This window comes from Lysinibacillus sp. FSL K6-0232, from assembly GCF_038008325.1.
Taxonomy (GTDB): Bacteria; Bacillota; Bacilli; order Bacillales_A; family Planococcaceae; genus Lysinibacillus.
Genome location: NZ_JBBOYW010000001.1, coordinates 3,987,916 through 4,045,586 on the forward strand (window position 1 = coordinate 3,987,916; position 57,671 = coordinate 4,045,586).

Genomic DNA, 57,671 nt, shown 5'->3' on the forward strand with positions numbered 1-57,671 from the left:
TGCTTTATATTCAGCCATCAGTTCAATCAACCTTCTACGCGCATCCTCAAAATTAGCATCACGCAATGGTCGTAATTCTTTCCAAGACCCAATCATATTATAGCCATCAACAAGCAAAATGTTTTTCATTGTTACTCATTCGCTTCTTGACGCTTACGATACACTTCATACATTAAAAGTGCGGCAGCTACTGATGCGTTTAACGATGTAACATGCCCTATCATTGGTAAATGATATAAAAAATCACACTTCTCTTTTAATAAGCGCCCCATTCCTTTACCTTCACTACCGATAATAATCGCTAATGGTAATGTTGCATCCATTTTTCGATAGTCGACAGAGCCTTTTGCATCAGTACCAGCAATCCATATACCTCGTTCTTTTAATTCATCAACTGTTTGAGCAAGATTATTTACACGCACAACAGGAACATGTTCAATAGCACCTGTTGAAGCCTTTGCTACCACAGCCGTTAAGCTAACAGAACGGCGCTTCGGAATAATAATACCATGTACACCAATAGCATCAGCCGTTCTCATAATAGACCCTAGATTATGTGGGTCTTCAAGCTCATCTAAGATTAGGAAAAATGGGTCTTCCTGTTTTTTTGCCGCTGCTGCAAATAAATCCTCAAGCTCAGCATATTTATATGCAGCAACAGCAGCAACGATTCCTTGGTGATTAGCACTCGATAATTGATCAACTTTCTTTTTCGGCACAAATTGAACAACAATACCTCGTTCGCGTGCTAAATCTAGCAATTCATTGATACCAGATTTTTTCACGCCTTCTGCAATCCATACTTTATTCATATCGCGACCTGAACGAAGTGCTTCTAGCACTGGATTTTTACCAGCAATTATTTCGCCATTTTGTTCTACCATTATTTCAACACTCCTTTCGATTCCTCGACTATTTGAATAGCGTATGCAATAATTTCATAAACGCGTTCTAGTTCATTTAATAAATATAAATTCCCAAGTATCGCCTCAAAGCCTGAGCTATTACGATAAGTTTGAACATCTGTATTTTTTGGGACAGAGCCGGACTTAGCATTGCGTCCACGGCGGAACACAGCCAACTCCTCCTCTGTTAAATAATTTTCATCCATCATACGATGAACAACCATAGACTGTGCTTTTGCTGATACATAGTGAGTCGCTTCTCGATGAAGCGTATTTGGTTTAACTCGACCTGAGCGTAGCAAATGTTCGCGTACCTTCTGCTCCAATACGGCATCACCCATATAGGCTAATGCCAGTGCATTTAATTGCTTAATATCTTCATTACGAAGTTTATCCAACTTACTTACCCTCGTTTCCATCTAGTTCCTTGTCGTGTATCTTCTAAAATGATACCTTGTGCTTGCAAATGGTCACGAATCTCATCAGAACGGGCAAAATCACGGTTTTTACGTGCCTCTACGCGCTCTTGCAGTAATGCTTCAATTTCTTCGTCTAATAGCTCTTCCTCTTTTGCAAATTCAATACCTAAGACGTCACCCAGTACCTCAAAAGTTTCAATAAAGCTTTCCAATACTTTTTTGCAAGTATTTGTTTCATTCAAATAAATGTTAGCAATACGTGCTAGCTCAAATAATACTGAAATAGCATTAGCTGTATTAAAATCATCATCCATTGCCTCTTCAAAGAGCGCTTTTTGCTCAGCGATCTTGCTTAGCCATTCTTCTGAATGATCACCTAAGCTGACAGTAGTCGTTAGACGATGTTTAACATTGTTGTAGGCTGTACGAATTCGCTCTAAACCAGCCGCTGCTGCCTCCACCAAATCTTTTGCAAAATTAATCGGGTGGCGATAATGAACAGAAAGCATAAAGAAACGTAATACTTGTGGGTCAATCTGCTTACGAATATCATTCACTAAAATAAAATTCCCAAGAGATTTGGACATTTTTTCATTATCAATATTAATATAACCATTGTGCATCCAGTAGCGTGCAAATGTTTTATCATTATGTGCTTCCGATTGTGCAATTTCATTTTCATGGTGTGGAAAGGTTAAGTCTTGCCCGCCAGCATGAATATCAATCGTATCACCTAAATGCTCACGAGCCATGACAGAGCATTCAATATGCCAGCCAGGGCGACCAGCTCCCCAAGGGCTTTCCCAGCGAATTTCGTTTGGCTTAGCCGCTTTCCATAATGCAAAATCCAATGCATCATCTTTTTTCTCACCTGCTTCAATACGGGCACCAATTTTTAAATCATCCACTGATTGATGTGATAATTTACCATAACCATCAAATTTACGTGTACGGTAATAAACATCACCAGCAGATTCATAGGCATAACCTTTATCAATTAACACTTGAATGAATTCAATAATATCATCCATATGGTCTGTTACGCGTGGATGAACATCTGCCTTTTTGCAGCCTAATGCTGTGACATCTTCAAAATAGGCAGCAATAAAGCGCTCTGTTAATTCATGTACTTCCTCACCTAACTCATTTGCTGCTTTAATAATTTTATCATCTACATCCGTAAAATTTGATACAAACTTCACATCATAGCCTTTATATAAAAAATATCGACGTACTGTATCATAGACAATAACAGGGCGAGAATTTCCAATATGAATATAGTTATAGACAGTTGGACCGCAAACATACATTTTCACTTTGCCTTCTTCTAATGGTACAAAAGTTTCCTTTTGTCGTGTTAATGAGTTGAAAATTTGAATACTCATTGTGTTCCACTCTCCTTCTGTAAGCGTTCAATTGCTTCAGCAATGCGCTTCTCAAAAATATTTTAATGCTCTAGTCTTTCCCATTCTATCAGGAAAGCTGACAACTATAACATGGTGGCATTTCCCTACAAACAGCTTATCCGTTAACGTCTTAAGCCTTCTTGTATTTATAAAATAAAAAACGCCCCCATCATTCCCTAAAAGGAATGACAGAGACGCCTAATTTGCGTGGTTCCACTCTGATTGAAGGCAAAAGCCTTCCACTCTGGGCGTCCTTTAACGGGAACGACTCGATAAAGCCTACTACTTGTTCAGCCTTATGCTCAAAGGTGCATTTCAGTTTTGCCTAGGTTCAGACCACTTTCAGCCGGTGATGGTCCTCTCTTTAGAACATGCGCCACTTACTTCTCCTTCTCAACGCTTTTTCAATGTAAATACATTTTACAACGAACGAATAAATTGTCAATAAATTTCCCTTTATTGTGCAAATTTTTCAACGCGGTCAATTGTTTTCTCTTTACCAATTAAGCAAATTGCATTTGGTAGTTCTGGCCCATGCGTTTCTCCTGTTGTTACAACACGGATTGGCATAAATAAGTTTTTACCTTTATGACCCGTTGCTTTTTGAACAGCTTTAATAGCAGCTTTTACTGTATCTGGTGTAAATTCTTCTAATGCTTCAAGCTGTGTCTTAAAGGCTGTCATAACCTCAGGTACTTGTTCACCTGCTAAAACAGCTTTTGCTTCTTCATCATATTCAATCTGTTCTTTGAAGAATAGGCTAGATAATTCAATAATTTCAGCACCAAAGCTCATTTGATCGTGATAAAGAGCAATTAAATCTGTTGCCCATGCACGTTGCTCTGCAGTAAGCTCTTCAGGCAATAAACCTGCTTTTTGCAAATGTGGTAATGATAGTGCTACTACTTCTTCTAAAGGTAATTTTTTAATATATTGATTATTCATCCATGTCAGCTTTTGCTTATCGAACATAGATGGTGATTTTGATAAACGTTTTTCATCAAAGATTTTAATTAATTCCTCTCTTGAGAAAATTTCCTCTTCGCCTTCTGGTGACCAGCCAAGCAGTGCAAAGAAGTTAAACATTGCCTCAGGAAGATAACCTAAATCTTTATATTGTGTAACAAATTGAATAATCGATTCATCACGTTTTGATAGCTTTTTACGGTTTTCATTAACTATTAGTGTCATATGCCCGAAAGTTGGATATTCCCAACCAAATGCATCAAAAATCATCATTTGCTTTGGTGTATTCGATAAATGCTCCTCACCACGGAAAACATGGGAAATTTCCATAAAGTGATCATCCAATACAACAGCAAAGTTATAAGTTGGAATACCATTTGCTTTTACAAGTACCCAATCACCAACATCCTTCGATTCAAATACTACTTGTCCACGCACTAAATCTTCAAATTCATATGTTACGTTTTCTGGTACACGCATACGAATTGTATATGGCTCACCTGCTGCCTCTTTCGCTGCAACTTCCTCCGCTGATAAATGACGACATGTACCATCATAAGTAGGTGCTGCTACACCTCTAGCCTTTTGCTCTTCACGAGATGCCTCAAGCTTTTCTGAAGAACAGAAACATTTATAAGCTAAGCCTTGCTCCAATAATTTTTCAGCATGCTCTCTATAAATATCAAGACGTTCCATTTGACGGTAAGGTGCATAAGGTCCACCAATATCAATCGACTCATCATATTCAATACCTAGCCACTTTAGGTTTTCTAGCTGAGATGCTTCTCCACCCTCTACATTACGTTCAATATCTGTATCCTCAATACGTACAATAAATTTACCGTTATGATGTTTTGCATATAAATAATTGAATAATGCTGTACGCGCCCCACCAATATGTAAATAACCAGTTGGAGATGGTGCGTAACGAACACGAACTTCTTTCGTCATAATTAAAAGCCTCCTAAATTTTCGATCAACAAATTGACTTTGTTTATTTTACCATTCTGTTATAGGAAATAAAAGCAAGGTTCGTGCACATTTATTTCTTAATCAAAAGGATTGTTGCCATTGCTGCTATACCTTCCTCACGTCCAGTAAAGCCTAATTTTTCCGTTGTTGTCGCCTTGACATTTACTTGTGAGGGCTCTGCATGTAATAATTCCGCAATACGATTTTGCATTTGCCCGATATATGGAGCCATTTTAGGACGCTGCGCCATAATTGTACAATCTACATTACCTAGAACATAGCCTTTATCCTCAACAATTTGCCAAATATGTTCTAATAGTTTGGCTGAATCTGCATCCTTAAATGCAGGGTCTGTATCTGGAAAATGACGTCCAATATCTCCTTCTCCAATTGCTCCTAGCGCTGCATCCGTAACAGTATGTAATAAAACATCTGCATCAGAGTGCCCTACAAGCCCTTTTTCATGAGGAATTGTAATACCTCCAATAATTAACGGACGCCCCTCCTCAAATGCATGTACATCAAAACCTTGTCCAATTCGAAACATATGCTAGAGAAACTACTTTAGCAAAACAAATGGCGTAAATAAGCTACTCGTTTGCTTCAATCGTAGTTTCATTCACCTTCTTTCACTTTTATATTTATTCACTATTATACCCTCATATTTTAACATATTCCCTAGGAAATTGAGCTGATAGCAAATAGCCAACGTTTTTATATGCTGATAGACAAAATCTCATTAGCCAATGTTGCTAATGAGATTTTCTTCACCTATTATTTGTTTACTTCCAAAGCACGCTTACGCAAAATAGCCTCTCCAAAAAGTAAATCCTCTTGCGTTGTCATTTTGACATTTTCATAGCTACTTTCCACAATATGCACTGCATATCCTAGTCGTTCAACAAGCATTGCTTCGTCTGTACCAAGGAAGCCAACCTTTTCAGCAACATCCTCTGCCTCAACAATTAAATCGTATTGGAAAGCTTGTGGTGTTTGAATCATCCATAAACTATCACGATCCACAGTTTCCTCAATCACACCATCTCGAACCTTTTTCATTGTATCCTTTGCTCGCACACCTGCGATAGCTGCACCATATATGTGTGCGCTTTGAACAAGATTGGCAATAATATTATGTGTAATAAAAGGGCGTGCTGCATCATGGACAAGCACAATATCAACCTGCTCCATCTCCTTCATACAGGAATGCACGGAATGCTGTCGCTCCGCACCTCCATCAGGTAAGCCTTTAACCTTTGTAATACTATATTGCTGTAGCATTGCTTGAATATATGCACGCTCCTCTGGTTTCACAGCTAACCAAATACCTGTGCAACAAGGGTCCTGCTGAAACACCTCTAGCGTGTGTATAAGAATTGGCTTCTCTAAAAGCTTTAAAAATAATTTATTTTGTCCTGCTCCCATACGCTTGCCGCTGCCAGCTGCAGGTAAGACTACTTCATATTGCATACCTTCACATCCTAATCGTCCTTTGGCTTCGCAAATATCATTCGACCTGCTGATGTTTGCAGCACACTTGTTACTGTTACTGTAATTGCCTGTCCAATATAGCTACGTCCACCCTCCACAACAATCATCGTTCCATCATCTAAATAAGCAACGCCTTGATTGTGCTCTTTTCCATCTTTAATAACGACAACCTGCATATCCTCACCAGGAATAACTACAGGCTTTACAGCATTTGCTAAATCATTAATATTTAATACCTTCACATGATGTAATTCGCACACTTTATTAAGGTTAAAATCATTTGTAACGATTTGTGTATCATTGCCCATTTTTTTCGCCAGTCGTACTAGCTTTAAATCTACCTCTTGTACATCCTCAAAATCTTCATCTGTAATTTCAACCTTTGTCTTACGTTCATCCTGTAATTTTTTTAAAATATCTAAGCCACGACGACCTCTTGTGCGCTTTAATGTATCAGACGAATCCGCAATATGCTGTAGCTCTGTTAATACAAACTGAGGCACAACTAAAATACCCTCAATAAAGCCTGTTTCCGAAATATCTGCAATGCGACCATCGATAATAACGCTTGTATCTAGCAGTTTATAGCTGCCTTTCACTTCTGGCACTTCAGCCTCTTCAATAGCCTTTTTCTTTGTATTAGCGCCACGTAATGTAAAAAGCTGTATCAATTCATCTCTTTTTCTAAAACCTATGCGGAAGCCTAAATACCCTAATACAAATGATAAAATAAGCGGTATTATTTCTGTAATAAAAGGAATTTGTATACTGTCTATAGCAAAGCCTAAAAAATAAGCTACAATTAATCCAATGATTAAACCTAGTGTCCCAAATAATAAATCTCCAATTGGCACTTTAAATAGTACCTCTTCCATCCAGCCAATGAGCTTCACGAAATAATCAGAAAAGGCAAATGATAATGTAAATAACAAAAGTGCCCCTAATGCTACTGATACATAAGGATTATCTAGCCAAGGATTAGATGATAAATGAAGCAATTCGTATAATGGCGGTAAGAAAACAAGGCCTAATGCTCCTCCAATCAGTAAAAAGGCAATTTGCACAAATTTTTTCATAAGCTGTCACCTCCTATTGTTATTTAAGATTATACATAGTTTGTTGTAGAAAATCCTTTATAAGCTAAGCAAATTATCATTATTTTTAAACAATTAAAATACCTTTATGCAATTTGCCAAGCCCTATTTCAGGTAGATTCACAATACTATTTTCTAGGACGCTTAGTTCTTTACTGGAGTTTCCGATTTTATGGTCAAAAATGAAAGAAAATACATGTTAGAATAATATCCAACATGCATAATTTCTTTATAGCTCCCTAAAGCACATATTTAAAGCATCCTTTATCGTTTCGACGCCTACAATTTCAATGCCCTGTGGAAAATCCCACCCACCGATATTAGATGCTGGAATAAAGGCTCGTTTAAAGCCAAGCTTCGCCGCTTCAATAACACGCTGTTCAATACGCGAAACACGGCGCACCTCCCCTGTCAAACCTACCTCACCAATAAAACAATCTGTTGCTCTTACTGCTTGATCCTTAAAGCTAGATACAATGCTTGTTAATACAGCTAAATCAATAGCAGGCTCATCTAATTTCACACCGCCAGCAACTTTAATATATGCATCTTGGGCTTGTAGCATGAGCCCCATACGCTTTTCAAGCACTGCCATCAATAGCTGCACTCGATTCTGGTCTACCCCTGTTGCCATACGCTTAGGATAGTTAAAGCTTGTAGGTGTTACTAGAGATTGAATTTCAACAAGGATTGGTCGCGTTCCTTCCATTGAGGCAACAATCGTAGAGCCCGCTGCGCCTTGTGAACGCTCCTGCAAAAATAGCTCAGAAGGGTTGAGCACTTCCTTTAAACCACCTTGCAGCATTTCAAATATAGCAATTTCATTGGTCGAGCCAAAGCGGTTTTTTTGACTTCGTAAAATACGATGATTATGATGCCTTTCCCCTTCAAAATACAGCACTGTATCCACCATATGCTCCAAGATTCGCGGCCCTGCAATTTGCCCCTCCTTTGTCACATGTCCCACTAAAAAGATAGCAATGCCCTTTGTTTTGGCTATGCGCATAAGCTCTGCTGTACATTCACGCACCTGCGACACACTCCCTGGTGCACTTGTCACCTCTGGATGAAAGACCGTCTGTATGGAATCGACAATAACAAATTTCGGCTGCACCTCATCAATCGTTTGATGTAAAAATTCAAGATTCGTTTCAGAATAGATATAAAGCTCTTGAGAAACTACTCCTAAACGTTCTGCTCGTAATTTTGTTTGACGAATCGATTCCTCTCCAGAAATATAAAGCACACGATGCTCCCTATTGGAGAGCAATGCAGAAACTTGCAGTAATAATGTAGACTTCCCAATCCCAGGGTCACCGCCAATTAATACTAGTGAGCCAGCTACAATTCCTCCACCTAAGACACGATTTAGTTCCCCCATCTCCGTTGCTACACGCGACTCTTCAGTAGCTTCAACCTGAATAATAGGCACTGCCTTTTGAGTAACTGTAGCGGAATGCTGAAATGCCCCACGTGGCCCTTTTGCAACAACCTCAACTTCTTCCACCATCTTATTCCATTCTCCACAGCCTGGACATCTGCCCATCCATTTAGCAGATTCATAGCCACAGCCTGAACAAACAAATTTTGTTTTTTTCTTTGCCAAGTTACGTTCACCTCGAATATTTGTTCTTATATAGTTATTGTACAGAAAAAAAGACAGCTTGGCACTTAAAGCCTCACTGTCTTAGAAAATTTATTTAGAAGTAGAAACCCCTTCTTTTTTCTTAACAATAAACTCGTTATTCACATAGTCAATAACAACATGATCTCCTTTTTCTACATTACCTTTCAGTAATTCTTCCGATAATCGGTCTTCTACTTGTTTTTGTAATGCACGACGTAGTGGACGAGCACCGTATTGAGGGTCATAGCCTTCCTCAGCAATTTTTTCAAGCGCTGCATCTGTTAGCTCTAACGAAATATCCTGCTCTTTCAAGCGTTTTGTTAATGCCTTGCCCATCATTGCAATAATTTCTTTTAAATGCTCTTTTTCTAATGAGTGGAAAACAATCATCTCATCGATACGGTTTAAGAATTCTGGACGGAATGCCTTTTTCAGCTCTTCCAGCATTGTCCCCTTCATATCTTTATGCTTCGTATCTGTGCCGCCTACATTGAAGCCAAGGCTCTTTTGATATTTCAATGCATCTGCACCAACGTTTGAAGTCATAATTACCACTGTATTACGGAAATCAACTGTACGCCCCTTTGAATCTGTTAAGCGTCCATCCTCAAGCACTTGCAATAGAATATTGAAAACATCAGGATGTGCCTTTTCAATTTCATCTAGCAATACAACAGAATATGGTTTACGACGAACTTTTTCTGTTAGCTGACCGCCATCATCAAAGCCTACATAGCCTGGAGGTGAACCAACTAAGCGTGAAGTCGAATGCTTCTCCATATATTCAGACATATCGACACGAATCATTGCATCCTCATCACCAAACATCACTTCAGCAAGCGCTCTTGCTAGCTCTGTTTTACCAACCCCTGTTGGTCCTAAGAAGATGAATGAGCCAATTGGACGTTTAGGGTCTTTTAAGCCCGCTCTTGCACGGCGAATCGCACGAGAAATAGCTTCTACTGCTTCTCCTTGCCCCACAACACGTTTGTGTAACTCTTCTTCAAGATTTAATAATTTCGAAGATTCCTCAGAGGCAATTTTCGACACTGGGATTCCTGTCCACATCGATACAACTGCCGCTACATCATCTACAGTTACTTGTGATTCAGCTTTGCCCTGCTCTTCTTTCCAATTTTTTCGCGTTGCTTCAATTTCATCTTTTAGCTTTTGCTCTGTATCTCTTAACGCTGCCGCCTTTTCAAATTCTTGACCCGATACGGCTGCATTCTTTTCAGAACGAACATTTTCAAGCTTATCTTCAAGCGCTTTTAAATTTGGTGGCACTGCAAAAGAACGTAGGCGTACTTTAGAACCAGCCTCATCAATTAAGTCAATCGCTTTATCTGGTAAGAAGCGGTCTGAAATATAACGATCACTCATTTTAGCTGCCGCTTCAATTGCTTCATCCGTAATTTTCACACGGTGATGTGCCTCATAGCGATCACGTAAGCCTTGAATAATTTGAATCGCCTCTTCTACAGACGGTTCATCCACTTGGATTGGTTGGAAACGACGCTCTAATGCGGCATCCTTTTCGATATATTTACGGTATTCATCTAATGTTGTTGCACCGATACATTGCAGTTCACCACGAGCTAATGACGGCTTTAAAATATTCGATGCATCTATTGCACCTTCTGCACCACCTGCACCAATTAATGTATGCAATTCATCGATAAATAAAATAATATTGCCAGCCTGGCGAATTTCATCCATCACTTTTTTCAAGCGGTCTTCAAATTCACCACGATATTTTGTACCTGCAACAACTGTCCCCATATCCAATGTCATCACACGTTTATCTCGTAAAGTTTCTGGCACTTCATTATTAATAATTTGCTGTGCCAGCCCTTCAGCAATAGCTGTTTTACCAACACCTGGCTCACCAATTAATACAGGGTTATTTTTTGTACGGCGTGATAGCACTTCAATTACGCGTGTAATTTCCTTGCTTCGGCCAATAACAGGGTCTAAAGAGCCTTCGCGTGCAATTTGCGTTAAATCACGTGCCAAGCTATCTAATGTTGGTGTATTTGCTGCTTGCGTCGCTTGCTGTCCAGATTGTGCATTATCATTATTGCCTAATAACAATAATACTTGCTGACGTGCTTTATTTAAGCCTACACCTGCATTATTTAAGACACGAGCTGCTACACCCTCGCCTTCACGAATGAGCGCTAATAATAAATGCTCTGTCCCAATATAGGAATGACCTAATTTACGTGATTCATCAACTGAAAGTTCAATAACCTTTTTAGCGCGTGGTGTATAGTGAACAATCGGTCCAACATCCTCTTTACCTTTGCCAACTAATTCTTCAATTCCCGCTTCAATTCTTTGAGGACTAATATCAATAGCTTCCAACGCTTTTGCAGCAATACCGCCGCCTTCACGTATAAGCCCCAATAAAATATGCTCTGTCCCAATGGATTCGTGCTTCCAACGAATAGCCTCTTCCTGAGCAAGCTGTAATACTTTTTGCGCGCGTTGTGTAAAACGATTAAACATCATATAAATCCTCTCCTTTTCCACCATTCATAGGCTTATTCGTATATTGTTGAGCTAACAGTGCTTCTCGCAGCATTTTCGCTCGTACACGGTCGCGTTCAGCAGGTGGTAGTGCCTCACCTGCATAATGTTGTAAAAATGCTGGTTGCATACTTACAACACATTCATTTAAAGCTGTTGCTGAAATCCCTTTAATCAACTGTAAATCTACACCTAAACGGACATTGGATAGACAAGTTGCTGCCTCCTCACTTGTTAAAATCCTTGCATGTGTAAGTGTTCCTAAAGCTCGATAAACTCGATCCTCTAAGGCAAGGTTTGCCTTTTCCATCAACTTACCTCTTGCATGCCGTTCTTTTTGTATAATTTTTTCAGCAACACTTTGTATATCTGCTAAAATATCCTCTTCTGTCTTGCCAAGTGTAATTTGGTTAGACACTTGATAAACATTTCCTAAATTTTCGCTTCCTTCACCATATATGCCTCTTACCGTCATACCTAGACGTGTCATGGCATTAATAATTTGATTCATCTGCCCAGTTAGTGTAAGCGCAGGTAGATGCATCATCACGGATGCTCGAAGCCCCGTACCAATATTGGTTGGACAGCTTGTTAAATAACCAAAGGTATCTCGAAATGCATATGGTAAAGATTTTTCTAAAATACGATCAATTTTATTTGCCTGTTCATAGGCACGTTGAAGCTGAAAACTTGCTGTCATACACTGGATGCGTAAATGGTCCTCTTCATTCACCATAATGCTAACGGATTCATCTTCAGAGAGAAGAATGGAGCCCACCTTCTCCTTTTTAGCAAGCTGTGGACTAATTAAATGCTTCTCGACAAGAATTTGACGTTGCAATGGTGTTAAATCTTTTATTGCAAAATATGCATAATCATGTTGAAGATTTGAGCTATCGCTTATAGCATGTGTAACTGCTTGCTCCACCTGTAATGCCTCGTTCTCAGAGAAAACAAGTGGGAAGCGATAACCATCTAAATTTCGAGCAAGGCGAATTCGTGTGCTAATGACAATATCTGAATAATCGTCCTCAACACGCATCCACGTTGGGGTCGCACGCTCTAAAAACGATTCAATCATCATGACACATCACCACCTTCAAATTGTAGTTGCTTCTCAAGCTCCTTCACTTCATCTCGAAGCTTTGCTGCCTCTTCAAATTGCTCTTCATCTACGGCTAATTTCATCCGTTTTCGAATATCTTCAATTTGCTTTTTAATAACATATACATTGCTATGTGCGCCGGGCATTTTCCCAATATGTTGTGGGCCTGCCTGTATACGATTAAAAAGCTTCGGTAAATGCTCGTTAAAGGCGTCATAACAGCTTGGGCAGCCAAATTTACCTTCTTTTAAAAATTGCTTATAGGTAAAGCCACATTGTGGGCAAGTTTGCTGTGGTGGTGGCGTCTGCTGCTTTTCCCCCACCTTCTGCCATGTCGGTGAGCCAAACCAGTTAGACAATAGCTGTTGAATGGAGATAGGCTCTTGTTTAAATTCTGCATGAAATGGATGGAATTGTGAGGCGCAGACGTCACAATAATGGTGCTCCACCTTTTGCCCATTTTGAACTTGTGTTACAGTAACTGTTGCATTACGTTGTTGACAATGTTCGCATATCATTTCCATCACCTCACTATTTTTGTTGTTCGTATTTTATTGTTGTCAGCATCGCTCGTAAGATTTTAGCCCGAATGCTATCTCTTAACGGAAGATGTAAATCAATTGTTGAGCGATCAATTGCTGCTAACATTAATTTCGCTTCTCGTTTTGAAATTACCTGCTCATCAATAAGCCGATAAATTAAATCTTCTGCCATCGTTTGCGATGCTCCATCCTCAATTTGCTTAAGAACATCGTCAATCAAATCAATATGTGAATTCGCACGGACACGTAAAATTCGAATGTATCCACCACCACCACGTTTGCTCTCAACAAGGTAACCCCGCTCAGCAGTAAATCTTGTGTTAATAACATAATTTATTTGTGATGGTACACATTGAAATTTATCAGCAATTTCACTACGCTTTATTTCAATATGCCCTTCCCCACCTAATTCAAGTACCTGCTTTAAGTAACCTTCTATGATGTCTGATATATTACGCATTTTAGGAATACACCTCGCTTACTTCACTGACTTTGACTATCTTTGACTTTCTTTGAGTATATTATACAAAACGCTTGAAAATAATTGCAATTAATTCGCCTATAGAAAATAAAAAAAGCTGCTCAAGCGCTTTACAATGCAGAATTTTAGCTACTATTACATATGCTTGATCAATTATTCGTACATATAATGTACCCTTTTTGGCTATCAAAAAAACGCAAGCATATGCAACTAGCATATACTTGCGCTTATAAAAATTATACCCAACGACCTACAATTGGATAACGCCAAGGCTCATCAGACAAGGCTTTTACAATACCGATAATTGGTACAATAAATACCATAATACCGAAAATAATTAAAAACGGTAAGCCTATTAAGACAAAGCTTAATACACCAGCAATGGTTAGTAACACAGCCATCACAATTTGGAACAACAATGCCTGAATGGAAATAGCCTTTACTTCCTCATCTGAGCTAATTAGGAAAAAGATAATCGGTACTAACCATGGCGCAAAAAATGCACTTGCGTGTATGATGACTTTAGACCATTTACTCTCCATACTATATATCAATCCTTTCTTGATGCTTTATTTATGTTTTTATGTACTACTATCTACGGAACTATACCCTTAATAGTTTCATATTAAATAAGAATTTTAAAATTTTTTTGAGAGGTAGTGATAGAAAATGGAATTTAACAGCACATTAGCAAATGAATATGAAAAAGGGATTCGACGTACACTCCCAAGCTATGATGCAATGCTTCGTTTAATACAAACCTTTTACTACTCTGCATTACCTGAAAAAGCTGAGCTATTAATTGTAGGAGCAGGAAGCGGCAACGAAATTTTACAGCTTGCTGAACAAAGACCTCATTGGTCCTTTGTTGGCATTGATCCATCTGAATCTATGCTTCATGTGGCAAAGGAACGTTTGAAATCTTTATCAAATGCAATATCATTCCATCAAGGTACAATACTCAATACCACATTACCTTCCATGCAGTATGATGCAGCTAGCTGTGTACTCGTCCTTCATTTTATTCAGGACTATAAAGAAAAGCTAACTACATTAACAGCAGTAGCACGTTATTTAAAGCCTGGCGCACCATTTGTTCTTGTTTCAAAGTATGGACAACAAGGTACAGTAGAAACAGAGCTACAATTTGATTTATGGCGTGCCTATTGGTTACAGCATACAAAGCTATCTGCCAAAGATGTAGCAGAGATGGAAAAATCCATCCGTGCTCTATCATTTATGAGGGAGGAAGAGATTGTAACATTGCTTCAGCAAGCAGGCTTTACAAAACCTTCTAGATTTTTTGCCACTACTTTATTTGGTGGTTGGGTATGCTTTAAAGAGGAACATTAAAATTTCATAGTTAAAAACTTGAGGTGAATGCTGTGATACGCACCATTGGAATTACAAAACAACAACAATTACTTAAAGACTTCCCGCTGGAGGTCATCCGACAACAAGAGTTTGAATGGTATTGGGTTGATTTTAATTGCCCTACCATTGAGGAAGAATCATTATTAGAAACATTCTTTCATTTCCATCCACTCGCTATTGAAGATTGCTTACTGCGGTTACAGCGTCCAAAGCTTGACTTTTATGACGACTTTCATTTTTTTGTTATTCATCGACTCAATGAAGAAACATTAGCTGCTGAGGAGGTCAATATTTTCACTTCCAATAAATTCATTGTGACATTCCATAAAAATCCTGCTCCTGAAATCGATAAGGTGCAAAAGATGATGGAACAACAGTCAAAAAACTGGGAACGTGGAACAATTTACTTAACATATCAAACAATCGATAAAATCGTTGATAGTTATTTCCCACTTGTTTATAAAATTGAGGATCACTTAAATGCACTTGAAGACGAGCTTACATATCAAAGCAATGTAAATGCCATGAAGATTGTCTTTGAATTCCGCAGTGACTTGCTCGATTTAAGACGTACTATTTTACCAATGCGTGACCTTTTATATCGGGTATTGAATTCTTATCGATTTTCACTAGATAAATCTGAGAGAGCTTATTTTGGAGATATCTACGATCATCTACTTAAACTAACAGAGATGGTGGAATCTAATCGAGAGCTGACTGCGGATATGCGTGATAGTTATATGGCTATGAGCTCAAGTCGCATGAACGGCATTATGATGACACTAACCATTGTTTCAACAATCTTTATCCCTTTAACATTTATTGCTGGCGTTTATGGCATGAATTTTGATAATATGCCTGAGCTACATGGGCGATATAGCTACTTTATTGTACTTGGTATTATGATTATTACCGCAATCTTAATGCTCATTGTCTTTAAGCTAAAAGGCTGGTTTAAATTATTTAAACCTTAAAAATTAAAAAGTCTGCTCGTTTTTGTTTTAACGAGCAGACTCATAATACACTAGTATGGACCACGGTCATCAATTTTATTTTCACCCTGCTGTGGGAATAAAAAGTATGCTAGCACTCCTGACCCTAATGTTGCGCAAATCGTAATTAATAATTGCTCAACGTCTGGTACTTCAGCATAATAGTTACGCAGCATATAAACAGAGCCGATTGCTACAATAACCATCACTGGAATAACAAATTTAAAACGCTTTTTCTCCATAAAATACCTCCTCCAATCTTTTTTATATACCGTTCTACTACCATAAACAGTTCGTATTTTACAGGTTTCCCATACTAAATTCAAATTTCCTTTGCTGGCAATATAAACAAATAGGCAAGTAAAAAAATAAAGAAATAAACCAAATTTATAACCAAATATCCAACAAAAAATAGTAAAATAGATTTAATACCATATGTTGATAAATGACAAAAGTATATTTGATGTTTAATTATTATAGATATTAAGAATGGAGCAATCAATAATGAGTTGGTTTACAAAAAATAGTAGTCCAAGCTACTCAGTTGTTTTAACGCCTGAAAATTTTAAGGGGACTGTACAATTGGAGGTTTCCAACCATCCAATTCTTCAAAAACAATTACAGCTTTTAAATTTAACAATTGAGGATTTAGCGATTATTAAGCAATTACAGCCATTAGCAAAAGACTTGATTCCAACAATGGTGGAGCAATTTTACGCAGCGATTAGTTTAAGTCAAGATTTACTTGATATTATTAATCGAACATCCCATATTGATCGTTTAAAAATTACACTTCATAAGCATTTAAGTGATATTTTTGAAAGCCATATTAACAGCGCTTACATTCATGAACGAAAAGCTATTGCCGAGGCTCACGTTCGAATTGGCTTGCAATCAAAATGGTATATTGCATCCTTCCAATCACTCACTACCACATTTGCAAATTTTGTGAATGACCTTGATATTTCAAAGCATGATGCAATCCGTGCTATTAATGCTTTTAGTAAAATTATTAATTTAGAGCAGCAGCTTGTTATCGAGGCATATGAAAAAGAAGAAGAGCGTATTCGCAAAGCGACAGATGAAATGAAACATGCCCTTGTCACAACTATTCAAAGTACGGCTGAGGAGTTGAACTCGATTAGTGAGGAAACAGCAGCCTCATTATTAGTGATTTCCTCTCAAACAGATGATATTGCAGTGGCAACAAAGCAGGGCTTAAACTTCGTTGCAGATACACAGGAAAAGTCAAGACGTGGGCAACAACAGTTGCAAGAACAAAATAATTTAATACAAGTTATTTTACAAAGCGTTAATAGCCTTGACGTGACAATGACCCAGCTGCGTACATCCTCTCAAAAGATTTCTGAAATTGTTGGGCTTGTCACAGGCATTGCCGATCAAACAAATCTATTAGCCTTAAACGCATCTATTGAAGCGGCTCGTGCAGGAGAACATGGCAAAGGCTTCGCAGTTGTAGCAGAGGAAGTTCGCAAGCTTGCAGAAGAAACAAAAAATGCCGTACAAAATGTTTCGCATCTTATTAAAGAAACTGAAAGCAATATTACAACAATGTCGAATTCTGTGCTAAATGTTGATGAAAAAATTCAACATAGTGTTGCTACCCAAGGAAATTTATCGAAATCGTTTAATGATATTGCTGACGCTGTCGCAGGTATTCAACAGCAATATATGAATACATCGAGGGATATTTCAGCGATTTCTAATTTAATTACTGAGCTATCACAAGGGGCTACACTTGTTTCTTCATCATCTGATTCACTGATTAATGTAGTCAATGAACTAAATATCTAGCAAAAAAAGGGGAACATCACTATTGTCAGTGAAGTTCCCTTTCTATTTAATGAGGCAAAGCACGCTTTTGTTTACGGTGCTCGCGTCTTGCTGGCCCTGTTTCAAATAAGCGCTTCTCCTCATCTGTTTCAGGATAAATAGCAGGCACTGGTGTTGGTTTTCCTTTTTCGTCTACTGCCACCATCGTTACAAATGATTCTGTTGTTAGCTTTTCTTCTCCCGTTTCTATATTGCGAGAAATAACGCGCACATAAACCTCCATGGAAGAACGTCCAGTAGAGGATACAATACTTTCTATTTCAAGAATATCTCCTACATGTGCTGCGGATAAAAAGTCAACTGAATCAATTGAAGCTGTTACTACCTGTCCTTTTGCATGCTTCATTGCTGTAATAGCAGCAATTTCATCAATATAGGCTAACACTCTTCCACCAAAAATGGAGTTGTGGTAATTTGTATCTGGAGGTAATACGAGACGTGATTGAACCGTACGTGATTGGCTCATGGGTACAGCGTTGTTTGTCATAGTTCTAGTAACTCCCCTTCATGTATATTCTGTCGTCATCGTATCGCAGAAAAAGTGCTGATGCAAATTTAGAACGACTTTTTCATCGTAACAAATTTCATATCTGTCATTTCCTCAATCGCCCATTTAATACCTTCGCGTCCATAACCACTCATCTTTACACCACCGTACGGCATATTGTCTACCCTAAAGGTTGGAATATCATTAATAATGACAGCACCTGCCTGTAGCTCCTCTGCTGCGTATAGAGCGTCTGATAGTATATTCGTGTAAATTCCTGCATTTAAGCCAAGGTCTGAGTTATTAACAAGTCGAATAGCGTCGTCTAATGTTTCATATGAAACAATTGACACGATTGGTGCGAATGTTTCCTGACAAATAATTTTCATATCCGCCTTTACATTTGTCATAACAGTTGGCGTTAAAGTACGCTCCGTAAAGACACCACCTGTTGCCATAACAGCACCTTGTGCTTGAGCCTCCTCAATCCATCCCTTTATTCGTTCAATCTCGTTTGGATGGATCATGGCACTAACATCCGTATTTTTATCGAATGGATCACCTACGACAAGCTTTTTAGTTTCTTCTACAAACGCTTTTGTAAATTCATCAATAATCGAGGCGTGTACATAAATGCGCTGTAATGAAATACATACTTGTCCGGCAAAGTTAAATGCCCCACCTACACAGCGTTTAATAACTTTATCGATTGGTGTCGATGGTTCAACAATTACTGCTGCGTTGGAGCCAAGCTCTAATGTTACCTTCCGCAAGCCTACTTTTTCTTTTATACCTAAGCCAACCTTACCGCTACCTGTAAATGTTACCTTTTTAACATATGGATGTGTAATAAGCGTATCACTTAATTCACCACCACTGCCTGTCACTATTTGTAACGCACCATCTGGTAAGCCTGCCTCTTTAAAAATCTCTGCCATTGTCAGGGCACTTAATGGCGTTTGTGTCGCTGGCTTTAACACAACTGTATTCCCTACTGCAAATGCTGGACCTAATTTATGCGCTACTAAATTAAATGGAAAATTAAATGGCGTAATAGCTGAAATAACACCTAATGGCTCTCGCTTTGTCCAGCCAATATAATCTCCTGCTCCCGGTGCTGCATCCATTGGTACAGTTTCACCTTTCGCTTGCTTAGCACCTTCTGCCGCAAATTGATATGTTGCAATGGTACGTTCAACTTCAGCTAATCCTGCCGTTAAAGGTTTCCCTGCCTCTAATGCTAAAATCTCTGCAAACTCCTCTTTGCGTTGTCGCATAATGTCGACTACTCTATATAATATTTCGGCACGCTCATAGGCTGTTGTCTTTTTAAATGTTTGAAATGTCCGTTGTGCACCTTCGATAGCTCTCTCCACATCTTGAATGGATGCCTTTGCTACGTGGGCAACAACATCTCCACTATATGGAGATATTAGCTTATAGCTATCCTCCGTAGCCTGCCATTGACCATCTATCCATAGTTTTGTTTCCTTCATCTTTCCATGCACCTCCAAATAATCAAGTTCTTCTTTATTTTATCATGAAGAACTAGAATTAGATGCTATGGCGGCTGCACTAACTGCTGCCATCATCGCTGCTTGCTGTGCCTGAATTAATAATTCTATGGAGGCCATCATTGTCATCGACAACGATTGTTGTACATTTGCTATATCGTAAATAGCAATTTGCACAGCCATAAAGAGCACGAACTCACGATGCCATTTTAATAATTTTAAACTCTTTAATTCATGGTACAAGTCAATAATATCCTGAAGCTGTGTTTGATTAAGATCAAGTATTGCTAAAAATCCAAGTAGAGGGTAATGCATAGTCTTTACTTTTGTCTGTTGTTTTTTGAATGTATCACGGATCGCTACAACGCTTGCTACTAGCTGATGATCATATTGCGGAGATAGCAGCGTTAAAACTTGTGAAAGCCATTGCAGGTCATTACCAGTTGTAAATCTATATGTTCGTAATTCTTTATAGTAACGATTCATTGTATCTGCGCGTAGCTCAATATCGTCAGATGGACTGCTCAATAAAATCGCATAAGGAATGTCCTCATAAGATGTTAAAAATGGATGATGCTTACGAATTGCATCAAATAAAGCTCTAGCCTTTTGAGCATGCGTCTTTTTCTCATATTCGTTCTCCGTTAAAAACTGTGCACCAATAAAGCTAAAATTGCCACTTCTGAATTTTGCCTCTTTTAAAATATTTACATTTGTTAATAAATCCTTAACTGCCTTTTCTGCATCCTCCTGCTCCATTAAATTTGCAGCGATGCTATAGCCAACCGTTGTTCGTAAAGGGGACATCCATGAGCTCTGCTTCTTCATTTCCTGCAATACTGCTTTATACTTATCTGCATCAAATGTTTTTCCTGAAGCTAGAAATGTACTAGCAATGGCTAAAATAATCTTGCGATCAACTGTCCAACCAGCAGCTTTTGATATATTCTCAACTGTATTTGTCAATTGATTTTCAATCATCACGTAATCCATTATTGGTCACTCCTTTTCTCAATTTACGTTACATAACGCTAGAAAGATTCACTTTCTTGTAACAATTAACATAAAAAGTAAACTTAATTTAATATATGTTACCTGATTTATTTGGTTTAATAAGGAATATCAACAGCATAAAGTGAACCTTCAATCAGTGAAGGTCTTACAACCTGTTCATACAGGATAAAAGGGAGATGTTTACGTTGATCGCAAAAACCACTAAAAAGTTATTATTTACAGTGACTTTAAATGAGCGCTTTCAGTTATTTTTATCTTTACGCAACTCGCCGAAGACCATCGCATTACATAGCCTCTTCTCTAAAAGCTAAAGATGTACATACAATAAAAAACAGCGGCATATCTTGCTGCCGCTGTCCCATATTTTATTCAATTAACCCTAGCTCTTGTAGCTCCTCTGATGAAAATGCCCTCGATCTTGTTAAAAAGCGTTTCCCTTCTACACCCTCTAATGAAAACATTCCACCCCTGCCATCAACAACATCTAAAATAATTTGGGTATGCTTCCAGTAATCATATTGATTTTTATGCATATAGAAGGGCGTACCGCCTATTTCCCCAAGGCATACATCCTGATCGCCTAATAGTAATTCACCCTCTGGATAACACATTGGTGATGAGCCATCACAGCAGCCTCCAGATTGATGAAATATAATAGGACCATGCTTTTCTTTTAATGAATCGATTAGTGCCAGTGCTTCTGCTGTAGCTAATACTCGTTCAACCACACCTATGCACCTCCCTATCAATTAGAAGAAGCCAAGTTTGTTTTCGCTATAGCTAACAAGTAGGTTTTTCGTTTGTTGGTAATGAGCTAGCATCATTTTATGGTTTTCACGGCCGACACCAGACATTTTATAACCGCCAAATGCAGCATGTGCAGGATAAGCGTGGTAACAGTTTGTCCAAACACGCCCTGCTTCAATACCACGACCAAAGCGGTAGGCTGTATTCATATCTCTTGTCCAAATACCTGAGCCTAAACCATATAATGTATCATTAGCGATTTCTAATGCTTCCTCTTTCGTTTTAAACGTTGTTACTGCAACAACTGGTCCGAAAATTTCCTCTTGGAAAATACGCATTTTATTATGCCCCTTGAAGACAGTTGGTTTAATGTAGTAGCCATTTTCAAAGCCTTCGCCTACATTATTTTTCTCCCCTCCAATTAGACATTCAGCACCTTCCTGCTTACCGATATCTAAATATGAAAGAATTTTTTCCATTTGCTCGCTTGAAGCCTGTGCACCCATCATTGTATTTGGATCAAGTGGGTTACCAACTTTAATAGCCTCTACACGCTGTAAAACACGCTCCATAAATTTATCGTAAATGGACTCCTGAATTAGGGCACGAGAAGGACATGTACATACTTCCCCTTGGTTTAGCGCAAATAATACAAAGCCTTCTACTGCTTTATCTAAGAAGGAATCATCTTCATCCATAATATCCTCAAAGAAGATATTTGGGGATTTACCACCTAATTCTAATGTTACAGGAATAAGGTTTTGAGAAGCATATTGCATAATTAAGCGACCTGTTGTCGTTTCACCTGTAAAGGCAATCTTGCCAATACGTGGATTAGATGCAAGCGGCTTCCCAGCCTCTAAGCCAAATCCATTGACAACGTTTAAGACACCCGGTGGTAATAAATCTTCTATTAACTCTAACAGCACCAAAATCGATGCTGGTGTTTGTTCTGCTGGTTTTAATACAACACAATTTCCAGCCGCAAGCGCTGGTGCAAGCTTCCACGTAGCCATTAAAATTGGGAAGTTCCATGGAATAATTTGACCTACTACTCCAATTGGCTCATGGAAATGATAGGCAACTGTATCGTTATCAATTTGGCTTATTGAACCATCTTGGGCACGTAAAGCACCAGCAAAATAACGGAAATGATCAATCGCAAGAGGAATATCTGCATTTAATGTTTCACGTACTGCTTTACCATTATCCCATGTTTCGGCAACGGCTAGCTTTTCTAAATTTTGCTCAATACGGTCTGCAATTTTAAGTAAAATGTTTGCACGCTCTGTCGGTGACGTTGTTCCCCATGCCTCTTTAGCTGCATGAGCTGCATCAACTGCGAGTTCAATATCCTCAGCTGTGGAACGTGCTATTTGTGTAAAAACTTGTCCGGTAACAGGAGTAACATTATCAAAGTATTGACCTTTCACTGGGGGTGTCCATTCGCCACCAATATAATTGTCATACTTCTCTTTGAATTGAACTACCGATCCTTCAGTGTTTGGAAATGCATAAACCATTTTACTTCTCCCCTTTACACAATTTAATGAGAATCATCTACAAAAAACATTATTTTATATCGAAATAACAATATTTTTATAGAAACCCTCTCACCTATTATATTGTCAGAAACAAAAAATAATTTCAACTTTTCCGAAAAAAATTCCATCTAATTTATTTTCATTAGAAAAGCTTCTAGCATTCACGTTCTCCATAACGTTAAGGTATACTTAAATTAATATAAAATATAGGAGAACAATATGCGTATTAATAAATATTTAAGTGAAACAGGCATTATATCTCGCCGTGGTGCGGATAAATGGATTGCTGAGGGGAAAGTAACGATTAATGGAGAGCTTGCTACAGTCGGCAGTCAAGTTGAGGCTGGTGATATTGTTTGTGTTGATGGAAAAGAGGTAAAGAAAGAACAACAGCTTGTTTATATTGCCCTTAATAAGCCTGTCGGCATTACCAGTACAACAGAGCGTCATATTAAAGGAAATGTCGTTGACTTTGTCAATCATCCATTACGTATTTTCCATATTGGAAGGCTTGATAAAGAATCTGAGGGATTATTATTATTAACCAATGATGGGGATATCGTTAATAAAATTTTACGTGCTGAAAACCATCATGAAAAAGAATACATTGTGCAAGTTGATAAATCGATAACAGAGCACTTTATTAAAAAAATGAGTGCAGGTGTCAATATTTTAGATACAACAACATTACCTTGTCATGTTGAAAAAATATCAGACAAAGTCTTTAAAATTATTCTGGAGCAAGGCTTAAATCGTCAAATACGCCGAATGTGTTCAGCACTAGGCTACTCTGTGAAGCGCCTACAGCGAATTCGTATTATGAATATTAAGCTTGGTAATTTAAAGGTTGGGCAATGGCGTGATTTAACAGATAAAGAACGAGCAGAATTATTTAAACTACTCAACTACACACCGAAATAAGCTATTAAAGGGGAGGTGCGAGGACTATGATTGCTATTCGCAGCACTGCACAACTAACAGGAGTACGAATTAGTGGCGATTTTTGGGACTTAGATGAACTAGTAAATGCTATTTATAAGGTAACTGGGGATGAAAATAAATACTATGATTATCAAGGTCCTCGGCTACGTATTTTAAGTGTTTGCTATAAGCTAAGACATGCTGTACTTGGTGAGCATCATTTAGAGTTTGTGAATAATGGACTGAATAAAAATGTTCTGACACAGCATGAGTTAATCTTCCCAAATAAAAATGCCTATTTTGCAGCAGAAATACTATGGCCTGAAATTATCTTTAGTGCAATTGCCTTAAATGATTTTATTCATCTGCATCAGCAGTTAAATAATTCATCTATGTGGGATTATGACATCGCTACTATTCGTAAATTTCAAGCAGCTATTGCGGATTGTCTAGAGCAAGAAATTAATGATGAAGACTATGAAGTATTTTTAAAAATGCTTCACACTAAACATCCATTAACTTTTCGTTATGCCACACAATATGTCGATGTGCTAAATCTAGAATATCTCCAATTAAGCAAGGAGGAGCGTAAAGCTCATTTAGCTGCATTTGCAGTGCGTTTAATGATCGAGGACCATGAATATGCAGCATTAAAGGCACAGCTAATGGACGCAGCTATTACCACAAAACAACCATTACACAATATACAAATTCAACTTAGATACCCAGAAGAAATATTATGGTAACAAGCTATCATAATAGAAATCCATCAAAATGCTGATGGATTTTTATTGTGGTTCACCTATTTAATTGTTTTATAAGCCATTTTATAAATGACTTCCTGATGCTGCGGATAAGCTGCCAATAGCTCCTCCTGTGTAAACAATTCAAAATCCTCAAAATCAAAGCCTGGGGCAACCATGCATCCAACTAAGCTAAATGTCTGTGCTTCGTCGACAGATGAGCCAAAAATTGTATTTTTAGGCACAGCTATTTGTGGTACTTCCCCTGCCTCTATATTCAAGCCCAGCTTTTTTGCCTCATATGTGCCATCAGGGAAAATCATATGGACTGTAAGTGGACTACCTGCATGATAATACCATAGCTCATCTGATTGTAGCCGATGTAAATGCGATATATCCTGTGAGCGTAGCAAGAAATAAATACTTGTATAGATAGGTCTTTGCACAGCTCTTATAGCTATCTCATCTGAGGCACGAAAAGAGGATTTATAATAGCCACCTTCAGGATGTTCAGTTAGGTTTAATTGTTCAATAAAATATTGTGCTGAATACTTCAAAAAGCATCCCTCCTGTTCGTTACTTTACGCCACTAGGCTATCTATAGGCAAGACAAAAAGGACATCTCAAAAGTATTGAAATGCCCTTTTCTCATATTACAAGCCACCTAAATAAGCTGCTTTTACTTGTTCACTCTCTTGTAGCTCTTGCGCTGTACCTGATAAAACAATTTTCCCTGTTTCCAGTACATACGCTCGGTTAGCAACAGATAACGCCATATTAGCATTTTGCTCAACAAGCAAGACAGTTGTACCCTCTTTATTGACCTGTTCAATAATATTGAAAATATTTTTAACCATTAGCGGTGCAAGACCCATTGAAGGCTCATCCATTAATAATAGCTTCGGCTTTGCCATTAATGCACGCCCCATTGCAAGCATTTGTTGCTCACCGCCTGATAATGTACCTGATTGCTGCTTGCGACGTTCTAATAGGCGAGGAAATAGCTCAAAAACATGATCCATATCCTTTTTTATTCCTGCTTTATCATTACGCAAATAAGCGCCAAGCTCTAAGTTTTCCTCTACCGTCATATTGGCAAAAACACGACGACCTTCTGGAACATGAGAAATACCTGACTTCACAATTGTTTGAGCTGCCTTTCCTGCAATTGAGAAGCCTTCGTATTCAATAATGCCACCCTTTGGCTTCAACAAGCCTGACAATGTCTTGAGCAATGTACTTTTACCAGCACCATTCGCACCGATTAACGTAACAATTTCACCCTCGTTTACTTCTAAAGAGAGGCCCTTTAATGCTTGAATATTGCCATAATAAACATCTATATTTTGTACTTTTAGCATTAGCCGATAACCTCCTCACCAAGGTATGCCTCAATTACCTTTGGATTGTTGCGAATTTCTTCTGGTGTCCCGTCAGCGATTAATTGCCCGTGATCGAGTACATAGATGCGTTCACAAATCCCCATAACTAAGCTCATATCATGCTCAATTAGTAAAATCGTTAAGCCAAATTCTTTACGAATAAAAGCAATTAACTCCATTAAATCATGTGTTTCCTGCGGATTCATCCCCGCTGCTGGCTCATCCAATAGCAGCAGCTTTGGCTTCGCTGCAAGTGCACGAGCAATTTCTAAGCGACGCTGCATCCCATATGGTAAGTTTTTTGCTAGCTCATCCTTATAGACATCCAAGCCAAAGATTTTTAAAAATTCAATCGATTGGTTTTCCATTTCTGCCTCACCTTTAAAATGTGCTGGCAAACGGAAAATCGAAGACCACATCGTATGCTTCGCAAGCGAGTGATTGGCTACCTTTACATTATCTAATACAGATAGCTCTTTAAATAGACGAATATTTTGGAATGTACGGCTAATCCCTTTTTGCGTTACTTGATAAGGTGCAAGCCCATTTAATTTCAAGCCATCAAATGTAATTGTACCTTCTGTTGGTGTATAAACACCCGTTAACATATTAAAGCTTGTTGTTTTTCCAGCACCGTTCGGACCGATAAGCCCAACGAGTTCTCCTTTATTGAGGTACATATTAACGCCCTGTACCGCCTTTAAGCCGCCAAATTGAATACCCATATTTTCAACTTTTATAAGAAGGTTGTCAGTCATTATTTTGTACCTCCTTTTTTACCAAACTTAAATAAATCCGTAATTTCCTTTGTGCCCATTAATCCTGTTGGACGATAAAGCATCACAATAATTAATACTAAACTATAAATAATCATACGTGTTTCAGGGAAGTTTGCTAGATATGCTGATACAACCGTTAAGAAAATAGCTGCAATCACTGATCCTGAAAGACTTCCTAAACCACCAAGTACAACATAAATTAAAATATCAAATGACTTTAAGAAGCCGAATGTCGTTGGTTGGATAATATAAAAGTTATGTGCAAATATTGCACCAGCTAGCCCCGCAAAGAATGAGCCAATAACAAATGCCACAACCTTATAGTAAGTTGTATTAATACCCATCGCATCCGCTGCAACTTCATCCTCACGAATAGAAATACATGCACGACCGTGACGGGAATTTGTAAAGTTTGAGATCACTAGAATTGTTAATACAACACCAACGAATGCATATGTCCAGTTCGATAAATACTTAACCTGCATCCCTGCTGCACCACCGACATAATCCGTATTTAAAAAGATAATACGAATAATCTCTGCAAACCCTAGTGTCGCAATCGCTAAATAATCCCCTTTTAAACGTAATGTCGGAATCCCTACAATTAACCCTGCAATTGCAGCTGCAACTGCTCCTAATAGGATTGCTAGTGGGAATGGCAGCATTAGCTTCGTTGTAATAATAGCGGATATATATGCCCCAACCGCTAAGAACCCAGCATGCCCAATCGAAAATTGCCCTGTTACGCCAATAACAATATGCAAGCTGACAGCCAGCATAATATTAATACACATTGTAATCAGCATATTTTTATAATAGATATCAATTACTCCTGTTGTAATTAATAGCTGTACAACTGCATAGATGACTAACGCTATTACGGCATAGCCCCAGAAAACTTTAGACTTTTTCATAAAACCGCTCACCTACACTTTCTCACGGGCGTTTTTACCAAAGATACCCGATGGTCTGAAGATTAGGATTAAAATTAAAATAACAAATGCCGCTGCATCCCGCCATAATGAGAAGCCAAGCGCACTTACTAATGATTCCACAACACCAAGTAGCATACCGCCAACCATCGCACCAGGAATAATACCAATACCACCAAGAACGGCTGCAATAAATGCCTTCACCCCTGGAATAACCCCCATTAATGGATCAATCTTTGTATAATAAATACCAAAGATAACACCTGCTGCACCAGCTAATGCTGAACCAATGGCAAATGTTGCAGAGATTGTATTATCTACATTAATCCCCATTAAACGCGCTGCATCCGCATCGTGAGAAACGGCACGCATCGCTTTTCCAATTTTTGTTTTATGTACGATGAATTGTAAAAGAATCATCAATACAACTGCGACTGATAAAATTAAAATGGATGTACTACTAACTTGTACACCAAAAATATCCAATGATTTATTTTTAAATACTTCAGGATAGGCTGCTGGTTGCGCGCCTCTGAAGAAAATTGTTGTATATTCAATTAACAACGATACACCAATTGCTGTAATTAATGCAGCAATACGCGTGGCATTCCGTAAACGTTTATAGGCAATACGTTCAATTAAAACACCCATAATCGCACAGATTGTCATCGCCAATAACAATGCAGGAAAGAAGCCAAGCTCCCATCTAGCAATTGCATAGAAGCCGATAAATGAACCAATCATGAAAACATCACCATGAGCAAAGTTAATCAGCTTAATAATTCCGTATACCATTGTATACCCTAACGCGATTAACGCGTAGATACTACCTAGTGAAATACCATTCACAAGCTGCTGTATCCATTCCATATGCGTTCACTCCTTTTAATTTTCTGAAAATTGAAAAATAAGTGCATACATCTATAAAAATTTATGCTTCTCACTATAATTCTAGTAATCTACAGCATAAAAAAGGAAGGCGTGTTTACCCGCCTCCCCCTTACTTACAAAACATTAAGGATTAACTTTAGAGTTGAACACTTGTTTACCGTCTTTAAATTCAAGAACTGTTGCTGTTTTAATTGGGTTATGATCTTTGTCAACTGAGAAAGTACCTGTTACTAAAGAAAGATCTTTTGTGTCAGCTAATGCATCTTTAATTGCTTCTCCATCTGTAGAGCCTGCACGCTTAATTGCATCTGCAATGTAGTAAATAGAGTCATAACCAAGTGCATTAAATGCATCTGGTGCTTTGTCGCTATTTGCTTCTTTAAATGCCTTTACGAAATCTTGAATTTTTGGCTCTGGGTCTTCAGCAGAGTAGTGGTTTGTAATATATGTGTTATTCAATGCCTCTGCACCAGCTAATTCTACCAAAGTTGGTGAATCCCAACCATCAGCACCCATTAAAGGTACATCAATGCCCATTTCGCGTGCTTGCTTAACAATTAAACCAACCTCTTCATAATAACCAGGGATAAAAATAAAGTCTGGATTTGCTCCTTTAATACTTGTTAACTGTGTACGGAAGTCTGCATCCTTCGCTACATATGCTTCTTCAGCGACAACTTCCCCACCATTTGCCGTAATTGTTTCTTTAAATGATTTTGCTAAGCCTTTTGCATAATCAGATGCATTATCAGCAAAAATAGCTACATTTTTCGCCCCTAGCTCATTTGAAGCAAAGTTAGCAGCTACAATCCCTTGGAAAGGATCGATAAAGCATGTACGGAATGCATATTCGTTAACACTGCCATCCTCATTTACTGTAATATTTGGCGCTGTACCAGAGCCAGTAACAATTGGAATCTTATTGTCATTGGCAATTTGAACAGTTGCTACTGTATTACCTGAAGTGGCAGGTGCTAGCATAGCTACTACCTTATCTTGTGTAATTAACTTAATAGCCGCTGCAGTTGCCTCCGAGTTTTCAGATTTATTATCTACTTTAATTAGTTCAATTTTCTTACCATCAATACCGCCATTATCATTAATTTCTTTTACAGCTAATTCTGCACCTAGTCCGATAGAGGAACCGTAGGAAGCTACATTTCCTGAAAGCTCTAAGTTTGCACCGATTTTAATTGTGTCGCCGTCAGATGAACCGCCACCTCCTGATGAAGATGAGCCTCCGCCAGAACCTGAATCGTCGCCGCTACCGCAACCTGCCAGAACTCCAGCAAGCAATGATGATGCTACTAAAAGTGAACCGAACTTCTTAAGCTTTTTGCTCTCTTTCATAATTAAATTCCCCCTGAAATTTTTTCAAATATTAGATATTTCTGATAATTATAAACAATCAAACGCATTTCCTCAATAGCAAAAATAATTATTTATAACTATCTTAAATAAAATAAAAATAGTATTCATTTAAGCCTTTTACATTGTAAAACATTCTTTATATTTAGTCTAGTGTGATTTTTCAGTATAATTATTTTTTTACGAATTATCTATTAATTTTATTCATAAACTAGTACAAAATTATCATGCATACCAACTTATCATAAAAAATTAACAAGTAATACAAGAGTTACGATTTAATATAAACAGAGGGTGATGATTATTTCCCTGAAAATAATGATTAAAATACATCTAAAAAGCTTAGAGCAATGGAAGTCCAGCTCTAAGCTTTTTTTAAAACAAACACACAAAGGCGCTCATTAATATTTGTTTCATTTTCTAAATGAACCTCATGAAGTAATTCAAAAGGTGTGCCATGATGTAAAAATTGTAAATAATCATAGGGTGGGTAATATAAAATAATATGAATATCTCGCATTCGTCGCTCATAGGATTTCCAAATATTGTTAATAACTGTACGGAAAATATGAACTGAAAAAGGATTAAAAAAGAAAAAGACATTATCACGAGCTTTTACTTCATAAGCTTCAGCCATTGTATGAATAAACGAGATAGGTGCATGAGCATGTTTCTTTTGAAGATAGCTTTGCTTATTTTCCTCAGCCTCTGCATAAAAGCCAGCATCCATTTCTATGCCAATTGTTGGGATATGAAATTTATGATGTACGTAAATAGGCACGCGTCCTTTTCCACATCCCATATCAATAAAAACGGAGTGGGCTGGCATCTCATATACGGCAAATAATTGTTCTAACCCAATATATGGTGTTGGCTCATAGCGATGATAATGTGACAGCTTAGGGAATCCATATTGTTCTCCTACAGTATTAATCCGTAAATATTTATCAAACTGATGTTCATTCATAGAAAAGACTCCTCGGTAAAGAATGCTTTATTTTAGCATGAGAAAAGGCAATAACCATATCCAAACGCATTGGATATGGTTATTTTTTAGCGGCCTCTACGTTTAAATTTAACAACAAATAAGATTGCTAGGAGGAGTAATACTAAGGATACCGTTACTGTAAGTACTGTATTTTTATCAATAACAGTTGCTTGATTCGATGCTTCACCATTTGCACCTGGCATCCCCATTGGAAATCCATTTCCATCAGGACGTTGCATAGGTTCGCCATTCTGTCCTTCCCTGTTAAATGGTGGAACTTGTGCTGGATCAAAATCCTCTGGGAGCTGACTTGGATCAAAGTTTTCTGGCATAGCACCATTTTCATTAGGTGCTGGCATATTTGTCGTTGTAGCTGCCTCCACCACAAGCTCTCCTGATAGCTGCTTTAAAATAGAATCCGAGCGTTGTTTGGCAAACTCAGGTAGGCTATTTTCCCCTTCCACAGCCTCTAAAAACTGCTCTGTTGTTGAGAACTTAGTAGGGTCTGCCTCAACATAGGTTGTTAATAGCACCGCTAAATTTTTAGTGATGGATTGTATATACTCCTCTGTTAAATAAGTGGTTGCTATCTCCTCTAAATAGCTTTCATATTTCGCATGATACTCCTCATTCGCAAGTAAAGCATTAAGCAATGGCCGTTCCTCTAAAGTTGTGCCAGAAACAGGAGTTGTTATACTAAAATTAATAGCACTCTCATCTAATAGGTTGCCCGACATGCCCATTCCCATGTCAAAGCCGCCACCTCTTTGTTTATCTCTACCATCTGCCTGATCAGGTTGTTCATTATTTTGAGCAAATGGTCTTTGCCTATTAGTAGCAGCATTGGCTGGATTTTGATCATTTTCTCCACCCATTCTACCACCCCCAAAACCACCAACACCAAAGCCACCAAATGCTAGATTATAATCCCATGGAATAATAGAAAACACGCCATTTTGTTCATACAGGTAGTAATTATGCTTCGTCATTCCTTGGTAACTATCTAAATTTACAAGTGCCGTATTGACAGCAAAGTAACGTAGCATTTCATCCACATCAATGTATTTCTCAATATCTCCGCCATTATTAATAGTATCCAGCATTTCAATAAGCTTCGATTCATCAATATTGCCTTCATTTGTTTTTAAGCCAATACCTGTATAATCCGTAATATCATCACTAATATATTTTAAATCGCTGCCTGTTCCATCTGGCTTGAATAAAAAACCATCGTTCGTGCCATAGTTATTAGCTAAAAATGTTTCATCCACTGCCTCTACGCCTAAAAATAAGCCGCGTTCCTCACCATTGACCGTAACATACATATAAGAATGAGCTGGCGTTGGTAAGCCCATTTGCTCCATTAACTCATAGGAAATATATTCTCGCATCAATGTCGTATCACTATAATTATTATTTAAGTTTAATTTTTTCAAGCCATATAAGCTCTGTGCCCCATCATAATAATCAAAATCAATCTTTAAACTATAGCGATCAGAGTCACTATTCACAACTGAATTCAAAGATGAATTGCCCTTTGTGCGAATAGCAACATTTTCTACCTTCTTGCCATTCACTGTAATCGTTGCCTGCTTTAGCTCCTCATCTGCTGCATTTTCAAGCATATCAGCCCATTCTTCCTCTGCTATTTCAATATCAACCGCTGTTACTTTGTTTTTATTAAATACTATATTCTCATAAGAGAACTCGGTATTTTTCGTTGCAATGCCTATATGTGGAAGGACACCATATATCACAGCAAAGAGAAGAAGCAGTATTGTCATCCACAGATAGACAATTCGTGTTTTTATCATAGTCTGCACCTCTTTTATTATGCTGTGAAATTCCCATCATAGCTAAGCATAATGGCAGATTTAACCCCAGGCACTTTTGTTAGATGCTCCATTAGTTTGGCATCATTTTGCTTGATTCGAATTTCATAAGTCGTTTCAATTTCATCCGCCTGCATAATGGATTTTGATTTCAGGGCGAATTTTTTTGTTTGTGTAGCAATAATACGTTCTACCTCTGCATTCGCAAGCTCTTCCTCAAGCTTTACAATTAATAAATAAGGATTTTCTACAGTAATTTTATTAACAAATACAAGCAATACAAGCCCAATTAAGACAGCGCCAATAATCACTAAAGGAATAAAGCCTGCACCACATAAAATTCCAGAAACAATTGCCCAGAAAATATACACTAAATCCATTGGGTCCTTAATCGGTGTACGGAAGCGCACAATCGATAAGGCTCCAACCATCCCAAGCGATAACAGCACATTGGAGCTAATACCCATAATAACAAGCGCTGTTGCCATTGTCATAATAAGCAATGAAATATTAAAGGAATGTGAGTAAATCACACCATTAAAGGTTTTCTTATAAACCACATAAATAAAAAGCCCAATAAAAAATGCTACTACTAAGCCAATTATTGCATCAATCAATGAAAATGATGTTGTCTTTTCTAAAAAATTAGATTTAAAAATATCACTAAAATTTATTGTATCCATTGTTTATTTCTCCTTTAATATTAGTCGTACATACGACTAAGCTGATATTTTGAATAAGCCTCTGCACGCGTATCTACAGATTGCAGTAAATACTTGATAATATCTGGTAAATATTCATCATATTTTACCTCTAAAATAACAAGATTCGACTCTAACACATCCACCATCGGCAAGCCTGGATTAAACATATCTGTATTGCGTAAACTTGATTGCACCTTACTATCAAAAGTTACGCGCACATTACCAAATGGATAGATGTAGGCTTCTCGTTCATAATCCACTACTGTTGTTGGTCGAAGCTGGTTATAATACATCTCTTGATATAAATCTTGAATAAGCTCACGTTTATCCTTCTCCATCCATACTATATCTCCAATACGCATCTTTTCATACTCTGCTTGTGAGATGGCACATTTTGTTTTAAAGGTTAAATTATTGCGCTTACTCTTTCGCTCCAGATTAATAATGGCACTAGATTTACCATAGATGCGTACTCGATATTTATCGCGATTGATATAGCCCTCTTTTTTCTCATTGAGCACCTTATTGGCAAAATTATCGAAGTATGTACTACGAATTAAATATTTGCCAGCCTTGCCTGCATGCTTATCGAGCTGCATTACATATTGAAGCTTAGCCTTTAATAACGCATAATCTGGATAGGAGATTGCTTGCTTAATTTCCTTACGACCATTTGGGTTAAACGAAGTAACAATAGGCATATAGCTCACCCTTTCCTTTGTTCTGATATTGGTTATATAAACTACTATAAAGGGGCTGTGTGTCAGGCAGATGTCAGCCTGCTATTTTCTTTTCTTAAAGGAATTTGAAACATTTTCTTAATTTTTCCGTATAGAGAATAAAGATTGTATAGAGGGAGGATTTTAATGAGTCATAATAATGAAACAATAAATAAAAAAGGGCATAACCCCAATATTATAATTCCAATTTTCTTTGGGACAGGAATAGGTGCATTTATAGGATTAATCGCTTATGTAAAAGATTGGCTATAATTAATATAGTAAATAGTTTGTATCGTTTTCTTTTATTTTGCCGACAGCCATAAAAAGGCTACTACGCCCTTCTTATTGCGTAGTAGCCTTTTGTAATACTAATTCAAAGCATGTTCCAGATGGAGTGCTTTCGATTAAGCATAAATCACCGCCAATGGATTGTGCCATCATTTTACTAAGTGGTAGGCCTAAGCCTAGCCCCCTAACAGTATATTTTTTATTTTCACCACGATAAAAACGCTCAAAAATAAATGGCTGATCCTCTAGCGGGATACCCTTACCCGTATCCCTCACCATAATGGATAGCGTAGTTTCTTGATCCACAACAATCATTGTAATCGTGCCGCTGTCCATCGCCTGCTTAGCATTAGTGAATAGATTTGTAATGATTTGTTGGACACGCACAATATCTGCCTGTATCATTACAGTTTGCTCCAGTAAATGCAATTGTACATCTACACGCTCCTCTTCCTGCATCACATTCCACTGCATCACTGCATCACGTAAAAGCTTATTAGCATTCACAAGCTCCAGATTGACTGGAATAGCATCAACAGCAAATTGATTAAATGCCAGTAAATCACCAACCATTGTTTTCATCTTCATTGTTTCAACCATTGCCATATCAATAAATTCCATGGCATCCTGTCCTGTCACAACACCAGCTTGAACAGCTTGCAATAAGCCACTTATAGATGTTACAGGTGTTTTCAGCTCATGAGTCACACCTGCTAATAATTCCGTTCGTGTTTTCTCCAATTGCTCTAGCTTCTGTGCCATATTTTCAAAGGATGTTACAAGCTCATATACCTCTTTTTCCTTACTATCCTGAGGCAAAGCAATGGCATAATTGCCCTCCTGCACCTGCTTTGCGGCTTCCGCTACTTGTTTAATAGGATGTGCTAAACGCTTTGATAAAAAATAAATAGCAATCCAGCCTAACACCGCTAACGTCCCAATTAATAAGGCAAGCTGTCCATATGCTTGTTGAACCCTTGTTAGATTCTCTTTTTTCTCCATCACTAGCACCCAGCCGACAAGCTCGTTATTCGTTTCTATTTTTCGTTTCACAATATACTTGCTAGATGCCTGTTCCTCTGCTATTTCCTGTGTGCCTTCCTCCCCATCCAATAAGCTAGCAAAGTTTTTTGTGCTTTCTGGTGGTACAGGACGATTGCTTGTTAATAGATTGCCTGCTGTATCGACCACATATAAAACTGGATCAATTTCCCTCATATTAAAACGCTCTCGATCACCGATAAAGCCTGGAAAACCGTTTGGTCCAGATGTATCTGTTAAACGATAGACCGTTTCATCTGCTAAAAACTCCATCATTTCAAGGCGATTTTCAAATGTTGTATGACGAATCCACGCTGCAGAGATCAATGAAATAATCGCTAACCCTATAAAAAGTGTTAGTAAATAGCGGCTTGTCCAGTAATGGAGTAATGAAATGCGTTTATTTTTTTGAAACACTTAGCTGATACCCCAATCCACGTAGTGTCTTTATTTCTCCCTCTGCTTCATCCCATTCCTTTAATGCCTTACGTAGCCTCTTAATAGCTAAATCAACAGCTCGATCACTCCCCTCATATTCCCAGCCCCAAATATGCTCAATAAGCTGTTCACGTGTAAACGTTTGATTAGGATGGTCAGCTAAAAACAACAGCACCGATAAATCTCTTGGTGTTAACACGATTTCTTCCTCTCCTAAAAAAACCTGATGTGCCTTACTATCGATTTTAAGAGCTCCATAGCGCTTTATAGAGGATGTACCTAGATTCCCTGTGGCACGTCGTAACACTGCCTTTACCCTTGCTACAACCTCATCTGCTATAAAAGGTTTAGCAATATAATCATCTGCACCTTGCTCAAAGCCCTCTAAACGATTATTCACCTCACCTAATGCCGTTAACATAATAATTGGGCAAGCACTTAGCTCTCTGATTTCCTTTAAAATTAGCCAACCATTTTTCTCTGGCAGCATAATATCTAATAATACTAAATCTGGCTGTACCTCACGAAACATTGCTAATGCTTGACCACCATGAAAGCATTGTGTTACATCATAGCCTACTTTTTTTAAATAAACCGTTAAAACCTGACTAATTGCATACTCATCTTCCACTATTAATATATTTGCCACAGCCTCACTCACCTCACAATTAGTTTTTTCTATCAGTATAGCACTGAATAATGTCAGGAAAATGTCAACAGATATAGAGGCCATCTATTGACAATGCCTTTCCATGCCACTTATCATTGATTGCGAATGATAATCAATGATAATTCATTCAATTATTAACAATAAGGGGGGAAAAGCATGATTATTGTGACAAATCGTATTCAAGTAAAACCAGGTTTCGCAGCACGCATGGCTCCAAACTTTACAAAGCCAGGTCCTCTACAACAATTTGAAGGCTTCCATAAGGTAGAAGTGTTAATTTCAACGGACGATCCTACTTATGATGAAATGAGTGTAAACATGTATTGGGAATCTAAGGAGCATTTCCAAGCATGGCGCAATAGCGATGCATTTGCTGCAGCTCATCAACGTCCAAGCTCAGGCTCTGAGGGTGAAAGTCCAATTATCGGCAGCAAAATTGTTGTTGCTGAGCTAGTATCTTCCATTGAAGCTTTACGCTAGCAAACAGTTACTTAAATACTTATACATGATCTTCTGATTCTATCTAAAAAGCCCTGCCTATAAAATTATGCAGGGTCTTTTTCTTATAAAAAATTAACAAGTATATAGCCTAATACGGATAAACAGACGGAGCCAATTAAACCAGCGATAAATGCCTTTACACCAAGTTCCTTAAATGTTTTCATCTCAATATTTAACCCAAGACCAGCCATCGCCATAGCAATTAAGATATAAGCAATATTGACAAGTGCTTGCGAAACGTTAGCTGGTATAATCCCTAAAGAATTGATAGCACTCATTACTAAAAACCCTACAATAAACCATGGAATGCTAGATAATGAAAATGCCTTCATTTCTTTACTGCTGTCCATTCTTCGATAGAAAATACCAATTATAATCGCTACGGGTACTAGTAGTGCAACGCGTGTTAATTTCACAATAACCGCTATATCCATCGCCTCATCCCCACCAGCAGATGCCGCTGCTATAACATGTGCAATCTCATGTAATGTGCCACCAGCAAAAATACCATACTCAGTTGGTGTTAAGCTAAGAATGGAATAGAGCACTGTATATATAAGCGTAAATATCGTTCCTAACAATGCGACAATCGCTGCCCCCACCGCAGTTTCCTTTTCATTCGCCTTAATCTGGGGGGCAATCGCTACAACGGCAGCAGCCCCACAAATTGCTGTTCCACAAGCTGTTAAAATGCCTAGCTTTTGCTCGACATGAAGCATTTTCGTTAGCATATAAACAACGATCAGTGCGAACAATAAATTCAAAACCGCAATGAAAAAAACGCTTGCCCCTGCATGATAAATGTTTGCTAAATTCAAGCGCATTCCTAGTAAGATAATGCCAAATCGCAATAGCTTTTTGCTAGAGAAGGCGATGCCACCTTGCCACGCATCCTGCACCTTAAATGCTACTCGCCAAGCCATTCCTAATATAATAGCAATTACTAATTGCCCCAATATTGAAAAGAAAGGCAATGTAGCAATATTTTTTGCTGCTAAAGCTAGAAGGAGCGTTAATAACATTCCTTTTACAAAAGCTAGATGAGAGGAATCTTTTATCTTATTCTGTCTATTTACCATGATGTTCACTTCTTTCTCCCGTATTGATTCCCACTTTATAAAAAAGTTCATCATTAGTAAAATACATATGTATAATTATTACTATTAATATTTCTAATAATAGGAGTGTAGATATGCAATACGATGCTTTAAAAACCTTTATTACACTAGTAGAGGTCAATAATTTTACAAAGGCCTCAGAAATTCTTCATATTTCACAGCCAAGCGTTAGCCTACATATCAAAAACTTAGAGCAGGAATTACAGACAACATTATTTATTCGCTCGCCGAAATCTGTTCAAATTACACCAACTGGCGAAATTCTCTATAAACGAGCAAAGCAAATCATGGCGATTACTGGCACAGCGAAGGAAGAGATTGCTGCCTATCATCAGGAAGTACAAGGGACACTCATAATTGGGGCAAGCTTTACGATTGGCGAATATATATTACCGCCCATTGTAGCAGACCTACAGCAGCAGTTCCCCCAACTTGAGATTCAAGTTATTATTGGCAATACAAAGGAAATTATTCATTATACAAAATTACTGCAAGTCGATATTGGATTAATCGAGGGGCAAGCTCACGATCAGGAGCTATTGATACAACCATTTATGCAGGATGAATTATTTATTGTTAGTGCAAGCGATCATCCCCTTACAACACAACAGCCTATTACCGCTAATAAGCTTCAACAGCAAAGCTGGGTTGCACGTGAGGAAGGCTCAGGAACACGCTATTATTTAGATCATTTATTTAGAGCAAATGGGCTACAAACTCATTCGCTTTTAACAATTAGCAGCAATCAGGGTGTTAAGGAGAGCGTTATACAGGGATTAGGTCTTTCACTCTTGTCTGCCTGTGTAATTGAACGTGAGCTAAAAAATGGTGACCTCACAATGTTGCCCCTTGAAGGGCAGCATTTTATGCGAACATTTTCTTATCTCTACTCACCAACGATGAAAAATAAGCGTAATGTCGATATATTGATTGATCTATTATCAAAAAAGCTTAGCTAACGAGTGCTAAGCTTTCTTCATGATTTTTCTAGTATTTAAGCGCTTCTGTTCAATAATTTCAACGAATTTTGTCGCTGCCCTTGAAAGAGGTACTGTCTTTAAATAGCACATACCAATGCTTCTTGGCGGAATGCTTTCCTGTAATGTTAGCTCATAAAGAAGTCCTCGTTGCAAGTAATCCTTTGAAAATTCCTTTGTCACACAGGCAATGCCTAAATTACTGCGTGCAAATTCTAGCACAAGATCATGTGAGCCGAGCTCGAATTCTGGTTCAATATGGACTCCTTTGGCAACTAAATAATCCTCCACATATCTTCTAGAATTCGATTTTTGTTCAAGAAAAACAAGTGGGAATTTTAAAAGCTCTTGATAGCTTAAGCTTTTAGATGCTAATGTTTTATATTTTTCACCACAGACAAAAATATCTTGAATATCTGTACATACAGTGAGCTGCAATGTCGAATCCTCTATTGGAAAATTACAAAACCCAATATCTACCTCACCTGATTTCAGGAAATTGCAAATTTCAGAGGTTGTCCCATTTAGCAGTTGTAGCTTTATATTTGGATACATCGTATGAAATGCCTCTAAATAGGGCATTAAAAAGAAGCGAGAAATCGTATCCCCTACCCCAATCTTCAATTGCCCTGTTGTCAGGTTTTTAAATTCTAAGAGTTTTTCTTCACCAGCATCTAACAGCCCTAAAGCAGAATTTGTATATTCGAACAATAAACCTCCCTCCGTTGTTAATGTCACTCCCTTAGGCGTTCGATTAAAAAGGCGTATACCTAGCTCCTTTTCTAGCTGCATCATTGCTTGACTAACGGCTGGCTGGGTCATATATAAATCCTTAGCCGCCTTTGAAAAGCTATTATTTTTAGCAACAACACTAAAAACACGATATAAATCTAATTTCCCTATCATATAAGCACTCCTTATAGCTATTATATGAACTATTAATTTTACTTATATCATTGTTGAAGCGTATAGTAAAACTATATGAGTTTGATTTCACTTTAGGAATGACGAATAAGGAGAGATTAAGTTGGAACGTGTAATTGGTACAGTAGTAAGAGGTCTTCGTGGTCCCATTATTAACGAAGGTGATAATATTGAACAAATCGTTGTTGATACAGTGCTAAACGCTGCAAAGGTAGAAGGCTACACAATTGAAGATCGCGATATCGTGACAATAACAGAATCTATTGTGGCACGCGCACAGGGGAACTATGCAACAATTGATGATATCGCTATCGATGTAGCAGCAAAATTTGGCGATGATACAGTTGGTGTGATTTTCCCAATTTTAAGTCGTAATCGCTTCGCAAACTGCTTACGTGGGATTGCAAAAGGCGTTAAAAAGGTTGTTTTAATGCTAAGCTACCCATCTGACGAGGTTGGCAATCATCTTGTAGATATTGATGAGCTAGATGTAAAAGGCATTAACCCTTGGACAGATACATTAAATGAAGCTGAATTCCGCGAGCATTTTGGCTATAAAAAGCATACATTTACAGGCGTAGATTATATTGAATACTATAAAGAGCTAATTGAAGCAGAGGGCGCTACATGTGAAGTAATTTTCTCAAATAACCCGAAAACAATTTTAGATTATACAAAGAGTGTACTAACATGTGATATCCATACACGCTTCCGCACAAAACGTATTTTAACAGCAAACGGTGCTGAAAAGGTTTACAGCCTTGATAATATTTTAGCAGAATCAATTAACGGCTCTGGCTTTAATGCTGAGTATGGTCTACTTGGCTCAAACAAAGCAACAGAAGATAGCATCAAGCTATTCCCGCATACATGTCAGCCAATTGTTGATGGTATCCAAGCTAAAATTAAAGAAACGACTGGTAAAACAATTGAAGTGATGATTTATGGTGATGGTGCATTTAAAGACCCCGTCGGCAAAATTTGGGAACTTGCAGATCCAGTTGTTTCTCCAGCATATACAGCAGGCTTAAATGGCACACCTAACGAAGTTAAATTAAAATACTTAGCGGATAATGACTTTGCAAACCTTCGAGGGGAAGAATTAAAAGCAGCAATTTCTGATTATATCCAAAATAAAGATGAAGATTTAACAGGTCAAATGGCTGCGCAGGGAACAACACCTCGTCGTCTAACAGACCTTATTGGTTCCCTATCTGACCTAACATCAGGCTCTGGTGATAAAGGAACACCAATGGTTTATATTCAAGGCTATTTCGATAACTATACAAAATAAGCAAAAAGCGGATTTGGTCCATTAAGCATTGTCCAAATCCGCCTTTTATTCAGTGTATACTTCCAAAGATAGCTGAGTGACGGTCTTGCATTGTTTTCATAAAGTTCGTCAGCACCTCCCTGCGTTTTTTCTTTAGGCTTTGTAAATGCTCTATTTCCATTTGATACGAATTACTTACAGCATCTAATTGTGCCTTTATTGCTTCTATCTGTTTCGTATCTTCACTCTGTAGCGCTGTAAGCTGGTCCTTTAATACAGCCATTTCCTGATTCTTCTGCTCAACAACTACTGTTTGACCCTTTAGCTGTTTATCTAATAGCTGTATTCGTTTTGCTCGGATTTCCATTAAATTTGCTTCTAAATCCATGCCTTCCATATCAAGTGACTGAATTGCTTTATGAGCAGAAACTATTTCTCCTCCACCCATCAATAAACTTAATACGACTGCATTACCAATTAATGTTCCCTTCATATCCATCTACCTCCTATTTTTCGTCCACTCTTTATCGAAAATAGCAGTTGAAGGTTAAATTTAGGCTAAAAAAATAAAAAAATGTCAAAATATAAGTTAAATAATACTTTGACATTTTCATATTTATAGGAGGATGACAGGAATCGAACCTGTAAGCCCCATTTAATAGGGGTATGCGACCATTACATTCTTCCTCATAATTAAAAATAGGTGATTGTTCTTTATAAAGTATTACATTGTTCTCAGTCCCTTCCCCACTCATTGTTTAGCTATTTAATTTATTTGGAATAATTTCTTCCTGTAGCCAATGCTCACTTGTTTGAACATGCTGTGGTCTAACAAATTTCCCTAAATTATATTGAAAATCATTGTAATGAAAGGCAGCCGCATTGCGAATCACATAGCCCTCTTGCTCACCATCAAATATTGATTTTCCTGTAAATGTACATTTAATTTTTTCTTCATCAAAAATACCGCGATATAAAACAGGAACCGTTTCAATACCTAATTCAGCCGCATATGCTACTGTTTCGTCCCAGCTTAAGCATATATTTTCTTCGTTCCAAATACTAAATAAATAAAAATAGCTTGTTAGTGCTTGATAATAAATCGAATGCTTTGCATAAACATTTTCACCACATAAGCGCCAGCCATCTGGAATCCGATAAGCAAAGCTTGCATGGAATGTTTTCACCCAATTTCTTGAAGGGTGATTCGCTGAATGAATACTCCTTGCATGCATATAATCTTTGTAAAGCGTTGTACCTTCACCATCTAGCTTTTCGGTCACAACTACTTCTTTACCAATAAAGTGCTCAATATTTTTAGCAACCTTATCATCATGTGTATAGCCTCTGCTCCAAGGTAAATGAAAGCTTCGTGGATATTTTATATAGTTTGTCATTTTCTCACATCCTTTCTATTTGGCAAATTGATCCGCCTCACGGAAAAAATAAAGCCTTGTCAATAAATCGCCATCTAGTAAATGATAAATTTGACTACTGCCTCTATCACCACCATACTGGATAAGCATATGAAACTGCACTAAATAAACAACCTTTAATACAAAATCCTCCTTAAAGCCTAGCTCAAGTAAAAAATGGCAAACGATTTGTGCAGAAACATTTTCATGTCCAAAATAGCCATAGCGTTCTTGCAATGGCTTATACTTTTTACAAAATGGCTTGCCCACATCATGGAACAATGCAGCGATTTGCAAGGCTAGTTTGTCATTTTCCAGATAATATTCATTTATATAGGAAAAAACAAAATACGTATGCTGACATAGTAAAAATTGATGATATGGGTTTTCCTGATTAAAGCGATAAATTTCTTTAAAGCAAGGGACAGCTTGTAATGCTTGGAAAAGCTCCTCATAAGTAGGCTTTTGCTGAATAAGCTCGATAAATTGCTGCATCGAAATATTATAGGGTTCTGCCTCATGTACAATATGCACCTTGTCAAAGCCTTCTCCTACTGTCGGAAGCTCTAAATGCTTTCTCATTTTTTCCATAATTGCTAATGGTACTTGACGCTTGCGCCGTTGATTTCTTGCAACACATTTAGCATAGGGCGTGTCAAAGTAATAGCATTCCTTTTGAATAGAGCTTGGTAATTTATGCAGTGCAAACATCCTTCGCTCTCGCTCAATATTGGTAGCATCCACAATAACAGAGTGACCTTTTGCTACAAGCTCATTCAGTCGTTCATATAAAATGCGAAACACAATACGTGATTTTTGCCTTGTCGCATCGCCAAATAACTCCTGACGAATCGCATCACTTGAAAGAATAACCGCATTTTCACCTTTGGCAAGCTTTTGGACAAATGTGCTTTTTCCGCTTCCAGGTAATCCTACTGTAAAAATAACCTTCATATTTTTCACCTCCTTTCATATAAATACTAGATTACAATAGCGATAAATAATTTAAAAGGTAGAAGCTTTCACTTATCATAAACAAGCTCTTATCATAATTTTGCTGAAATTAGGAATACTATTGGCGTATTTCGCATATAAAAAAGACTGCTCCAATTATTTGTGGAACAGCCTTTATCATTCAATATATCTTTTCTTTACACTTTTATTATAGCATAAATTTACAAAAATTATTAGTCTATATTTCTTGCGCCACTAGCAGTATGATAAATTTCTCAATTGATTCACCCTATAAACTATGGAGAGGAATGTGAGGAAACGTTGGAAAATCAAAATGAATGGCTCGAAGAAAAGCATTACCTTATGCATTGTTTAACGATCATTGATAATAAAATAAAGGAGCTACTGTATAAAGAAAAGGGCTTTAAAGAAAATGCTGGTACGATCAGGAAAACCTTTTGGGATGATGTTCGTGTCAATCTAGATACTGCTGAGGATGTGGATGAAACATTTATGGCGATTAAACAGCAGGTAGAGCTGCTCTCCGATTCAGAGCTTGCACAGCAGCGTGCCATTCGTAATATGAAGGTTTATGAACGTTTACAGCAATCGCCCTATTTTGCACGAATCGATTTTTTACAGGATGGTCAGCAGGAGCCTTTAAAAATTTATATAGGCGTTGCCACATTGTTAGATCAGCAGGATGAAAATATTGTAATTTATGACTGGCGAGCACCTATATCCAGTATGTATTATGATCACACCCCCGGCGATGCTTACTATACAACAAGTACAGAAAAAGTTCATGGCAAGATGCTATTAAAGCGACAGTTTATTATTAAAAATGGTGAACTCCAATCAATGTTTAATACAGGTCTTACAATCGGCGATGATTTATTGCTCGATATTCTTGCACAAAATGCTAATGAGCATATTCGCAGTATCGTGGCAACAATTCAGGCTGAGCAAAATAAAATTATCCGCCATCTTCGCTCACGTTACCTGATTGTAGAGGGTGTTGCAGGTAGTGGTAAAACAGCCGTTGCGCTTCAACGAGTTGCCTATTTATTGTACCGTTATCGCAATGAAATAACAGCCGATCAAATTTTACTTATCACACCTAACCAGCTATTTAATCAATATGTCCATACCGTTTTGCCTGATTTAGGTGAAGATAATATGCAGCAGCTAACATTTTCAGAGTATATCGAAAAGCGTTTAGGCCGCCAATTTCAGTTGGAATATCCTTATGAGCAGCTTGAACAGCTTTTAACGGAAAAGGATAGCACCTTTTATGAAATGAAGCTAAGCAGTATTACTTTTAAGGCAAGCCTTGCCTACAAGCAATTAATGGATCAATATATCAGTCATTTATCTAATGAAGGTTTATTATTTAAAAATATTGTTTTTCGTGGAGAACGAATTATTACAGCACAGGAAATTGCTGAATACTTTTATTCATTCCCTTCCTCCCTCTCCATACCAGATCGTCTACAGCTTGTGAAGAAATGGCTATTGCAAAGGCTTGCAAAATTTGAAAAAACAGAATGGACAAAGGAATGGGTAGAAGAGGCTGTTGAGCTATTAGATAAAGAAGACTACACAAAATCTTATAGCGAACTATTATATGAAGGTCGCTTTACGGAAAATTCATTTGATGATTTCGATCAAGAACAAAAGAAATTAGCAAAGCACATTGTTAAAAAGCAATTGAAGCCATTACGCAACTCCATTAAACAATTAAAATTTGTGCATATATTAGGCATTTATCGTCAGCTCTTTGATTTGAATAATGCCGTTTATCAAAAGTTACAGCACCTTGTTCCAGATCATTGGGAGGATATTTGCCAGCAAACGCTCCCTAGTTTAGCAAAACGTCTAATTACTTACGAAGATGCTGCACCATTTTTATATTTGCAGGACAAAATTGAAGGACAGCAAACCAATACAATGATTCATCATGTTTTGATTGATGAAGCACAGGACTATTCACCATTTCAATTAATATTATTACAACAATTATTTCCAAAGGCACGTATGACAATTTTAGGTGACGGGCATCAAACAATTCATCCACATACTTTCGATAATCCTTCCCTGCTCAATCCTAAATTATATGGCGAGCAGGCAGAAAAAATGATTTTAGCGAAAAGCTATCGTTCGACAAAGCAAATTATCCAGCTTACAGCTAAAATTTTAAATGATGGCAGTGAGGTAGAGGCATTCAATCGAAATGGTTCAGAGCCTTCCATTACCATTGTGCCAAATGAAGTAGAATTAACAGCACAAATTACTCAAACCATTCATCATCTATCACATAAATTCGATACAATTGCAGTTATTTGTAAAACTGCCGCTGAATGTGCCACTGCCTATCAGCAATTAAGCCGTCAAGTAGACATTCAGCTAATTACCCATAATACAAAGCAATTTAAAAAGGGTATTTTACTGCTACCAGCTTATATGGCGAAAGGAATCGAATTTGACACTGTCATTATTTATAATGCTTCTGCCGCCACCTATTCAAGAGAAACCGAACGTCACTATTTTTATACAGCCTGCACACGAGCTATGCATGAGCTGCATATTTACTCCATCAATAAATTAACACCTTTCCTGCAGTGATATTAAAAATCCACCTCGCTATCATGCTGAGAGTGGATTTTTTGCTACCTATTAAATGTAGAATGTATAATCCTCTGGAATAACACGCTTTAAAAACTTCCTTGTACGTTCCTCTTTTGGATTGACAAAAATATCATGGGGATTGCCTTCCTCAACGACAACACCACCATCCATAAAAATAACACGGTTAGCAACGTCTTTAGCAAAGCCCATTTCATGTGTGACAACAAGCATCGTTGTACCCTCTGCTGCAATATTTTTCATGACCTGCAAAACCTCACCTACTAGCTCAGGGTCAAGTGCAGATGTTGGCTCGTCAAATAAAATAATATCAGGATTTAATGCAACAGCACGTGCAATCCCTACCCGTTGCTGCTGACCCCCAGATAGCTGACTTGGATATGCATCATATTTTTCAGATAACCCTACTTTATCAAGTGCTTTTTTACCAATATCAATAGCCTCCGCCTTTGGAACTTTACGTCCAATAATTAGCCCCTCCGTTACATTTTCCAACGCTGTTTTATTGGTAAAAAGATTATAGTTTTGGAAGACAAATGCGACACGCTGACGAATGGCATGTATATCCTTTTTCTTAATATGTTGAAAATCCACTTCAATATCGCCAAATGTTGCATGCCCTTGATCTGCCTTTTCTAAAAAATTAATGCAACGCAATAATGTTGTTTTTCCTGACCCACTAGGACCTAAAATAACAACCACATCACCTTTATCAATTGCTAAATCAACGCCCTTTAATATTTCATTAGCCCCAAATGATTTATGGATATTTTTAATTTCTAACATGCTTATTCACCTCTTAGACATTCGCCGCTTTGTATTTGCTTAAATATTTTTCATATCGCTTAAATAAGTATTCGACTGTACTACATAAAATTAAATACACAATAAAGATATCCAAATAAGCCTCTACATAATTGTAGCCAACATTAGCTGCTACCTTTGCCTTCAAGGTAATTTCAGGTAAGGACATAGCATAGCCTAAAGAGGTTGCTTTAATTAGATTAACTGTAGCTGTACAAATATTTGGCAGTGCAACAACTAAAGCTTGGGGAATAATAACGCGACGATACGCTTGGAACGTTGTCAATCCTACAGAATATGCCGCTTCTAGCTGCCCTTTTTCAATAGTGCTTAATGCCGAACGGAACACCTCAATTAATATCGCTGTTGAGCTAAATGCAAAAACGATAAAGGCATACCAAATTGGGTTAATTTTATAAATATCATAGGCAATATTATATTTTTCAAAAATCATTTTTAAGATTAATGGAATACTGCTATAAATAATAAAAATTTGTATAATAATCGGTGTCCCTCTTACAAAGGACACATAAACTTTTGCTAGATGATGGATAACAGGGATTTTATTAATTCTTGTTAAGGCTAGTAAAAATCCAAGCGGTAGCGCAATTAGCAAAGCAACAACTGTCACAAGAAGCGCAACTGGAACACCTGATAATGCCACAAAAAATGTTTCAAATAAAAATTGCCAATTCATCGTTACGCCCCCTTACGTTGTTTCTAAGGTCTTCTTACCCTTACCAAATATTTTTTCTAATGTCGTAAATAGTTTTTCAATAATAATGGATAGCACCCAATAAACAATTGCTAAAGCAATATAAACCTCTAATGCATGGGCATTAATATTACTTGCAATAATTAAATTTGCCTTACCAACAATATCAATTAAACCGATTGTATAGGCTAAAGCACCCTCCTGTAATAAAGCAATCATGCCATTGCCAAAGTTCGGCAATGCAATAACAAGTGCCTGTGGAAAAATAATTCGTCGATATGCTTGGAATGGTGTCAATCCTACACTAACAGCCGCCTCAAACTGTCCCTTTGGAATGGCTAAATAAGCCGAACGAATCACCTCTGACATAATCGCAGCAAACTGCAATGTAAATGTGATAACAACCAAAATAGCTGTTTCAATGGAGTGAAGATTTAGTCCAAAATTTTCCGCCAATGCAGGAACACCATAATAAACTAAAAATAATAAAACAATGGATGGTGTACAGCGCATAATTGTTGTATATAAATTGGCTAATTTCTGTAGTAGCTTAATAGAAGATAGCTTAGCAGCAGCTAATAATATGCCAAATATTACACCTAAAATAATTGCAGACCCTGCTACTAAAAATGTAATCTTTAAAAACGGTAATAACATTGGAATTGAGTTCCAAATATAGGATGCGTCAAAATATTTATCCATTCCCTCACCAACTTTTACTTTTATGAATAAAGACTGCTGAGCTATAACTGACCCAGCAGCCTCTTAAAATTTTTATATTCAACAACTAACGATTAACATTTTCTAATACTTCAAATAAATCACGACCATAAAATTCTGTGCTGATGTCATTTGTTTTCTTTTGCTCTTTAATTTGGGCAATAGCTTTATCGTAGGCATCAGCAAATTCTTGCTCCTTTTTATTAAACAGTGGCCATGTTTTAATAACCGCAAATTCATTATAAACAACGTCATCCTTTAAGTTATGGTAAGGGCCATCTTCTGCAAGAACCTGTTGTTTAAATGGACCTTCAATCATAACACCACCATCAACACGACCCTCATTTACCCATTGCACAACATCGACTGTAAATGCATCACCAGCCTCTAGCTTTACTTCATTATCTGGATTCGCTGTATTGTACTCATCAATAATTGTATACTGTGCATTATTAGCGGCAATCGGAGCTAGCGAATAACCCTTCGTCGCAAAGTCCTCTAGTGTTTTCACATCTTCATCCTCTTTACGCAACACAAGACCTGCACTACTTAGTCCTATAAATTCTTGTGGGAAAATAAATTTCTCTTTACGCTCCTCTGTAAAGAATGCATTTTTGACACCTACCTGATATTTACCTTGCTCTACCCCGATTAATAAATCATCGCTTGTTGTCCCAACATATTCAAACTCATACTCAGGTAGTAATTCATCCACAAGCTTCATTACCTCTACATCATAGCCTGTTGGATTGCCATTATCGTCAATATAGCTAATTGGCTTTGTTGCCTGATCAAATGCCACCTTAACTGTGCGAACCTTATCACCATCACCTGAACCTTTATCATCAGATGCTTCTCCTGAATTACAGCCTGCTAAAAGTGCAATAGAAGCCAATCCAATTGCTGCAAATTGAAAAATCTTATTTTTTTGTTTTAACATATCTTATTTCCCCTTACTCTCGGCATATTTTAATTTTTGCTGCTCAAGCGCAGACGTTGCTAATTTGATAATCGTCATATCATCCATCGGTGGATTATGAAGCCCAGCCCGCACATTGCGATAATAGCGCTGTAATGGATTTGCTAGCTGTAAGCTTTTTGCTCCAACAACACGCATTGCCTTATCAACAATATCAATCGCTATATTTGTAACGGTATGTTTAGCAACTGCCATTTCATTTGTTAATTTGTCACGTCTTGCTGGGTCATCATAAGCCTCTGCTACTCCATATAGCACAAATCGAGCCTGATCTAGCTTTAATTCAATATCTCCCAAAAGCTGCTGTACATTTGGTAATGTACCAATTGGTGCATTTAAGCTATTTGGCTGGTAATGGTTTGCAAAATGAAGCGCATAGTCACGAGCTGCTTGTGCAATCCCTAAATATGTTGCAGGAATATGTAGTAACCAACCATTTATTTTGCCGCCACTAGGATGATTTGGTAATTCTACTAAAAACTCTTTTGCGACAACAACATCCTGTAATACAAGATCATGGCTACTTGTGCCACGCATGGCAGACATTTCCCAATTTTCTTCAATCGATAATCCTTGTGCATCTTTATGGATAAGGAAAAACCCGATTTGCTGTTGTTCTTCAATCCAAGCAGATGTAAGGAAATAATCAAGCACTGGGGATGCTGTTGTAAAGATTTTGCGACCATTCAACAGCCAGCCAGCCTTTGTAGAAACTGCATTTGTTCCTGGTCGTCCCCCACGTGTTGGGCTTCCAGTTGCCGCTTCGCTAACAGCTCTATTGATAATTGCCCCCTTCTTGATTTCTTGAGCGAATGCTGTTAATAGCTCCTCTGCCCATAGCTTTTGCTCATATATTTCACCAACAACCCCTAGCGTCCAGCCAAGTGATAGTGAGGCATTCTCGTCATAGCTTGCTAGCGTTTCTTGCACAAGCACCATCTCGTAGACCGATAACCCCTCTCCTCCATATTCCTTCGGTAAAGTGAACTGTGGGTAGCCAATTTGTAAAAGTAATCGATGTGCTTCAAATGGGAAACGAGCTTGCTCATCTACCTCAGCAGCTTCCGCCTTAATTGGCTCTGCAATAGCTGCCAACTGCTCTAACAAAAATTGTTGTCGCTCTGTTTTTATAAATAAATTTTTCAAACTAAATCTCCTTCTTTCCCATATATCAATTATGACTTCATGAATATTACACCAAATCAATATAAAACTTATAAACTTACTATGAATTAAGCGTAAAAAAATTTTTTATCGTATTTATGTTTAATCGGTACTGAATTTTCTGATTCGTTGAAACTTATAATACGTTTCACCTTAAAAAATGTCAATGGGTTAATTTCAAGTTTTTTGATTAGCTTAATAAGAATTAGAATTTTATGCACGTAGCTTTATTTTCAACATATGCTAGCACTAAGGAAAGAGGTGGATATATGACTAATTCTATACATTCATCACAACATATGAATAGCGCTGCTTATTCAACTCCACAGGTGATTCAAACAAAATTTGGAGATATTAATGGCGATGGCTTTTTTGAAACTATTTTTTTAATGGGCACAAAACAGCCTGATAGCCCCTTATGGCACAACCTGACATTAGCTATTTTCTATGGGCAAACACAGCAGATGGAACAACTTCCATTAAAACAAAGCATGGGCTACAATCCAACTATTTTTTTAGGCGATTTTACAGACAATCATATTGAGGATATTATGGCTATTTCTGATACAGGGGGTAGCGGTGGTATTATCAATGGAGAAATATTTTCTTTTGTAAGTAACCAAGTACGCTCTATTTTTGATGCAGAGTCTTTTAGTAATAGGCTTCAATATACTGTTAATTATGTAGACAACTACAAGGCTGTTGTGCAAAGCAGGAGTCCTGCTAAAAAATACACGATTGATTTACAATATAAAGGAGCCGACTATTTAGCGGAAATTTATAATCCAGATGGTACATTAAAACAGCCTATTGAGGGCTGGGTAGACCCTATTAGCGGGCTATATCCTGTAGATTATAATCGAGATGGTGTGTATGAAATTTTAGCATACCAAGCCATTGCAGGTAGATACCATGCAGATGGACTAGGCTATGTAGAAAATATTTTAGCATGGAACGGTCATGAGTTTATTATAGAGCGCCAAACCGTTGGGATATTCGGAGAGGATTTATCATAAAAGACAAAATCTGCTCACCTTTTTTGATAAAGGTCGAGCAGATTCTACGAAATTGTTATTTTTCAACCAAGGCAAAGTAGTTATTTTCAGGATCAGCAAAGTTAAAAACTCTTCCCATTGGCATCATCACTAAATCGCCCACTTTAATCCCCTTCTGCTGAAAATCCTGATACATCTCTTCAATTTGATCAGCGTAAAACATAATAGAAGGTGTACCTAAATTTAGCTCTGGCTGCATTTTGGCAATAAGCTCTTTATTGTGTAAGACAAAGGATGTTTGTGCTTCCTTTGTTGGTGCAATTTCAATCCAACGCATCCCTGTCTCCTCTTGCTCTGCAACAACAACAAACCCCACTTTTTCTGTCCAAAACTTAACTGCTTCATCTTGGTTATTGACATATAGCATTACCTGTCCAATTTGATGAATCATAACAGCATCCCTCCTCTTTTGAGCATTAGTATACCTCAATCAACTACTCCTTACTATAAAGAACAGCAACTTGCTTACGTTTATAATAGGTATATCGAACCTTCGATTAGCAATAAACATTACTAGTAAATAATTAATATAAAATACTTAACATTTATTTTATTTTTGATAAAATAAGCATATTGTCTATGCTTTCCTTTCTACGGAAAATTATACAACAAAAATAATATTGTGAGGATACGACAGATGAAACAATTTAGTTTAAGAAAAAAGCTTATTTTTTCGTTTTTAGCGATACTTCTTGTTCCAACACTGCTTATTGGAACAGTTTCATATCAAAGCACTGAAAAGAAGATACTAGAAGAACAACAAGCAAGTGCAAGCGAAAGTGTCCGTATGCTGGATACAAACATTACAAATACCATTGAGCCAAAGCTACAAGATGTTCAATATTTCGCGCAAAAGTTTAATCAATCTTATTCACAAGAGGATAAAATCTCCGAACTTCAATCACTATTGCAAGAATACGTCAATATGCATTCAGAAGTAGAGCTTGTTTATATTGGATTTGCTGATGGTAAATTAGTAGACGAACCTGCTCAAGAGTATCCTGATGATTTTGACCCTCGTACAAGACCTTGGTATAAGCAAGCATTAGATAGCAATGGCAAGGTCTCCATTACAGCTCCATATATTACGGAATCTACAGGTGATATTGTTATTACAATTACCCAAGCCTTACCAGATGGCTCAGGAGTGATAGGGCTAGACCTAAATATATCGATGCTTAATAGCATTACAAATGATATAAGCATTGGGCAAACAGGCTTTGCTTCACTTTTGGATCACAATCAGCTCTATATTGCTCAGCCGAATAAAGAAAGTGGTACAGAGGCAACAGAAAATTATATCAAAAAAGTTTACGCACAAGAAAATGGGACTATTTATGAAAAAGATCGTCATTTACTGTTTGTAACAAATGAACTTACTGACTGGAAAATTATCGGAACAATGTTTACGAATGAAGCTTCGAAAGCGGCTGCTTCAGCATTTACAATTAACTTAATAATTATCGGTATTTCGATAATTATTGGTCTGTTCTTTATGCTCTATATGATTAAATCAATTGTGAAGCCAATTAATCAATTAAAGCAAAATGCTTTAATAATTAGCGAGGGAGATTTAACAGCGTTTATTGATATCCATTCTAACGATGAAATCGGGCAGCTTGGCGAGGCCTTTATTTCAATGAAGGTTAGCCTGAAAAAGCTAATTCGTAATGTGACACAAAGCTCTCAGCATGTTCAAACCTCAGCACAAAATTTATCTGCTAATGCAGAGCAAAATATTGCGGCTACAGAACAAATTACTACGGCAACACAGCAAATGGCTAGTAGTACAGAAAAACAGACAGTTAGTATTGAGCAAAATGCTACCTCTATTGAGGAAGTTGCCAAAGGGGTTGTAGAGGTTGCTGATAATGCTATGCAAGTTTCAGACCTATCTAGCCACGCTATCCAATTAGCCGAACAAGGTGGACAGGCAGTCGAACAAACCGCTAAACAAATGGCATCCATCCATGACTCTGTGACACAATCAGACACAATGATTAAATCACTCTATGATCGTACAAAGGAAATTGGCTCTATTTTAGAAATGATTAGCGCTATTTCAGAACAAACAAACCTTCTTGCTTTAAATGCAGCTATCGAGGCGGCACGTGCTGGCGAGCATGGCAAAGGCTTTGCTGTTGTAGCAGACGAAGTACGCAAATTAGCCGAGCAATCCCAGCAATCCGCAGAGCAAATTTCAATGTTGATTTCGGGAATTCAACAGGATACAGCAAAATCTGTCCAAACAATGGTTATGGCATCAGAAAATGTTCAAGACGGCTTACAATTAACAAAGGATACAAGACAAAAGTTTAACAACATTATTGAAAGTCTTCGCAATATCGCACCTAAAATGGAGGATATATCTGCTTCAACTCAAGAAATATCCGCAGTTGTAGAGGAAGTTTCCGCAACAGCGATTGAGCTATCCGACCATGCGAAGTTAAATGCTGCTGCGACGGAGGAAATAGCCGCCTCATCAGAGCAAACATTATCCTCCATACAAGATATGGCGCTATCATCAAAAGCACTACTCGATATGGCTGATGAATTACAGGAGTATGTAAATCGTTTTAAATATTAAAGGCTACAGAAATTCAACAACAAGCTCGAACGATCACGAAATTTTTATCTTAGTTCAGCATTCGTCCCCTTCCCCTGCAGGTAGGGGATAAATGCTTTTTACCTCTGTTCAGAAGGTGACCGAACGCATTGTTTATCTGCGCTTCGTCATTGTTCGAGCTTTTTATTTATACTTATAATAGGCACATTCCAAAACGATTATTTCCCTTTTATTTACGATTCCCCTATTTATTATATAAGAATATCTATCATCATGTTTTCACTAACAGTTTATATTGTTTTATGCTGTTAAAAGTAGAGTAACGCAAATTTTATTTCCAGATTTTTCGAAAAATTATATTGATTAATAGTCATTTTACTCTTAGAATCAGATTAAAACCTTTGAACTACTAAAAATTAGTTATTTTTCAGTACATACAGCCTGCTGTTGTCGCTTTAGTCGTTCAATCAATACATAAATATTATGGGAGGGCTACATATTATGAAACAAATCAGTTTAAGAAAGAAGCTTATCTTTGCCTTCTTGGTAATACTGCTTGTTCCGACAATTTTAATTGGTACAATCTCCTTTCAAAGTACCAAAGATCAAATTTTAGCTGAACAGCAGGCAAGTGCAACTGACAGTGTTCGTATGTTAAATACAAATATTATAAGTATGATTGCTCCAAAAGTACACGATATTGAGTATTTTGCTAGCAAAATAGATGGGTCTTATTTGCAAGATGATAAAAGAGCTGAATTAAAAGGTCTTTTTCAAGAATATATTAATACCCATCCAGAAGTAGAGCTACTATATATAGGTACGGCTGATGGTCGAATTATTGATGAGCCTGTTCATGACTATGCAAGCGATTATGATCCTCGTGTTCGCTCTTGGTATACTGAAGCTTTTGATCATAAAGGACAGACTTCCATTACATCTCCATATATATCGAAATCTACAGATAATATAGTTGTTACAGTTATGCAGACACTTCCTGATGAATCAGGAGTTATCGCCTTGGACTTAAATATTTCTGTTTTAAGTGCTATAACGGATGAAACACGTATTGGTAAAACAGGCTTTGCCTCTATTATCGATAGCAATAAGCATTATATTGTCCAAAAGGATAAAGAGAGTGGCTCTGAAGCTACAGAAAGCTATATTGATAAAATTTTTGAAAAAGATGCAGGAACTGTTGTTGAAAGCGATCGCCATTTACAATTTGCTACAAATGAACTTACAGGTTGGAAAATTATTGGTACAATGTATACGGTGGAGGCTACAAATGCAGCAATCTCCACACTGCGTATTAACTTAATTATTATTACAATTTCCATTATTGCAGGTATTATCTTTATGCTCTATATGATTAAATCAATTGTTCATCCAATTAAGAGCTTACAACAAAGTGCATTAAAAATTAGTGAGGGCGATTTAACAGAGTTTATTGATATTCATACAAAGGACGAAATTGGACAGCTTGGCGAGGCATTTGTTGCCATGAAGGTTAACTTAAAAAAACTTATTCGCAATGTTGACCAAAGCTCACAGCATGTCCAAACTGCTGCACAGGGGCTTTCAGCAAATGCTGAGCAAAATATTGCTACATCCGAACAAGTCACAGAGGCTATGAGACAGGTAGCCGTTAGCACTGAGAAACAAACAACAGGAATTGATCAAAACGCTATTTCAGTCGAGGAGATTGCTAAAGGTGTTGTAGAGGTTGCTGATAGTGCCCTACAAGTGTCAGACCTATCTAGTCAAGCTATTCAGCTAGCAGAAGAAGGTGGACAATCTGTTGAGCAAACCGTTAATCAAATGGTATCTATTCATGACTCTGTGGCACAATCAGATACAATGATTAAATCACTATTTGATCGTACAAAAGAAATAGGCTCCATTATTGAAATTATTAGTGCTATTTCAGACCAGACAAATCTTCTTGCTTTAAATGCGGCTATTGAAGCGGCACGTGCTGGCGAGCATGGTAAGGGCTTTGCTGTTGTTGCAGATGAAGTACGTAAATTAGCTGAGCAATCCCACCAATCCGCAGAGCAAATTTCGATGCTGATTTCAGGAATTCAGCAAGATACAGCAAAATCTGTGCAAACAATGACAAAGGCTTCGGCTGATGTACAAGAAGGCTTACAATTATCTGAAGATACAAAGGAAAAGTTTGCAAGTATTATCGACAGCTTGCGAGAGATGGCTCCGAAAATGGAAGATATATCTGCTTCAGCTCAAGAAATATCAGCGGTTGTTGAAGAAGTTTCGGCAACAGCTATTGAACTATCTGACCATGCGAAGCTAAATGCTGCTGCCTCTGAGGAAGTAGCTGCATCAACCGATGAAACACTATCTTCCATGCAGGAAATTGCCTCCTCTGCCAAGACATTACTCGACATGGCTGATGAATTACAAGGCTACGTAGACCGTTTCCACTATTAAATAAGTAAGGCTGTAGAGAACGTAAATATTCTCTACAGCCTTTTTGTACACATTTTATCCTGTATTAATAATTTCGGGTGTACCGAAAGCGAAGCGACAAATCTTTTCTGCACGAAAGCAAGGCATCAAGCAGCAAGTACAGGCTGTAAGACCCCCACTGATTGAAGGTTCACTTTATGCATTTACTTCATGACCAAATTGCCATTCAATACCGAATTTATCTGTTAATGAGCCATAGCACTTACTCCAAAATGTTTCTTGAAGCTCCATCTTAACTTTGCCACCATCTTTTAGTTTATCAAATGCTTGTCGCAGCTGTTCCTCATCATCGGAAACAATTGCTAATGTAATATTGTTCCCTGCTGTAAAAGGTGAGCCTGGAAATGTATCTGAGAACATTACCCTACTACCGAAAATGGAAAGTCTTGTATGCATCACAAGGTCTTTTGCTTCCTCAGGTAATGGATAATCAGGATTTTGAGGCGAATCGCCAAATGTCATCATTTCAGCCTTCTCTGTCTGAAAAACATCTTCATAAAATGCTACAGCCTCACGACAATTACCATTAAAAATTAAATAAACATCTACTGCCATTTCCAACACTCCCTTGCGCTATTTTAAAACATCTTTATTGTACATGGATG

General features: G+C 37.6%; 57 protein-coding genes and 1 other annotated feature (1 of these 58 running past the window's edge). Of the genes, 13 read left to right on the forward strand and 44 right to left on the reverse strand.

Annotated elements, in window-relative coordinates:
* From MHB42_RS19750 to MHB42_RS19815, 14 genes are all read right to left on the reverse strand, one after another.
* On the reverse strand, positions 1-129 hold the start of the coding sequence (locus MHB42_RS19750) for an NYN domain-containing protein (RefSeq protein ID WP_340808309.1). Its footprint begins 384 nt before the window's first position; only the first 129 of its 513 coding nucleotides appear in the window; its start codon is at positions 127-129; its stop codon lies beyond the left edge, outside the window.
* 2 nt (positions 130-131) lie between these two features.
* The gene (gene rlmB / locus MHB42_RS19755) at positions 132-884 is read right to left on the reverse strand and encodes a 23S rRNA (guanosine(2251)-2'-O)-methyltransferase RlmB (RefSeq protein ID WP_340808312.1); all 753 of its coding nucleotides are present in this window, start codon (positions 882-884) and stop codon (positions 132-134) included.
* A complete protein-coding gene (locus tag MHB42_RS19760; protein WP_340808314.1) occupies positions 884-1,303 on the reverse strand; it encodes a Mini-ribonuclease 3 in 420 nt (139 codons plus the stop codon). The genes rlmB and MHB42_RS19760 overlap by 1 nt, the downstream gene beginning before the upstream one ends.
* Positions 1,304-1,308: 5 nt before the next feature.
* On the reverse strand, positions 1,309-2,709 hold the full coding sequence (gene cysS, locus MHB42_RS19765; RefSeq protein ID WP_340808316.1) for a cysteine--tRNA ligase: 1,401 nt from the start codon (positions 2,707-2,709) through the stop codon (positions 1,309-1,311).
* Positions 2,710-2,917: 208 nt separating this feature from the next.
* Positions 2,918-3,136 (reverse strand) — a binding site (T-box leader).
* Between the two features lie 50 nt (positions 3,137-3,186).
* Positions 3,187-4,647 carry a glutamate--tRNA ligase gene (gltX, locus tag MHB42_RS19770; RefSeq protein WP_340808317.1) on the reverse strand — a complete coding sequence of 487 codons (1,461 nt, stop codon included), beginning with the start codon at positions 4,645-4,647 and terminating at the stop codon, positions 3,187-3,189.
* Positions 4,648-4,738: 91 nt separating this feature from the next.
* Entirely contained in the window at positions 4,739-5,215 is a 477-nt protein-coding gene (gene ispF, locus MHB42_RS19775; protein WP_340808318.1) for a 2-C-methyl-D-erythritol 2,4-cyclodiphosphate synthase, read from the reverse strand.
* Positions 5,216-5,442: 227 nt separating this feature from the next.
* Complete coding sequence (gene ispD, locus MHB42_RS19780) at positions 5,443-6,138, reverse strand: 2-C-methyl-D-erythritol 4-phosphate cytidylyltransferase (protein WP_340808320.1); 696 nt, start codon at positions 6,136-6,138, stop codon at positions 5,443-5,445.
* Between the two features lie 11 nt (positions 6,139-6,149).
* Positions 6,150-7,235, reverse strand: a complete 1,086-nt coding sequence (locus tag MHB42_RS19785; RefSeq protein WP_340808322.1) for a PIN/TRAM domain-containing protein — start codon at positions 7,233-7,235, stop codon at positions 6,150-6,152.
* Positions 7,236-7,482: 247 nt separating this feature from the next.
* Positions 7,483-8,859, reverse strand: a complete 1,377-nt coding sequence (gene radA / locus MHB42_RS19790) for a DNA repair protein RadA (RefSeq protein WP_340808324.1) — start codon at positions 8,857-8,859, stop codon at positions 7,483-7,485.
* A gap of 90 nt (positions 8,860-8,949) precedes the next feature.
* Complete coding sequence (locus tag MHB42_RS19795) at positions 8,950-11,394, reverse strand: ATP-dependent Clp protease ATP-binding subunit (protein WP_340808325.1); 2,445 nt, start codon at positions 11,392-11,394, stop codon at positions 8,950-8,952.
* Entirely contained in the window at positions 11,384-12,496 is a 1,113-nt protein-coding gene (locus tag MHB42_RS19800; RefSeq protein ID WP_340808327.1) for a protein arginine kinase, read from the reverse strand. The genes MHB42_RS19795 and MHB42_RS19800 overlap by 11 nt, the downstream gene beginning before the upstream one ends.
* Positions 12,493-13,035, reverse strand: coding sequence for a UvrB/UvrC motif-containing protein (locus MHB42_RS19805; RefSeq protein WP_340808329.1), 543 nt, complete (start codon positions 13,033-13,035; stop codon positions 12,493-12,495). Before MHB42_RS19805 ends, MHB42_RS19800 begins: the two co-directional genes overlap by 4 nt.
* A gap of 13 nt (positions 13,036-13,048) precedes the next feature.
* Positions 13,049-13,519, reverse strand: coding sequence for a CtsR family transcriptional regulator (locus MHB42_RS19810; RefSeq protein ID WP_340808331.1), 471 nt, complete (start codon positions 13,517-13,519; stop codon positions 13,049-13,051).
* Between the two features lie 257 nt (positions 13,520-13,776).
* On the reverse strand, positions 13,777-14,082 hold the full coding sequence (locus MHB42_RS19815; protein ID WP_340808332.1) for a DUF4870 domain-containing protein: 306 nt from the start codon (positions 14,080-14,082) through the stop codon (positions 13,777-13,779).
* A gap of 127 nt (positions 14,083-14,209) precedes the next feature.
* Between MHB42_RS19815 and MHB42_RS19820 the strand changes: the two genes are divergently transcribed.
* Both MHB42_RS19820 and corA read left to right on the forward strand, forming a co-directional pair.
* Complete coding sequence (locus MHB42_RS19820) at positions 14,210-14,893, forward strand: class I SAM-dependent methyltransferase (protein ID WP_340808335.1); 684 nt, start codon at positions 14,210-14,212, stop codon at positions 14,891-14,893.
* A 32-nt stretch (positions 14,894-14,925) separates the two neighbouring features.
* On the forward strand, positions 14,926-15,888 hold the full coding sequence (gene corA / locus MHB42_RS19825) for a magnesium/cobalt transporter CorA (protein ID WP_340808650.1): 963 nt from the start codon (positions 14,926-14,928) through the stop codon (positions 15,886-15,888).
* Positions 15,889-15,938: 50 nt separating this feature from the next.
* Here corA and MHB42_RS19830 read toward each other — a convergent pair whose 3' ends face one another.
* Positions 15,939-16,148 (reverse strand): hypothetical protein, encoded by a 210-nt coding sequence (locus MHB42_RS19830; protein ID WP_340808338.1) that lies wholly within the window; start codon positions 16,146-16,148, stop codon positions 15,939-15,941.
* A gap of 262 nt (positions 16,149-16,410) precedes the next feature.
* On the opposite strand from MHB42_RS19830, the gene MHB42_RS19835 reads away from it, so the two are divergent.
* Positions 16,411-17,721, forward strand: coding sequence for a globin-coupled sensor protein (locus MHB42_RS19835; RefSeq protein ID WP_340808340.1), 1,311 nt, complete (start codon positions 16,411-16,413; stop codon positions 17,719-17,721).
* A gap of 46 nt (positions 17,722-17,767) precedes the next feature.
* On the opposite strand, the gene MHB42_RS19840 is transcribed toward MHB42_RS19835, so the two are convergent.
* The 5 genes from MHB42_RS19840 to adh form a co-directional block, all read right to left on the reverse strand.
* Positions 17,768-18,247 carry an acyl-CoA thioesterase gene (locus tag MHB42_RS19840; protein ID WP_340808342.1) on the reverse strand — a complete coding sequence of 160 codons (480 nt, stop codon included), beginning with the start codon at positions 18,245-18,247 and terminating at the stop codon, positions 17,768-17,770.
* A 68-nt stretch (positions 18,248-18,315) separates the two neighbouring features.
* The gene (locus MHB42_RS19845) at positions 18,316-19,743 is read right to left on the reverse strand and encodes an aldehyde dehydrogenase family protein (RefSeq protein WP_340808344.1); all 1,428 of its coding nucleotides are present in this window, start codon (positions 19,741-19,743) and stop codon (positions 18,316-18,318) included.
* A 42-nt stretch (positions 19,744-19,785) separates the two neighbouring features.
* Positions 19,786-20,754, reverse strand: a complete 969-nt coding sequence (locus tag MHB42_RS19850) for a DUF4003 family protein (protein ID WP_340808347.1) — start codon at positions 20,752-20,754, stop codon at positions 19,786-19,788.
* A gap of 386 nt (positions 20,755-21,140) precedes the next feature.
* Entirely contained in the window at positions 21,141-21,503 is a 363-nt protein-coding gene (locus tag MHB42_RS19855) for a DUF779 domain-containing protein (RefSeq protein ID WP_340808349.1), read from the reverse strand.
* Positions 21,504-21,524: 21 nt separating this feature from the next.
* Entirely contained in the window at positions 21,525-23,045 is a 1,521-nt protein-coding gene (gene adh / locus MHB42_RS19860; protein ID WP_340808351.1) for an aldehyde dehydrogenase, read from the reverse strand.
* Between the two features lie 240 nt (positions 23,046-23,285).
* Here adh and rluF point away from each other — a divergent pair, with 240 nt between their 5' ends.
* Together rluF and MHB42_RS19870 are read left to right on the forward strand one after the other, a co-directional pair.
* Entirely contained in the window at positions 23,286-23,987 is a 702-nt protein-coding gene (gene rluF / locus MHB42_RS19865; protein WP_340808353.1) for a 23S rRNA pseudouridine(2604) synthase RluF, read from the forward strand.
* Between the two features lie 26 nt (positions 23,988-24,013).
* Positions 24,014-24,733 carry a DUF6904 family protein gene (locus MHB42_RS19870; protein ID WP_340808355.1) on the forward strand — a complete coding sequence of 240 codons (720 nt, stop codon included), beginning with the start codon at positions 24,014-24,016 and terminating at the stop codon, positions 24,731-24,733.
* A gap of 56 nt (positions 24,734-24,789) precedes the next feature.
* Here MHB42_RS19870 and MHB42_RS19875 read toward each other — a convergent pair whose 3' ends face one another.
* The 10 genes from MHB42_RS19875 to MHB42_RS19920 form a co-directional block, all read right to left on the reverse strand.
* Positions 24,790-25,287, reverse strand: a complete 498-nt coding sequence (locus MHB42_RS19875) for a cupin domain-containing protein (RefSeq protein WP_340808357.1) — start codon at positions 25,285-25,287, stop codon at positions 24,790-24,792.
* Between the two features lie 96 nt (positions 25,288-25,383).
* Positions 25,384-26,091, reverse strand: a complete 708-nt coding sequence (locus MHB42_RS19880; RefSeq protein WP_053997189.1) for an ABC transporter ATP-binding protein — start codon at positions 26,089-26,091, stop codon at positions 25,384-25,386.
* Positions 26,091-26,870: an ABC transporter ATP-binding protein gene (locus MHB42_RS19885; protein ID WP_340808360.1), complete on the reverse strand. Its 780-nt coding sequence runs from the start codon at positions 26,868-26,870 to the stop codon at positions 26,091-26,093. The genes MHB42_RS19880 and MHB42_RS19885 overlap by 1 nt, the downstream gene beginning before the upstream one ends.
* Positions 26,870-27,805, reverse strand: coding sequence for a branched-chain amino acid ABC transporter permease (locus MHB42_RS19890; RefSeq protein ID WP_340808362.1), 936 nt, complete (start codon positions 27,803-27,805; stop codon positions 26,870-26,872). The genes MHB42_RS19885 and MHB42_RS19890 overlap by 1 nt, the downstream gene beginning before the upstream one ends.
* A 12-nt stretch (positions 27,806-27,817) precedes the next feature.
* Complete coding sequence (locus MHB42_RS19895) at positions 27,818-28,693, reverse strand: branched-chain amino acid ABC transporter permease (protein WP_340808364.1); 876 nt, start codon at positions 28,691-28,693, stop codon at positions 27,818-27,820.
* 144 nt (positions 28,694-28,837) lie between these two features.
* A complete protein-coding gene (locus tag MHB42_RS19900) occupies positions 28,838-30,064 on the reverse strand; it encodes an ABC transporter substrate-binding protein (RefSeq protein WP_340808366.1) in 1,227 nt (408 codons plus the stop codon).
* 382 nt (positions 30,065-30,446) lie between these two features.
* Positions 30,447-31,049: a class I SAM-dependent methyltransferase gene (locus MHB42_RS19905; protein ID WP_340808367.1), complete on the reverse strand. Its 603-nt coding sequence runs from the start codon at positions 31,047-31,049 to the stop codon at positions 30,447-30,449.
* 86 nt (positions 31,050-31,135) lie between these two features.
* Positions 31,136-32,884 carry a CotH kinase family protein gene (locus MHB42_RS19910; RefSeq protein ID WP_340808369.1) on the reverse strand — a complete coding sequence of 583 codons (1,749 nt, stop codon included), beginning with the start codon at positions 32,882-32,884 and terminating at the stop codon, positions 31,136-31,138.
* Positions 32,885-32,901: 17 nt separating this feature from the next.
* Positions 32,902-33,585: a DUF4956 domain-containing protein gene (locus MHB42_RS19915; RefSeq protein WP_340808371.1), complete on the reverse strand. Its 684-nt coding sequence runs from the start codon at positions 33,583-33,585 to the stop codon at positions 32,902-32,904.
* Positions 33,586-33,605: 20 nt separating this feature from the next.
* Positions 33,606-34,307, reverse strand: coding sequence for a polyphosphate polymerase domain-containing protein (locus tag MHB42_RS19920; RefSeq protein WP_340808372.1), 702 nt, complete (start codon positions 34,305-34,307; stop codon positions 33,606-33,608).
* 165 nt (positions 34,308-34,472) lie between these two features.
* On the opposite strand from MHB42_RS19920, the gene MHB42_RS19925 reads away from it, so the two are divergent.
* Complete coding sequence (locus tag MHB42_RS19925) at positions 34,473-34,598, forward strand: hypothetical protein (protein WP_340808373.1); 126 nt, start codon at positions 34,473-34,475, stop codon at positions 34,596-34,598.
* Between the two features lie 72 nt (positions 34,599-34,670).
* Here MHB42_RS19925 and MHB42_RS19930 read toward each other — a convergent pair whose 3' ends face one another.
* Together MHB42_RS19930 and MHB42_RS19935 are read right to left on the reverse strand one after the other, a co-directional pair.
* On the reverse strand, positions 34,671-36,074 hold the full coding sequence (locus MHB42_RS19930; RefSeq protein ID WP_340808375.1) for a HAMP domain-containing sensor histidine kinase: 1,404 nt from the start codon (positions 36,072-36,074) through the stop codon (positions 34,671-34,673).
* A complete protein-coding gene (locus tag MHB42_RS19935) occupies positions 36,058-36,744 on the reverse strand; it encodes a response regulator transcription factor (RefSeq protein WP_340808376.1) in 687 nt (228 codons plus the stop codon). Before MHB42_RS19935 ends, MHB42_RS19930 begins: the two co-directional genes overlap by 17 nt.
* A gap of 177 nt (positions 36,745-36,921) precedes the next feature.
* Between MHB42_RS19935 and MHB42_RS19940 the strand changes: the two genes are divergently transcribed.
* A complete protein-coding gene (locus MHB42_RS19940) occupies positions 36,922-37,245 on the forward strand; it encodes a heme oxygenase (protein WP_340808378.1) in 324 nt (107 codons plus the stop codon).
* A gap of 83 nt (positions 37,246-37,328) precedes the next feature.
* Here MHB42_RS19940 and MHB42_RS19945 read toward each other — a convergent pair whose 3' ends face one another.
* On the reverse strand, positions 37,329-38,345 hold the full coding sequence (locus MHB42_RS19945; protein ID WP_340808380.1) for a YeiH family protein: 1,017 nt from the start codon (positions 38,343-38,345) through the stop codon (positions 37,329-37,331).
* A gap of 113 nt (positions 38,346-38,458) precedes the next feature.
* Between MHB42_RS19945 and MHB42_RS19950 the strand changes: the two genes are divergently transcribed.
* Complete coding sequence (locus tag MHB42_RS19950; protein ID WP_340808382.1) at positions 38,459-39,343, forward strand: LysR family transcriptional regulator; 885 nt, start codon at positions 38,459-38,461, stop codon at positions 39,341-39,343.
* Between the two features lie 6 nt (positions 39,344-39,349).
* Here the strand turns inward: MHB42_RS19950 and MHB42_RS19955 are convergent, their stop codons facing one another.
* A complete protein-coding gene (locus tag MHB42_RS19955; RefSeq protein WP_340808384.1) occupies positions 39,350-40,267 on the reverse strand; it encodes a LysR family transcriptional regulator in 918 nt (305 codons plus the stop codon).
* A 121-nt stretch (positions 40,268-40,388) separates the two neighbouring features.
* Here MHB42_RS19955 and MHB42_RS19960 point away from each other — a divergent pair, with 121 nt between their 5' ends.
* Positions 40,389-41,579, forward strand: coding sequence for a coenzyme F420-0:L-glutamate ligase (locus tag MHB42_RS19960; RefSeq protein WP_340808385.1), 1,191 nt, complete (start codon positions 40,389-40,391; stop codon positions 41,577-41,579).
* 49 nt (positions 41,580-41,628) lie between these two features.
* On the opposite strand, the gene MHB42_RS19965 is transcribed toward MHB42_RS19960, so the two are convergent.
* From MHB42_RS19965 to MHB42_RS19975, 3 genes are all read right to left on the reverse strand, one after another.
* Positions 41,629-42,051: a hypothetical protein gene (locus tag MHB42_RS19965; RefSeq protein ID WP_340808386.1), complete on the reverse strand. Its 423-nt coding sequence runs from the start codon at positions 42,049-42,051 to the stop codon at positions 41,629-41,631.
* A 265-nt stretch (positions 42,052-42,316) separates the two neighbouring features.
* Positions 42,317-42,955 carry an RNA ligase family protein gene (locus tag MHB42_RS19970; protein WP_340808387.1) on the reverse strand — a complete coding sequence of 213 codons (639 nt, stop codon included), beginning with the start codon at positions 42,953-42,955 and terminating at the stop codon, positions 42,317-42,319.
* 15 nt (positions 42,956-42,970) lie between these two features.
* The gene (locus tag MHB42_RS19975; protein WP_340808388.1) at positions 42,971-43,927 is read right to left on the reverse strand and encodes an AAA family ATPase; all 957 of its coding nucleotides are present in this window, start codon (positions 43,925-43,927) and stop codon (positions 42,971-42,973) included.
* A gap of 321 nt (positions 43,928-44,248) precedes the next feature.
* On the opposite strand from MHB42_RS19975, the gene helD reads away from it, so the two are divergent.
* The gene (helD, locus tag MHB42_RS19980) at positions 44,249-46,552 is read left to right on the forward strand and encodes an RNA polymerase recycling motor HelD (RefSeq protein ID WP_340808389.1); all 2,304 of its coding nucleotides are present in this window, start codon (positions 44,249-44,251) and stop codon (positions 46,550-46,552) included.
* A 51-nt stretch (positions 46,553-46,603) separates the two neighbouring features.
* On the opposite strand, the gene MHB42_RS19985 is transcribed toward helD, so the two are convergent.
* From MHB42_RS19985 to MHB42_RS20005, 5 genes are all read right to left on the reverse strand, one after another.
* Entirely contained in the window at positions 46,604-47,359 is a 756-nt protein-coding gene (locus MHB42_RS19985; RefSeq protein ID WP_340808390.1) for an amino acid ABC transporter ATP-binding protein, read from the reverse strand.
* Positions 47,360-47,372: 13 nt separating this feature from the next.
* Positions 47,373-48,074, reverse strand: a complete 702-nt coding sequence (locus MHB42_RS19990) for an amino acid ABC transporter permease (RefSeq protein ID WP_340808391.1) — start codon at positions 48,072-48,074, stop codon at positions 47,373-47,375.
* Positions 48,075-48,086: 12 nt separating this feature from the next.
* The gene (locus MHB42_RS19995) at positions 48,087-48,794 is read right to left on the reverse strand and encodes an amino acid ABC transporter permease (RefSeq protein WP_340808392.1); all 708 of its coding nucleotides are present in this window, start codon (positions 48,792-48,794) and stop codon (positions 48,087-48,089) included.
* Between the two features lie 85 nt (positions 48,795-48,879).
* Positions 48,880-49,752 carry a transporter substrate-binding domain-containing protein gene (locus MHB42_RS20000; protein ID WP_340808393.1) on the reverse strand — a complete coding sequence of 291 codons (873 nt, stop codon included), beginning with the start codon at positions 49,750-49,752 and terminating at the stop codon, positions 48,880-48,882.
* Between the two features lie 3 nt (positions 49,753-49,755).
* Positions 49,756-50,937, reverse strand: coding sequence for an acyl-CoA dehydrogenase family protein (locus MHB42_RS20005; RefSeq protein ID WP_340808394.1), 1,182 nt, complete (start codon positions 50,935-50,937; stop codon positions 49,756-49,758).
* Between the two features lie 287 nt (positions 50,938-51,224).
* On the opposite strand from MHB42_RS20005, the gene MHB42_RS20010 reads away from it, so the two are divergent.
* Entirely contained in the window at positions 51,225-51,971 is a 747-nt protein-coding gene (locus tag MHB42_RS20010; protein WP_340808395.1) for a hypothetical protein, read from the forward strand.
* A 55-nt stretch (positions 51,972-52,026) separates the two neighbouring features.
* On the opposite strand, the gene MHB42_RS20015 is transcribed toward MHB42_RS20010, so the two are convergent.
* Positions 52,027-52,401, reverse strand: a complete 375-nt coding sequence (locus MHB42_RS20015; RefSeq protein ID WP_340808396.1) for a VOC family protein — start codon at positions 52,399-52,401, stop codon at positions 52,027-52,029.
* Positions 52,402-52,647: 246 nt separating this feature from the next.
* On the opposite strand from MHB42_RS20015, the gene MHB42_RS20020 reads away from it, so the two are divergent.
* Positions 52,648-54,597: a methyl-accepting chemotaxis protein gene (locus MHB42_RS20020; protein ID WP_340808397.1), complete on the forward strand. Its 1,950-nt coding sequence runs from the start codon at positions 52,648-52,650 to the stop codon at positions 54,595-54,597.
* A gap of 480 nt (positions 54,598-55,077) precedes the next feature.
* On the forward strand, positions 55,078-57,027 hold the full coding sequence (locus MHB42_RS20025; protein ID WP_340808398.1) for a methyl-accepting chemotaxis protein: 1,950 nt from the start codon (positions 55,078-55,080) through the stop codon (positions 57,025-57,027).
* Positions 57,028-57,201: 174 nt separating this feature from the next.
* Here the strand turns inward: MHB42_RS20025 and MHB42_RS20030 are convergent, their stop codons facing one another.
* Positions 57,202-57,621 carry a VOC family protein gene (locus MHB42_RS20030; RefSeq protein WP_340808399.1) on the reverse strand — a complete coding sequence of 140 codons (420 nt, stop codon included), beginning with the start codon at positions 57,619-57,621 and terminating at the stop codon, positions 57,202-57,204.
* Positions 57,622-57,671: the final 50 nt, after the last annotated feature.

Excerpts from the sequence above, each read along its gene's own strand:
- MHB42_RS19795 (WP_340808325.1), bottom strand. The coding sequence starts at position 11,394 with ATGATGTTTAATCGTTTTACACAACGCGCGCAAAAAGTATTACAGCTT.
- MHB42_RS19985 (WP_340808390.1), bottom strand. The coding sequence starts at position 47,359 with ATGTTAGAAATTAAAAATATCCATAAATCATTTGGGGCTAATGAAATA.
- MHB42_RS19910 (WP_340808369.1), bottom strand. The coding sequence starts at position 32,884 with ATGATAAAAACACGAATTGTCTATCTGTGGATGACAATACTGCTTCTT.
- MHB42_RS20030 (WP_340808399.1), bottom strand. The coding sequence starts at position 57,621 with ATGGCAGTAGATGTTTATTTAATTTTTAATGGTAATTGTCGTGAGGCT.
- MHB42_RS20025 (WP_340808398.1), top strand. The coding sequence starts at position 55,078 with ATGAAACAAATCAGTTTAAGAAAGAAGCTTATCTTTGCCTTCTTGGTA.
- ispF (WP_340808318.1), bottom strand. The coding sequence starts at position 5,215 with ATGTTTCGAATTGGACAAGGTTTTGATGTACATGCATTTGAGGAGGGG.
- MHB42_RS19820 (WP_340808335.1), top strand. The coding sequence starts at position 14,210 with ATGGAATTTAACAGCACATTAGCAAATGAATATGAAAAAGGGATTCGA.
- MHB42_RS19880 (WP_053997189.1), bottom strand. The coding sequence starts at position 26,091 with ATGCTAAAAGTACAAAATATAGATGTTTATTATGGCAATATTCAAGCA.
- MHB42_RS19925 (WP_340808373.1), top strand. The coding sequence starts at position 34,473 with ATGAGTCATAATAATGAAACAATAAATAAAAAAGGGCATAACCCCAAT.
- MHB42_RS19785 (WP_340808322.1), bottom strand. The coding sequence starts at position 7,235 with ATGAAAAAATTTGTGCAAATTGCCTTTTTACTGATTGGAGGAGCATTA.
- MHB42_RS19800 (WP_340808327.1), bottom strand. The coding sequence starts at position 12,496 with ATGATGATTGAATCGTTTTTAGAGCGTGCGACCCCAACGTGGATGCGT.
- cysS (WP_340808316.1), bottom strand. The coding sequence starts at position 2,709 with ATGAGTATTCAAATTTTCAACTCATTAACACGACAAAAGGAAACTTTT.
- MHB42_RS19870 (WP_340808355.1), top strand. The coding sequence starts at position 24,014 with ATGATTGCTATTCGCAGCACTGCACAACTAACAGGAGTACGAATTAGT.
- MHB42_RS19895 (WP_340808364.1), bottom strand. The coding sequence starts at position 28,693 with ATGGAATGGATACAGCAGCTTGTGAATGGTATTTCACTAGGTAGTATC.
- MHB42_RS20010 (WP_340808395.1), top strand. The coding sequence starts at position 51,225 with ATGACTAATTCTATACATTCATCACAACATATGAATAGCGCTGCTTAT.
- MHB42_RS20020 (WP_340808397.1), top strand. The coding sequence starts at position 52,648 with ATGAAACAATTTAGTTTAAGAAAAAAGCTTATTTTTTCGTTTTTAGCG.
- MHB42_RS19810 (WP_340808331.1), bottom strand. The coding sequence starts at position 13,519 with ATGCGTAATATATCAGACATCATAGAAGGTTACTTAAAGCAGGTACTT.
- MHB42_RS19945 (WP_340808380.1), bottom strand. The coding sequence starts at position 38,345 with ATGGTAAATAGACAGAATAAGATAAAAGATTCCTCTCATCTAGCTTTT.
- MHB42_RS19830 (WP_340808338.1), bottom strand. The coding sequence starts at position 16,148 with ATGGAGAAAAAGCGTTTTAAATTTGTTATTCCAGTGATGGTTATTGTA.
- MHB42_RS19955 (WP_340808384.1), bottom strand. The coding sequence starts at position 40,267 with ATGATAGGGAAATTAGATTTATATCGTGTTTTTAGTGTTGTTGCTAAA.
- MHB42_RS19890 (WP_340808362.1), bottom strand. The coding sequence starts at position 27,805 with ATGAAAAAGTCTAAAGTTTTCTGGGGCTATGCCGTAATAGCGTTAGTC.
- MHB42_RS19970 (WP_340808387.1), bottom strand. The coding sequence starts at position 42,955 with ATGACAAACTATATAAAATATCCACGAAGCTTTCATTTACCTTGGAGC.
- MHB42_RS19815 (WP_340808332.1), bottom strand. The coding sequence starts at position 14,082 with ATGGAGAGTAAATGGTCTAAAGTCATCATACACGCAAGTGCATTTTTT.
- MHB42_RS19885 (WP_340808360.1), bottom strand. The coding sequence starts at position 26,870 with ATGACTGACAACCTTCTTATAAAAGTTGAAAATATGGGTATTCAATTT.
- MHB42_RS19905 (WP_340808367.1), bottom strand. The coding sequence starts at position 31,049 with ATGAATGAACATCAGTTTGATAAATATTTACGGATTAATACTGTAGGA.
- MHB42_RS19850 (WP_340808347.1), bottom strand. The coding sequence starts at position 20,754 with ATGGATTACGTGATGATTGAAAATCAATTGACAAATACAGTTGAGAAT.
- MHB42_RS19915 (WP_340808371.1), bottom strand. The coding sequence starts at position 33,585 with ATGGATACAATAAATTTTAGTGATATTTTTAAATCTAATTTTTTAGAA.
- MHB42_RS19975 (WP_340808388.1), bottom strand. The coding sequence starts at position 43,927 with ATGAAGGTTATTTTTACAGTAGGATTACCTGGAAGCGGAAAAAGCACA.
- MHB42_RS19965 (WP_340808386.1), bottom strand. The coding sequence starts at position 42,051 with ATGAAGGGAACATTAATTGGTAATGCAGTCGTATTAAGTTTATTGATG.
- gltX (WP_340808317.1), bottom strand. The coding sequence starts at position 4,647 with ATGACGAAAGAAGTTCGTGTTCGTTACGCACCATCTCCAACTGGTTAT.
- MHB42_RS19950 (WP_340808382.1), top strand. The coding sequence starts at position 38,459 with ATGCAATACGATGCTTTAAAAACCTTTATTACACTAGTAGAGGTCAAT.
- MHB42_RS20015 (WP_340808396.1), bottom strand. The coding sequence starts at position 52,401 with ATGATTCATCAAATTGGACAGGTAATGCTATATGTCAATAACCAAGAT.
- MHB42_RS19835 (WP_340808340.1), top strand. The coding sequence starts at position 16,411 with ATGAGTTGGTTTACAAAAAATAGTAGTCCAAGCTACTCAGTTGTTTTA.
- MHB42_RS19920 (WP_340808372.1), bottom strand. The coding sequence starts at position 34,307 with ATGCCTATTGTTACTTCGTTTAACCCAAATGGTCGTAAGGAAATTAAG.
- MHB42_RS19840 (WP_340808342.1), bottom strand. The coding sequence starts at position 18,247 with ATGACAAACAACGCTGTACCCATGAGCCAATCACGTACGGTTCAATCA.
- MHB42_RS20000 (WP_340808393.1), bottom strand. The coding sequence starts at position 49,752 with ATGTTAAAACAAAAAAATAAGATTTTTCAATTTGCAGCAATTGGATTG.
- MHB42_RS19940 (WP_340808378.1), top strand. The coding sequence starts at position 36,922 with ATGATTATTGTGACAAATCGTATTCAAGTAAAACCAGGTTTCGCAGCA.
- rlmB (WP_340808312.1), bottom strand. The coding sequence starts at position 884 with ATGGTAGAACAAAATGGCGAAATAATTGCTGGTAAAAATCCAGTGCTA.
- MHB42_RS19990 (WP_340808391.1), bottom strand. The coding sequence starts at position 48,074 with ATGAATTGGCAATTTTTATTTGAAACATTTTTTGTGGCATTATCAGGT.
- MHB42_RS19845 (WP_340808344.1), bottom strand. The coding sequence starts at position 19,743 with ATGAAGGAAACAAAACTATGGATAGATGGTCAATGGCAGGCTACGGAG.
- adh (WP_340808351.1), bottom strand. The coding sequence starts at position 23,045 with ATGGTTTATGCATTTCCAAACACTGAAGGATCGGTAGTTCAATTCAAA.
- MHB42_RS19900 (WP_340808366.1), bottom strand. The coding sequence starts at position 30,064 with ATGAAAGAGAGCAAAAAGCTTAAGAAGTTCGGTTCACTTTTAGTAGCA.
- ispD (WP_340808320.1), bottom strand. The coding sequence starts at position 6,138 with ATGCAATATGAAGTAGTCTTACCTGCAGCTGGCAGCGGCAAGCGTATG.
- rluF (WP_340808353.1), top strand. The coding sequence starts at position 23,286 with ATGCGTATTAATAAATATTTAAGTGAAACAGGCATTATATCTCGCCGT.
- MHB42_RS19995 (WP_340808392.1), bottom strand. The coding sequence starts at position 48,794 with ATGGATAAATATTTTGACGCATCCTATATTTGGAACTCAATTCCAATG.
- MHB42_RS19805 (WP_340808329.1), bottom strand. The coding sequence starts at position 13,035 with ATGATATGCGAACATTGTCAACAACGTAATGCAACAGTTACTGTAACA.